The sequence below is a fragment of the Glutamicibacter arilaitensis genome (assembly GCF_044793945.1).
Lineage (GTDB): Bacteria > Actinomycetota > Actinomycetes > Actinomycetales > Micrococcaceae > Glutamicibacter > Glutamicibacter arilaitensis_B.
Window position 1 is genome coordinate 804,136 of the sequence record NZ_CP084994.1, and the last position, 57,671, is coordinate 861,806.

Annotated in this window: 50 protein-coding genes and 1 tRNA gene (2 of these 51 only partly in view); 27 read left to right on the forward strand and 24 right to left on the reverse strand. The window is 58.5% G+C overall.

What is annotated here, in order from left to right; all coding sequences use genetic code 11:
• Both LG294_RS03785 and LG294_RS03790 read left to right on the forward strand, forming a co-directional pair.
• Window positions 1–582 carry the 3' portion of a response regulator gene (locus tag LG294_RS03785; protein WP_404289648.1) on the forward strand. 102 nt of this gene lie to the left of the window's left edge, so the window shows 582 of its 684 coding nt (coding positions 103–684); the start codon falls outside the window, past its left edge; it ends in the stop codon at window positions 580–582.
• 117 nt (window positions 583–699) lie between these two features.
• Window positions 700–1,566, forward strand: coding sequence for a lysostaphin resistance A-like protein (locus LG294_RS03790; RefSeq protein WP_404289650.1), 867 nt, complete (start codon window positions 700–702; stop codon window positions 1,564–1,566).
• A gap of 215 nt (window positions 1,567–1,781) precedes the next feature.
• Here LG294_RS03790 and nhaA (LG294_RS03795) read toward each other — a convergent pair whose 3' ends face one another.
• A complete protein-coding gene (nhaA, locus tag LG294_RS03795; RefSeq protein WP_404289652.1) occupies window positions 1,782–3,113 on the reverse strand; it encodes a Na+/H+ antiporter NhaA in 1,332 nt (443 codons plus the stop codon).
• A 396-nt stretch (window positions 3,114–3,509) separates the two neighbouring features.
• On the opposite strand from nhaA (LG294_RS03795), the gene LG294_RS03800 reads away from it, so the two are divergent.
• On the forward strand, window positions 3,510–4,364 hold the full coding sequence (locus tag LG294_RS03800) for an aminoglycoside phosphotransferase family protein (protein ID WP_404289654.1): 855 nt from the start codon (window positions 3,510–3,512) through the stop codon (window positions 4,362–4,364).
• A gap of 357 nt (window positions 4,365–4,721) precedes the next feature.
• Window positions 4,722–5,090: a hypothetical protein gene (locus tag LG294_RS03805; RefSeq protein ID WP_404289656.1), complete on the forward strand. Its 369-nt coding sequence runs from the start codon at window positions 4,722–4,724 to the stop codon at window positions 5,088–5,090.
• A 120-nt stretch (window positions 5,091–5,210) separates the two neighbouring features.
• Here LG294_RS03805 and LG294_RS03810 read toward each other — a convergent pair whose 3' ends face one another.
• Window positions 5,211–5,648: a hypothetical protein gene (locus LG294_RS03810; RefSeq protein ID WP_404289658.1), complete on the reverse strand. Its 438-nt coding sequence runs from the start codon at window positions 5,646–5,648 to the stop codon at window positions 5,211–5,213.
• 216 nt (window positions 5,649–5,864) lie between these two features.
• On the opposite strand from LG294_RS03810, the gene LG294_RS03815 reads away from it, so the two are divergent.
• Entirely contained in the window at window positions 5,865–6,428 is a 564-nt protein-coding gene (locus LG294_RS03815; protein WP_404289660.1) for a GNAT family N-acetyltransferase, read from the forward strand.
• Window positions 6,429–6,739: 311 nt separating this feature from the next.
• Here LG294_RS03815 and LG294_RS03820 read toward each other — a convergent pair whose 3' ends face one another.
• Complete coding sequence (locus LG294_RS03820; protein ID WP_404289662.1) at window positions 6,740–7,774, reverse strand: hemolysin family protein; 1,035 nt, start codon at window positions 7,772–7,774, stop codon at window positions 6,740–6,742.
• Window positions 7,771–9,117 (reverse strand): hemolysin family protein, encoded by a 1,347-nt coding sequence (locus LG294_RS03825; RefSeq protein ID WP_404289664.1) that lies wholly within the window; start codon window positions 9,115–9,117, stop codon window positions 7,771–7,773. The genes LG294_RS03820 and LG294_RS03825 overlap by 4 nt, the downstream gene beginning before the upstream one ends.
• A 501-nt stretch (window positions 9,118–9,618) precedes the next feature.
• Between LG294_RS03825 and LG294_RS03830 the strand changes: the two genes are divergently transcribed.
• Together LG294_RS03830 and LG294_RS03835 are read left to right on the forward strand one after the other, a co-directional pair.
• Entirely contained in the window at window positions 9,619–9,864 is a 246-nt protein-coding gene (locus LG294_RS03830) for a hypothetical protein (protein WP_404289666.1), read from the forward strand.
• A complete protein-coding gene (locus LG294_RS03835) occupies window positions 9,861–10,850 on the forward strand; it encodes a Clp protease N-terminal domain-containing protein (RefSeq protein WP_404289668.1) in 990 nt (329 codons plus the stop codon). Before LG294_RS03830 ends, LG294_RS03835 begins: the two co-directional genes overlap by 4 nt.
• Before the next feature lie 176 nt (window positions 10,851–11,026).
• Here LG294_RS03835 and LG294_RS03840 read toward each other — a convergent pair whose 3' ends face one another.
• Window positions 11,027–12,031: a GNAT family N-acetyltransferase gene (locus tag LG294_RS03840; RefSeq protein WP_404289670.1), complete on the reverse strand. Its 1,005-nt coding sequence runs from the start codon at window positions 12,029–12,031 to the stop codon at window positions 11,027–11,029.
• A gap of 279 nt (window positions 12,032–12,310) precedes the next feature.
• Here LG294_RS03840 and LG294_RS03845 point away from each other — a divergent pair, with 279 nt between their 5' ends.
• Together LG294_RS03845 and LG294_RS03850 are read left to right on the forward strand one after the other, a co-directional pair.
• Window positions 12,311–12,628, forward strand: coding sequence for a hypothetical protein (locus LG294_RS03845; RefSeq protein WP_404289672.1), 318 nt, complete (start codon window positions 12,311–12,313; stop codon window positions 12,626–12,628).
• A 438-nt stretch (window positions 12,629–13,066) separates the two neighbouring features.
• The gene (locus tag LG294_RS03850) at window positions 13,067–14,233 is read left to right on the forward strand and encodes a low temperature requirement protein A (protein ID WP_404289674.1); all 1,167 of its coding nucleotides are present in this window, start codon (window positions 13,067–13,069) and stop codon (window positions 14,231–14,233) included.
• 387 nt (window positions 14,234–14,620) lie between these two features.
• On the opposite strand, the gene LG294_RS03855 is transcribed toward LG294_RS03850, so the two are convergent.
• Entirely contained in the window at window positions 14,621–16,408 is a 1,788-nt protein-coding gene (locus LG294_RS03855) for an ABC-F family ATP-binding cassette domain-containing protein (RefSeq protein WP_404289676.1), read from the reverse strand.
• Window positions 16,409–16,595: 187 nt separating this feature from the next.
• On the opposite strand from LG294_RS03855, the gene LG294_RS03860 reads away from it, so the two are divergent.
• From LG294_RS03860 to LG294_RS03870, 3 genes are all read left to right on the forward strand, one after another.
• A tRNA-Gln gene (locus LG294_RS03860) sits at window positions 16,596–16,670 on the forward strand.
• 137 nt (window positions 16,671–16,807) lie between these two features.
• On the forward strand, window positions 16,808–18,259 hold the full coding sequence (gene glmU, locus LG294_RS03865) for a bifunctional UDP-N-acetylglucosamine diphosphorylase/glucosamine-1-phosphate N-acetyltransferase GlmU (protein ID WP_404289678.1): 1,452 nt from the start codon (window positions 16,808–16,810) through the stop codon (window positions 18,257–18,259).
• Window positions 18,260–18,329: 70 nt separating this feature from the next.
• A complete protein-coding gene (locus LG294_RS03870; RefSeq protein WP_404289680.1) occupies window positions 18,330–19,310 on the forward strand; it encodes a ribose-phosphate diphosphokinase in 981 nt (326 codons plus the stop codon).
• 84 nt (window positions 19,311–19,394) lie between these two features.
• Here LG294_RS03870 and LG294_RS03875 read toward each other — a convergent pair whose 3' ends face one another.
• Window positions 19,395–19,838, reverse strand: a complete 444-nt coding sequence (locus LG294_RS03875; RefSeq protein ID WP_404289682.1) for a DUF1801 domain-containing protein — start codon at window positions 19,836–19,838, stop codon at window positions 19,395–19,397.
• A gap of 302 nt (window positions 19,839–20,140) precedes the next feature.
• Between LG294_RS03875 and LG294_RS03880 the strand changes: the two genes are divergently transcribed.
• The 4 genes from LG294_RS03880 (at window position 20,141) to sufU (ending at window position 23,006) form a co-directional block, all read left to right on the forward strand.
• Complete coding sequence (locus tag LG294_RS03880; RefSeq protein WP_105553843.1) at window positions 20,141–20,425, forward strand: 50S ribosomal protein L25; 285 nt, start codon at window positions 20,141–20,143, stop codon at window positions 20,423–20,425.
• 45 nt (window positions 20,426–20,470) lie between these two features.
• Window positions 20,471–21,052: an aminoacyl-tRNA hydrolase gene (gene pth / locus LG294_RS03885; protein ID WP_404289686.1), complete on the forward strand. Its 582-nt coding sequence runs from the start codon at window positions 20,471–20,473 to the stop codon at window positions 21,050–21,052.
• A 199-nt stretch (window positions 21,053–21,251) separates the two neighbouring features.
• Complete coding sequence (locus tag LG294_RS03890; RefSeq protein WP_404289688.1) at window positions 21,252–22,553, forward strand: SufS family cysteine desulfurase; 1,302 nt, start codon at window positions 21,252–21,254, stop codon at window positions 22,551–22,553.
• Entirely contained in the window at window positions 22,554–23,006 is a 453-nt protein-coding gene (gene sufU, locus LG294_RS03895) for a Fe-S cluster assembly sulfur transfer protein SufU (RefSeq protein WP_404289690.1), read from the forward strand. It abuts the gene before it with no gap.
• A gap of 97 nt (window positions 23,007–23,103) precedes the next feature.
• Here sufU and nhaA (LG294_RS03900) read toward each other — a convergent pair whose 3' ends face one another.
• Window positions 23,104–24,453: a Na+/H+ antiporter NhaA gene (nhaA, locus tag LG294_RS03900; RefSeq protein ID WP_404289692.1), complete on the reverse strand. Its 1,350-nt coding sequence runs from the start codon at window positions 24,451–24,453 to the stop codon at window positions 23,104–23,106.
• A 162-nt stretch (window positions 24,454–24,615) separates the two neighbouring features.
• Complete coding sequence (locus tag LG294_RS03905; protein WP_404289694.1) at window positions 24,616–25,110, reverse strand: DUF2505 domain-containing protein; 495 nt, start codon at window positions 25,108–25,110, stop codon at window positions 24,616–24,618.
• 227 nt (window positions 25,111–25,337) lie between these two features.
• On the opposite strand from LG294_RS03905, the gene mfd reads away from it, so the two are divergent.
• On the forward strand, window positions 25,338–28,964 hold the full coding sequence (mfd, locus tag LG294_RS03910; RefSeq protein WP_404289696.1) for a transcription-repair coupling factor: 3,627 nt from the start codon (window positions 25,338–25,340) through the stop codon (window positions 28,962–28,964).
• 59 nt (window positions 28,965–29,023) lie between these two features.
• Here the strand turns inward: mfd and LG294_RS03915 are convergent, their stop codons facing one another.
• From LG294_RS03915 to LG294_RS03935, 5 genes are all read right to left on the reverse strand, one after another.
• On the reverse strand, window positions 29,024–29,503 hold the full coding sequence (locus tag LG294_RS03915; protein ID WP_404289698.1) for a tetratricopeptide repeat protein: 480 nt from the start codon (window positions 29,501–29,503) through the stop codon (window positions 29,024–29,026).
• Window positions 29,504–29,606: 103 nt separating this feature from the next.
• Window positions 29,607–29,858, reverse strand: a complete 252-nt coding sequence (locus LG294_RS03920) for a hypothetical protein (protein ID WP_404289700.1) — start codon at window positions 29,856–29,858, stop codon at window positions 29,607–29,609.
• 35 nt (window positions 29,859–29,893) lie between these two features.
• Complete coding sequence (deoC, locus tag LG294_RS03925) at window positions 29,894–30,580, reverse strand: deoxyribose-phosphate aldolase (protein WP_404289702.1); 687 nt, start codon at window positions 30,578–30,580, stop codon at window positions 29,894–29,896.
• 54 nt (window positions 30,581–30,634) lie between these two features.
• Window positions 30,635–32,365, reverse strand: a complete 1,731-nt coding sequence (locus LG294_RS03930) for a phospho-sugar mutase (RefSeq protein ID WP_404289704.1) — start codon at window positions 32,363–32,365, stop codon at window positions 30,635–30,637.
• 37 nt (window positions 32,366–32,402) lie between these two features.
• Window positions 32,403–33,203, reverse strand: a complete 801-nt coding sequence (locus LG294_RS03935) for a purine-nucleoside phosphorylase (protein WP_404291635.1) — start codon at window positions 33,201–33,203, stop codon at window positions 32,403–32,405.
• Window positions 33,204–33,317: 114 nt separating this feature from the next.
• Between LG294_RS03935 and LG294_RS03940 the strand changes: the two genes are divergently transcribed.
• Window positions 33,318–34,730 (forward strand): NAD(P)H-quinone dehydrogenase, encoded by a 1,413-nt coding sequence (locus tag LG294_RS03940; protein WP_404289706.1) that lies wholly within the window; start codon window positions 33,318–33,320, stop codon window positions 34,728–34,730.
• Window positions 34,731–35,122: 392 nt separating this feature from the next.
• The gene (locus LG294_RS03945) at window positions 35,123–36,511 is read left to right on the forward strand and encodes an MFS transporter (RefSeq protein ID WP_404289708.1); all 1,389 of its coding nucleotides are present in this window, start codon (window positions 35,123–35,125) and stop codon (window positions 36,509–36,511) included.
• Window positions 36,512–37,038: 527 nt separating this feature from the next.
• On the opposite strand, the gene LG294_RS03950 is transcribed toward LG294_RS03945, so the two are convergent.
• Both LG294_RS03950 and LG294_RS03955 read right to left on the reverse strand, forming a co-directional pair.
• Window positions 37,039–38,580 carry a DUF222 domain-containing protein gene (locus tag LG294_RS03950; RefSeq protein WP_404289711.1) on the reverse strand — a complete coding sequence of 514 codons (1,542 nt, stop codon included), beginning with the start codon at window positions 38,578–38,580 and terminating at the stop codon, window positions 37,039–37,041.
• A gap of 268 nt (window positions 38,581–38,848) precedes the next feature.
• Complete coding sequence (locus tag LG294_RS03955) at window positions 38,849–39,097, reverse strand: hypothetical protein (protein ID WP_404289713.1); 249 nt, start codon at window positions 39,095–39,097, stop codon at window positions 38,849–38,851.
• Window positions 39,098–39,157: 60 nt separating this feature from the next.
• On the opposite strand from LG294_RS03955, the gene LG294_RS03960 reads away from it, so the two are divergent.
• A complete protein-coding gene (locus LG294_RS03960; protein ID WP_404289715.1) occupies window positions 39,158–39,376 on the forward strand; it encodes a hypothetical protein in 219 nt (72 codons plus the stop codon).
• A 59-nt stretch (window positions 39,377–39,435) separates the two neighbouring features.
• Here LG294_RS03960 and LG294_RS03965 read toward each other — a convergent pair whose 3' ends face one another.
• The 5 genes from LG294_RS03965 to LG294_RS03985 form a co-directional block, all read right to left on the reverse strand.
• Complete coding sequence (locus LG294_RS03965) at window positions 39,436–41,211, reverse strand: acetyl/propionyl/methylcrotonyl-CoA carboxylase subunit alpha (RefSeq protein ID WP_404289717.1); 1,776 nt, start codon at window positions 41,209–41,211, stop codon at window positions 39,436–39,438.
• A gap of 319 nt (window positions 41,212–41,530) precedes the next feature.
• Entirely contained in the window at window positions 41,531–42,169 is a 639-nt protein-coding gene (locus LG294_RS03970; RefSeq protein ID WP_404289719.1) for a Maf family protein, read from the reverse strand.
• On the reverse strand, window positions 42,166–45,606 hold the full coding sequence (locus LG294_RS03975) for an MMPL family transporter (protein WP_404289721.1): 3,441 nt from the start codon (window positions 45,604–45,606) through the stop codon (window positions 42,166–42,168). Before LG294_RS03975 ends, LG294_RS03970 begins: the two co-directional genes overlap by 4 nt.
• Before the next feature lie 3 nt (window positions 45,607–45,609).
• Window positions 45,610–46,281 carry a TetR family transcriptional regulator gene (locus tag LG294_RS03980; RefSeq protein WP_404289723.1) on the reverse strand — a complete coding sequence of 224 codons (672 nt, stop codon included), beginning with the start codon at window positions 46,279–46,281 and terminating at the stop codon, window positions 45,610–45,612.
• A 140-nt stretch (window positions 46,282–46,421) separates the two neighbouring features.
• Entirely contained in the window at window positions 46,422–47,804 is a 1,383-nt protein-coding gene (locus LG294_RS03985) for a dicarboxylate/amino acid:cation symporter (RefSeq protein WP_404289725.1), read from the reverse strand.
• Window positions 47,805–48,193: 389 nt separating this feature from the next.
• Here LG294_RS03985 and LG294_RS03990 point away from each other — a divergent pair, with 389 nt between their 5' ends.
• Window positions 48,194–48,583 carry a VOC family protein gene (locus LG294_RS03990; RefSeq protein ID WP_404289727.1) on the forward strand — a complete coding sequence of 130 codons (390 nt, stop codon included), beginning with the start codon at window positions 48,194–48,196 and terminating at the stop codon, window positions 48,581–48,583.
• Window positions 48,584–48,645: 62 nt separating this feature from the next.
• Here LG294_RS03990 and LG294_RS03995 read toward each other — a convergent pair whose 3' ends face one another.
• From LG294_RS03995 to LG294_RS04005, 3 genes are all read right to left on the reverse strand, one after another.
• Window positions 48,646–50,313: a DUF885 domain-containing protein gene (locus LG294_RS03995; RefSeq protein ID WP_404289729.1), complete on the reverse strand. Its 1,668-nt coding sequence runs from the start codon at window positions 50,311–50,313 to the stop codon at window positions 48,646–48,648.
• Between the two features lie 135 nt (window positions 50,314–50,448).
• A complete protein-coding gene (locus LG294_RS04000; protein WP_404289731.1) occupies window positions 50,449–50,667 on the reverse strand; it encodes an acyl-CoA carboxylase subunit epsilon in 219 nt (72 codons plus the stop codon).
• Between the two features lie 47 nt (window positions 50,668–50,714).
• On the reverse strand, window positions 50,715–52,325 hold the full coding sequence (locus tag LG294_RS04005) for an acyl-CoA carboxylase subunit beta (protein WP_404289733.1): 1,611 nt from the start codon (window positions 52,323–52,325) through the stop codon (window positions 50,715–50,717).
• A gap of 195 nt (window positions 52,326–52,520) precedes the next feature.
• On the opposite strand from LG294_RS04005, the gene LG294_RS04010 reads away from it, so the two are divergent.
• From LG294_RS04010 to ligA, 6 genes are all read left to right on the forward strand, one after another.
• Complete coding sequence (locus tag LG294_RS04010) at window positions 52,521–53,378, forward strand: SDR family oxidoreductase (protein WP_404289735.1); 858 nt, start codon at window positions 52,521–52,523, stop codon at window positions 53,376–53,378.
• A 39-nt stretch (window positions 53,379–53,417) separates the two neighbouring features.
• Window positions 53,418–54,284, forward strand: coding sequence for a biotin--[acetyl-CoA-carboxylase] ligase (locus LG294_RS04015; RefSeq protein WP_404289737.1), 867 nt, complete (start codon window positions 53,418–53,420; stop codon window positions 54,282–54,284).
• Between the two features lie 86 nt (window positions 54,285–54,370).
• Window positions 54,371–54,922 carry a hypothetical protein gene (locus LG294_RS04020; protein ID WP_404289739.1) on the forward strand — a complete coding sequence of 184 codons (552 nt, stop codon included), beginning with the start codon at window positions 54,371–54,373 and terminating at the stop codon, window positions 54,920–54,922.
• Window positions 54,919–56,130, forward strand: a complete 1,212-nt coding sequence (locus LG294_RS04025; RefSeq protein WP_404289741.1) for an adenylate/guanylate cyclase domain-containing protein — start codon at window positions 54,919–54,921, stop codon at window positions 56,128–56,130. Before LG294_RS04020 ends, LG294_RS04025 begins: the two co-directional genes overlap by 4 nt.
• 39 nt (window positions 56,131–56,169) lie before the next feature.
• Complete coding sequence (locus LG294_RS04030; protein ID WP_404289743.1) at window positions 56,170–57,060, forward strand: PP2C family protein-serine/threonine phosphatase; 891 nt, start codon at window positions 56,170–56,172, stop codon at window positions 57,058–57,060.
• An 87-nt stretch (window positions 57,061–57,147) separates the two neighbouring features.
• On the forward strand, window positions 57,148–57,671 hold the 5' end (the start) of the coding sequence (ligA, locus tag LG294_RS04035) for an NAD-dependent DNA ligase LigA (RefSeq protein WP_404291637.1). Its footprint extends 1,720 nt past the window's final position; the window shows 524 of its 2,244 coding nt (coding positions 1–524); the start codon lies at window positions 57,148–57,150; its stop codon lies beyond the right edge, outside the window.

The following is a 57,671-nucleotide window of genomic DNA, read 5'->3' on the forward strand; positions in this document are numbered from 1 at the left end:
CTCGCGGTCGTCGGCGAGGCGGCAGACGGAGAAGAGGCCGTACGGGTCACCCGCCGCGAGCGCCCGGATGTCGTAGTGATGGACATCCGGATGCCGCTGCTCGACGGGATCGAAGCGACCCGAAGAATAGCCGGACCGCAGGTTTCAGATGCCGCGCGCGTCCTGGTGGTGACCACCTTCTCATTGGACGCGCTGGTGTACGACGCGCTGCGCGCCGGCGCGAGTGGCTTCCTGCTGAAAGACGCCAGGGCCGCCGAGCTGACGGCGGCCATCCGGAGCGTTGCCGCCGGGGACTCGCTGATCGCACCGGCGGTGACTCGCTCCTTGATCGGACGCTTCGGCGAGCGGCTGCGGCCCTCGGCAGAAAATGCCGCAATCTTCGACGCGCTGACCGCGCGGGAACGTGAAGTGCTGCAGCTGATCGCCGAAGGCCTGTCCAATGCAGAGATCGCAGCGCAACTGGTGATCAGCCACGAGACGGTTAAAACCTATGTGTCACGCATCGTGTCGAAGCTCGATGTGCGCGACCGGGTGCAAGCGGTCGTGCTCGCCCACAAAACAGGATTCGCCGTCTGGTCTTGAGGCTTAGGTCCCCCGAGCGAGGGATCCCAAGTGTCTGCCCACGGGTGATTTGCCGTGCGCACCAACGCCGTAACGTCTTGTTCACACCCAATACCGGGTAGCGAACAAGGAGCAAAAATGGCAGAATCCACGCAGCATCTCACACCGTCAGCTACGCAAGGAACTCCAGCGCCCAGACAAGGTTCCTGGATCAAAACAGCCATGATGGTCACCGGATTAGCCGTGGCGATGCTGGCGACTAATGCCATCGCCGCCTGGCCGCGCAACCCCGTGGCTGCTCTGGTCATCGGCCCCATTCTGGCCACGGCCATGATCTGCCTGTACCTCTGGACGGGGCGACGGGTCGAACGCCGCAAGGTAGAAGAATTCCCATCGCACCACGGAGTCCGCCATCTGCTTCTCGGAATGGGGATCGGGGTGCTGATGTCCGGCGCGACAGTGGGCATCCTCGCACTCTTCGGTGCATACACAATCACCGGCTGGGGGTCCATCGCCGGCATGCTGGCCGTCGCCGGAATGATGTGCGCGATCGCCGTTTCGGAAGAAGTATTCTTCCGCGGTGTCGTGTTCCGCCTGCTGCGTGGCCGCTGGGGAACAGGCCTGGCGCTCGCCGTCTCAGCGATCATCTTCGGGCTCGTTCACCTCGTGAATCCGGATGCTTCGCTGTGGGGCGCTTTCGCAATCATGATCGAAGCCGGAATCATGCTGGGTGCCGCATTTCTCGCCACCGGATCGCTGTGGCTGGCGGTCGGAGTGCACTTCGGCTGGAACTTTGCGACAACGGGCCTTTTCGGATCGGTCACCTCGGGTTCCGAGGCCCGCGATTCGCTGGTCACTGCTGTGACCAGCGGACCGGACTGGCTGACCGGAGGAAGCTTTGGACCGGAAGCCAGCATCATCGCCATCTTGGTGTGCTCGATAGCCACAGTACTGTTCCTGGCCATGGCGCGTCGCCGGGGGCGGCTTGCGCTTCGACGTCGCTGATAACCCGGGGCAAATCATTATTGCGGGTCAGGGCTCAGCAATTGACGGAGAGCAGAGGCCAGCCGACTCGGTAGTGGAGCCCTGGAATGGTGCGTATTGGATCTGCAGGGACTCGCTGCCGGCGTTGATTACGTGTTTCCGCGTCGTTGAGTCGTTCGCGGATTGCCGTTACCTGATCCCGTATGTTGCAGGGTCACTGCAACGCCGGCGCGGTTTTACTGCTCCCGCTGGTAGACGTCCGGAATTCCGTCAGCGTCCGCATCGATGGATTCCTCGGCTTGCAGTTTCTTGTATTGCCGGTTCCGGCTGCCGAGCAGGATGGAGGCCAGCAACGCAGCCAGTACGGAGGCGGCGAGAATGGCGACCTTGGCGTGGTCGTTGGCGGGGTTACCGAGTCCGAAGCTGAGTTCGGCCACCAGCAGGGAGACAGTGAATCCGATGCCTGCCAGCAGGCTCACACCCAGCATGTCCACCCATTTGAGTTCCGGGTCAAGGGTGGCCTTGGTGAATTTGGCTGTCATCCACGTTGCAGCCAGGATGCCGATGGGTTTTCCGACCACAAGGGCGACGATGATGCCGATGGATACGGGGTCGGTCAGGGCCGAGCCCAGGCCCTCGAATCCACCGACGGCGACTCCGGCTGAGAAGAACGCGAACACCGGCACTGCAAAACCGGCCGAGAGCGGGCGGAAGCGGTGCTCGAAGATCTCGGCCAGCCCCGGGCCTTCGGTGTGCTTCCCGTGCTTACTGCTGTGCAGGACCGGGATCATGAAGGCCAGGACAACGCCGGCAACCGTGGCATGGATACCTGAGGCGTGCAGCAACGCCCAGGCGACGAAGCCGATGGGCAGCAGGATGAACCATGCAGCCGAGGGGTTCAGCCCGAAGAAGCGCCGGTATTTCCGGGCCAGGAACGCAAAGAGAGCCAGCGGGATGAGGGTGAGCAGCAGAGCCGGGACGTTGATCGTCTCGGTGTAGAAGAAGGCGATGATGCTGATGGCTATGAGATCATCGACCACCGCCAGGGTCAGTAGGAAGATGCGCAGTGGGGTGGGCAGATGGGAGCCGATGACGGCCAGCACCGCGACGGCAAAGGCGATATCGGTGGCAGTGGGGATGGCCCAGCCCGAGATAGTGTCGGGATTTGACCAGTTGATGGCCGCGTAGATCAGGGCCGGGACGATGACCCCGCCCACCGCCGCTGCCACCGGGACGATGGCCTTGCCGATCTGGCGCAGGTCTCCTGCGACGATTTCGCGTTTGAGTTCAAGCCCGACGAGGAAGAAGAAGACTGCCAGCAGGCCGTCGGCGGCCCACGCACCGAGGCTCAGTTCCAGGTGCCACGGTTCGTAGCCGAACTTGAAGTCGCGCAGGGCGAAGTAGCTTTCGGATGCCGGGGAGTTGGCCCAGATCAGCGCGATGACCGCGGCGATGACCAGCAAGGTGCCGCCGACGGTTTCCTTGCGCAGGATCTCACCGATCCGCAGGGCTTCGAGGTAGCTGCCGCGCCCGATCAGGGGACGCGGAGGAGAAGGGTTGGTGCTCATGGGAAAGAGGTCCTTACAGTGGGGTCGACAATTGCATTGCCGACCAGACTTCCCGGCGCACCTACATTCCACCCTACGGCATATGGTTAGCGACCTCCACCGAATCTCCCGCCTGGGAGTTCGCTTTTTTGAGTCTGGAGGCGTTTAGGCCAATGATTTCCCCGTGTTCTCCATGCGGCTTGTACTTCTCGGTAACGGGCATACCAGAGCAGGGAGGCTGGCATGTCAATGACCAGGCGTTCCGGATCAAGCTCGTACTCGAATGGGGCGTGGAGGCCGTTGCAGGGACGGGTTCCGCAAGCGGAAGGGTCTATGGGACTTGGATCGACCAAATAATAGTGCTGAATCCGCTTATGTTGACGATGCAACATCACCGCGCCTTGTAGGCTCGGGATTATGCAAATGCCAGTAGCCAGTTCAGATCTGGCCACCATTGTTGACGCAGTGGTGTCTGACCTTCCGGCCAGGGTACGTGCCGCACGGCGGACCGTTGTGGAGGAGGGTTCCGCACACGTAGTTATTCTGTTTGAAGGCTTGGCAGCGGTCAGAATCACACGTGACAAATTTACCGGTGATCAGCTGCGTAGGAGACAGGAACTTGTCGATTGCATTCCGCGCGATATCGGACTTGCATTGCCTTGGTCTCTTGGGCCGACCGTCGAGATCGATGGCTTATCCGCTGTTGCCACGGAATTTATTCCTGGGAGCCCTTGCCCTGTGGGCGATGGCAAACCCGAAGAACTCCAGCGGCTTCTGGAGTTGGTGGCCTCTGTCGATACTGCCCCGCTGCGGGGCTTGTTATCTGATCCACTGTCATTTTGCGGCGGTGCGGATTGGTACCGGATCCAAATCGAAGAAGTAATTCCAAGGCTTGACCCCCAAATGAGGGCCGTCGCCAGGGGAGCGGTGGAGGCCCTCGCAGGTCTCAGCAAGGAGGATCGAGTCTTCTCCCATGGGGACTTGGGAGGCCATAATGTCCTTTGGGATCAAGGACGCGTAGCCGGCATCCTGGACTGGGATCTGTCCTCTGAGAGTGATCGATCGACCGACCTCGCCAGTTTGGGAGTCTGGCACGGGTGGGAGAAACTCTCAAAGATTGCTTCCGCTGAGCAAGTTGAGCGGGCTTCGATACGGCGAAATACTTTCCGTCTTCAGCAGGTGGGTTTCCTCGTCGTCTCCCGACGGCCAGAACCTGAGATCTTGGCCGCTGCTGGCACAGCATCCCGGTGGCTTTACGAATATCTAGCTTAGTTCGACTGCAACAGCATTCTCGGCTCAGGGGCCGCATGATCAAGAGTTCCATTGAAGGCTTCAAGAAGTTTCTAGTTGCCTTGCGAATGTTAACTTTTCTGGCGGCTAAACCGCAGCGTCGATTGGCGTTCTTCTCAGACCCATAGACCGAAGCTTGACCGGATATTTCATTGGATGGCCATCCACACCGATAACGGGCCCCGAAGGATCTTCTTCAAAAACGGCCCTCAGGGATGGGTAGACTCTCGTTGAACTGATCCAGGATGGCTTTTTGCAGGCTGCGGTGATCGAAGTGACCAGGCAAAGGTGAAAGCGAATGAGAAGGCTTATCTATCTCACAGGAATCGGTGAGACTCCATGACTGATCCTCTGAACGACATCGAACTTGAGATCATCGAAAACGGTGAAGACGACTGGGTCCTATTCCTCCACATCATGGGGATCATCATCCAAGCCAAGGGCAGTGTTCTGACCGAGGACGAGGCCATTGCAGAGGCCACAGGTACTGTGTTGGCTCTGTGCTCCAAGGGGTATGCCCAGCTCGGCAGATATACCGGACCTACAAGTTTTGTTCCATGGTCTGACGCCGGCGAAGCGCTCCGCGCTCGGCTGGAGGACGAGCTGGAAAACCCGCCTCCTGGGGAAGACCGCGTGGGTAATCTGATGTACATCATGCTCGATATCCTGCCTGACGGGCAGAAAGCCAGAGACGAACAGTCCCAGTAAGCGAACCCTTATCGGGCAACAATTCATGTCGATCGCGGATCGGCAGGTCAACTAGATAGCATTCAAACGCATCAGTTGGTGATTAAGTCAGCGTGATGCCAGAGAGTCTGACGGATTCTTTCATTTGCTGGCGATGAGGATGTTGCCATGTATTCTGGTCCATCCTTCGGATTCAAGTGTGCGCGTGTCAGCGTCATCCCTGACCAAAGAAGCCGACTTGTTGCCGGGCGTGGTCGAGGCAGTGACAATGACGTCGGTTGCTCCCATGTCGCTGCAACCAGAAAACCATTGTGGGTCTGCGCCTGGGGGAACGATGATGATGCAACCTTCCGAGGAATCAGGGGAGGAGGCAACGAAATATTGCACCTGCTCGTGGGTGGTCAGGAGGCGTAAACTTTCCCTGTCGAAGGTGTCTGGCAGATCAATGCCTGTGGGCAGGACATCACTTGGAGTGCTTTGGCGCTCCAATGCCTGAACTCCTGTGTGCCCTGAACATGCGCTGAGCGGCAAGATCGTACCGATGCAGATGGCTACGGCGAAAATCCTGCGGATACTCATTTTCAAACTCCTGAGTTGGACGTTAACGAAAGAGTACCTCAGTACGGGCTTTGCGGCTCGTAACGATTTTTTCTTGACTAGATGTAGCAGGTTCATGAACGAATTTATCGACTCGAACCAATTCCCGCATCCTAGTTTTAAGCCCGTGGGAGGAACACTCACCTGACTTCCTCACCTAGCATGCTTCTGAGGAAACGAGACATAGACTGAGCCACTATGAAAGAGAGTGACGATGAAGTTATATACGTCCGGTTCGAGCATGTTGCCCCGGGCGAAATTTGGGCTGAGATCGCGAGTCTCTTCGTCTTGAGCTTCGCAGCCCCTCCTTACAATGAATCACCTGATGAACTACGAAGCATTGATCAATGGGGTCCAGAGAAACTTGCTAGCCCTGGTGGGCGGCTTATTGCGGCGAGACATGATGGACATCTGGTCGGCTTTGCGTTATCTCAGAGGCTTGACCAGGACAGTGCCTGGCTGCGACGGCTAGACACGATGCTGCCAGCGATAGACGCGGTGATCTCGCCTTCGAGAACCGTTATTGTTCAGGAGCTCGCTGTCGGCGAGAACTTTCGAGGCCGTGGGATAGCCAAGCAGTGCATCCGTGAACTCCTATCGAACCGAATCGAACAGGATTCTGTCTTAGGTGTTTTCGGGCAGGCATTCGACGTCCGAGCGATGTATAGACACTGGGGTTTTGCGGAGATCGGCACCTCTCCCATCTACGGCGGAACCGTGACTCTGCATACCTTGCATCACAAAATCCCATGGACGGCCTAGTCATCCAGGCGTGTGGCTTTCAAGGCTAAGTGTCGGGTTTTCCGCAGAGCTAAATGTTGTAAATCCGAATGCATTGGCTCTCAGTTCACACTGTTTCACAAGGGGAACGCTCTACGGGACTCATATGTATCCGAAGAGAATCATTGTTCTTCACTGCCGGAATCCGATTGATGGTTGGGCTCTGTTCAAGTGGTAGAAATCGCCTGTTTGCCGCTTGCTCACGTGGGTATAGACGTCGATGTGTAACCAGCAGGGCACAAAGGAGAAGGACAAGTGATCGATTTATCGATCGCTTGTCCTTCTCCTTTTGTTTAGGCCGCGTCGTGTCGGATCTGTCCGACGAGTTCTTCGAGCAGGTCTTCGAGGGTAACTAGACCGGTGATTTGTCCAGTGTTTGCATCGCGTACAAGCGCCAGGTGGGCGCCACTGCGTTGCATTGACTGCAATGCTGGACGAACACTTTGTTCGGAGGTGAACTCTGGCAGTGTGCGGATGACAGCTTTTTCTAAGGGCAGCATTCGTGCAGCAGCGTTGCGACCCAGAATATCCTTGATATGCACATACCCGACCGGTGTTCCGGCAGCATTGGTCAAGGGGAAACGCGAAAACCCCTGCGCGGCTGCGTCTTCCACCATGGCGACTGTCGCGTTAGCGGGAAGGGTCTGCACCTTGGCGAAATCGATCGCCACGGACCCAATGGTCCGGGCATCAAAGCTCAACGCTCCCAGTAAGAGACGCTCATCTTGGCGGTCAAGCAATCCACCTTCACGTGATTCGGCGACCATATTGGCTACTTCATTACGGGTGAAGGTGCTGGCAACTTCATTTTTGGGTGTCACACCCATCGCGCGGAGCACCAAGTTACCCATAGCGTTCATCGTCCAAAGCACCGGACGCAATACCTTGACGAGAATGACCATACTTGGTCCGAGAATCATCGCCATACGTTCTGGCCCGGCCAATGCCATATTCTTTGGCACCATTTCTGCAAGAACCACGTGAAGGTAAGTCACCAGCATCAATGCGATGGCGTAGGAAAGCGGATCAATCCACGATGTTGGGATGCCGATCGATTCAAACGGTCCTGCCACCGCGTATTTCACTAGGGGTTTAGTGACATAACCCAGAGCAAGAGAACATACAGTGATACCTAGTTGAGCTCCGGCCATCACCAATGAAACATTCTCAATGGCCCATAGCGTCATTTTTGCGCTCCGGCTACCTCGCTCGGCTTTCGGCTCAATAATGCTGCGCCGGGCTGAGATCAGCGCGAACTCAGCACCAACGAAGTAGAAATTCGCTGCTAAGAGCAAGATTGTGACGATAATTCCCGTGACGTCGCTCATCGGTTGCCTTCCTCATCGACCAGCTCAGTAGCAACCACATCAAGGGTCGCAATACGTGGGCCATCGGTGGTGTAGACAGTCAAAATCAATTCCTTCTGAGGTCTACCTGGAATGCCGGGAACGGTCAAAGTTATCGTGTCTCCGACCTGTCCGAGCCGACCCAAGTGGACTGTGACTAAACCTGCAAGGGTCTCATAGTCGGAGTCTTCTGGGATTTCACAGCCGATCACTTCGTTGGCTTCGTATGGGTGCAGTGAGGCGTCTAGACGCCATGAGTTGTCGGAGAGGATTTCGATTGCTTTGTCATCCGGATCATGCTCGTCGCGCACTTCACCTACGATTTCTTCAACAAGATCTTCCAACGTCAACAATCCGGCAACATCACCTGTTTCATCGATCAGTATCGCCATTTGGGAACCGGTCTGGCGTAGCTGGTCCATGAGTTCATCGAGTTCAACGGTGTCGGGAACCAAAGTGGCTTGCTCCGCATGTTCACTTACTGCGGTGCTCGCTCGTTCGGCGTGGGCGATACCTAGGAGAGCACGAATGTGTACTAGACCGTGAACTTCGTGACCACCCGTGGAGATCAGCGGGAATCGGGAATGGCCTGATTCAGCGGCAAGCGCTAGCACCTGGTCGACGGTATGAGTTGCGTTGACCGTGACCATGCGAGTTCTGGGGGTCATGACGTCGTGTGCTCGTCGATTCCCGAAAGCAACGGTGCGACGAAGCATGTCAGCTGTCGCTGAGGGTAGTACGCCTTCGCGTGCTGAATGACCGACGAGTGCTACCAGCTCTTCAGCTGAACGGGTGGAAGCGAGTTCTTCCTTCGGCTCAATTCCGAAACGCCGCACGATCCAGTTAGCGTTGCCGTTAAAAAAGGACAGCAAGGGTTTTGTGACCGTGCTGAAACCGCGCTGAAAACCTACGACTGCCTTGGCGGTTGCAAACGGCTTAGCGATAGCGAGATTTTTAGGGACTAATTCACCAAAGACCATAGTCAAGATGGTTGCTAGAACCAAAGCTAGGCCAATCGATACTGAACGAGCCAGGGCCTCGGACAGGCCAGCTGATTCAAGCGGCCCGTCAATTAGAGCTGCGATAGCTGGTTCAGCGAGGAAACCGATACCCAAGTTAGTCAGAGTGATTCCGAGTTGCGCCCCGGAGAGTTGTGTTGAGAGAGTACTCATTCCTTTGAGTACGCCTGCTGCACGTCGGTCGCCTTGATCTGCAGCGGTTTTCACTTCATTGCGGTTAACAGTAATCAGAGCAAACTCAGCAGCCACAAAAAGCCCACATGCGAGAATGAGGACCACAGCAATTAGCAGTGATATCCACTCCATTTTTTACACCCCCCGCCGAGTTGCGTTCCTGAGGTGTGCATACCTAACAGGGGGTTTGGACTGTGATAGTGACTGTCGCTTGTAGCGTTCATCGTTCCCTTCCGGTCGGAGTATCTTCCTCCGACCTAACTACTGCCATCAATTATCCAGTAGATTTTCCACCTTTCTTCGAATTTACGTTTAGTTTGCTGATTCCACTACAAACTCACAGGATTTTCAAAAGAGACAGTTCCAAGTAGTGATGAACTCGGCTGGGTTTTTGGCATCATGGTTGGCGATCTGCGCCGTTCGTAGCAGAGCGAAAAATTATGGCTGGCTAGCTCTCCGCCGAGATTGTTGAATGAATGTTGACTCACCGAAGGATTAGTTCCAAGACCTGGCCTTCCTTGTAGGCTCCGCAAGCCGAACGCTGTGCGGCACAGTGGACCTGGTGAGACGCAAATAATGAATTTGAAGCAACCTTGGTTGACAGAAACAAATGCAGCAACCTAGGTTGACAATATGAAGTCTTCACAGATCGCGTCAATGGCAGCAGACACCAGCGACCCGAAGGCCGGACTGCGGGCAGTGTCGTCGTTGCGCGTTCTCGCGGACACCTTGGAGCTTCGGCAAGTCGAGGCAGCGCTGCGTTCGGGTATGAATTGGCAGGACATTGCTGACGCGCTTGGGGTGACGCGGCAGGCTGCTCACAAGAAGCACTCCAAACGAATTGATCCCACGATCCCGACCCTCAGGAGGAACGCATGAACAAGCTCGTTCGCGCTGCTCAGACTAGTCAATCTCTCTCGCTTGCCGCCATGGAGGAAGCCTCTCGGCTAGGCCTTCGGGAAGCAGACATCGAGCACCTGTTCCTAGCCCTCGTCATTAGTGACCAATCCGCCGGACGCGCCCTTCGCAGTATGGGTATTAGCCTTGATGCCGCCCGACAAGCGGTTGAAGAACAGCGCGAAGCTCAACTTGCTTCGCTCGGTATCGACGCCTCATTCCCCGAGGCTGGACGGATCGTGTTCCACGAAACAGACGGGTACGAGTGGAGTCCTCGTGCTCGTGCCCTCATCGCCAAATCCAGTGGCAGAAACAAGTCGGGCGCCGCCGCCGCAGTGCTCCGGGGATTGGTCGCAGAGCCCAGTGGTTTAATTACTGAAATTCTGGACCGCCTGGGTACTTCATCCGATGCTCTGCTCAAGCAGCTCGACCAGTTCGACTCACCTGCTGAGACGACTACGCCTGCCGCAGAAAAGGTGAAGGGGAGGATCTCGGGTTCGTCGGAGACATTCGTTTCCGCACCGATGGAAAAAGTATGGGAGTTCCTCGCAGATCCGACACGTATTCCCGAGTGGGAACCTAGCCTCGGCTCCATCGAACACAGCGAACAGGAAGCGACGGTAGGTGCTGTATGGCAGGGGTTCGCACCCACAAGTCATCCAAACGGGAAACCGGTGAAGATAAAGCCCCAATTTCGCCGTCGCAGCATTGAGCTTGTTGCAGTGCTCCGGCCGGAAAGGATTGCGTGGAGCTTCGCGCATCCCGACGTTGGCCGAAGTCGTTCGGTTCTGACGGAGTTCACCTTGGTGAGCGCGACCGGTGGTACACAGGTCCAGATCACCAAGTCATGGCCTCGACGCCAGGGTTGGAGGAGTCTCGTCGCATTGCCGCTACGACCAATCCAGAAATTCCTCGTGTGGATCACGCTGTTCCAGACTGGCAGCGCGGTCAGCCGAGCATTCCGCTAGCCCCAGGGGCGAGAACCAACTGGCCCATTTGGCGCCGCGGCGGGTACCTGAGCCGAAAAGTCGACACCGAGAGCTGCGGCTCATAGCCACACGTCATCGATTTCGTCGGTATATCGTGCCTGCAAGAGGAACCCTCTACGGGACAGCATGTCGTGACGGTAAGTGGAGCGGGCATTTCACCTCTGTGGTGACGGCAACTGATCGTCAATTCGTAGCGCATCCTTCTGGATGATTATCTCCGTCTCCACGGGAAGGAACCCAAGTGTCCTGTTGATGGAACGCATCCACACGTTTTCGTCGTCACTGCTGGTCCTGACCTTGTGCACGTCAGTAGTTTTTGTTGCTTGGGTGAGACTAGCTAGTTTGACTGCGGCACCGAGACCTCGACCCCGGTGCTTTGCCACAACAAGAGTTCCCTCAATCTGCGCTGCGCGCTTATCATCGGCTGCAGCCAGCAAGCAGGTCCACGCAGCCACGTTTCCGTTTAAGTCCACGGCGATGGATTCAAACACTGTGTGGCCTTGGGCCACCCAGAGCTCAATCTCGCTGGCATATTCCGCGGGCGATACCATAGTTTCGGCCCAACCTAGGTCACCGTTGGGGGCTTCCGCGTCCACGAGGCCCTTGATCTGGCCAACTTGCTCCCGGAACTGCGCGGGCACTCCGTTGACATACGTGTACATCTCGTAGCCAGCCACTGCGTTTGGTTCGGGCAGTCGGGTCTTACGGAGATCCAGTTCTACAACTGTTTCGGTGGTTGCCAGGGCATACCCTAAAGGCTGCGAGAAGCGCCGCGTCAGCTCCTCTATCTCGACTGTTGAGGACCGATAGGTGCTCGATGTGAACCGCGTCGTGGAGTCCTGGCTTGTGCCTTCGACGGCTCGCACCAACGCCGTACCAATTCCTGCTTTTTGATACTTGGGTGCGACCCAAACAAACACCCAAGTGGTCTCCGGGGTATCTGTGGCATTCATTCCTGCCGCGAAGCCAACAAGTGTAGTGCCGTCCCACGCGCCAAGTAGGTGCTTGCGCCAGCCATCGTCTGCACGCCAGCCGAGAATTCGGGCGTCCTGGCTAAGGGGTACCCATCCTGGACGTACCTGCTGTACAGCGGCGCATTCGATGAGATAAGCGGCGGACATTGCCTGATCATCGTCGATATTCAGGGTGCGAATCGGCATGCGTGTCATTCTACGTGCCGTTGAAGAGAAAGCGCTGTCTTAAAATTAACCTTAAAATTAACCTGCTTCGAGATTTGAGCTAAGTGTTCGTAAGCCCAACCTTTACCGGGCTTACATTCGTTGATTAGCTTTCATGCGCAGATCGGGTAAGCGGGGCGGTAGGTTTGAAGCATGACACCGATTCGCAGATCTGTTTATGGGCTCTCAGTGGGTGCTCTCGCGACACTATTGACTGGATGCTCAATTGACACACTGATCTGGGGAAGCGATGGAGCCCAGGTGATTCAAACGACCGAGAAGCTCGTGAGCGACTTAGCCTCGGGCGAAAGGTCTGACATTGTCTGCATGGATTCCGTCGCGGATCTCGGTGCGCCCAGCGATTGGTCAGGGCTTTCCGCAGGCGAGCCGGAAGAGTTTTTCGCGGGGTATTGGGTAGACCAAGTGGCGCTCGACCCTCAGTGGAGCATCAATCTAGAAGGTCTTCCCCAGGGAGCAAAGCCCGGCACCCACTACCCGGGAGACGTCTTTTACCGTGAGATCGACGATGGGCTATGTGTGATCGACGTTTCTTGGTCAACGCTCGTCGCCGTGAACTGACGAGCTAGGCGCATCAGTGGTAGCTCGTTCCATAGGGGGAACCCCCTGCGGGACAGCTGCACTCAGCCAATCCGTTTCGGGAGCGGATATCAAACGCGTGTGACGAACTCCGGATTTCACCGGTTCCTGGCCGGTGGAATGATCACCGTTATTTCAGGCGGCGCTGTACGGAACTCACCAAGGCAACAGCGACAAAAATCAAAGCCATAAGAAAGAGCATTGGCCATGGATCGGAGGCACAAATTCAAGGATTGGCAGTATAGTAGCGGGGTGATCTGCGGATTCCATTTCACCTTCTCGGTTTTGGGGCATTGCAGATCCCTAATCATGTCTCCTTCGTAAAGGTATCCCTCAGCTCATGTCTACGAATCCCCTGCGCCATGCCCTCTCCCGCATGGGGGTCGCGATCCCCACGAAACACACCGTGCATCAACTCAGTTGGAGCTCTTCTTCGATCTAACGTTCGTTATCGCGTTCGGGGTCGCCGGCAGCCAATTCGCCCATGCGATAGCAGAGGCCCACTTCCTACCTGGACTCCTGGCTTTCTCCTTCGCCATGTTCTGCATTATCTGGGCAGGGATCAACTTCTCCTGGTTCGCCAGTGCCTACGACACCGATGACTGGGTATTCCGCCTCGTAACGATGGTTCAGATGGTGGGTGTTCTCGTCTTGGCGATGGGAATCGAACCACTATTCCACTCGATTATCGAAGGCAAACACGTGGACAACGCCACCATGGTGGCCGGATACATCATCATGCGCATTGCCCTAATCTTCCAGTGGCTGCGTGCGGCCCGACAAGACCCTGACCGTCGTCAGGTGTGCCTGCGGTATGCCGCCTACCTCGCCGTTGTCCAGGTCGGCTGGATTGCTGTGTTGTTGATTAATGCCGATATACCCACCATGCTCCTCATGGCAGCGCCATTGTTCATCCTCGAAGTGATGATCCCCTACACGGCAGAACGAAAAGGCAACGGAACTCCTTGGCATGCCCACCACATGGCCGAGCGGATTGGACTCTTGGCCATCATTGCCCTGGGCGAGTGCTTACTCGGTGCCATCGAGACCTTGCGTGCGAGCGTGGCTGTGGACGGCTGGAGCGTGGAAACGGCGCTAGTTGGCTTGAGCGGCACCGGCTTGGCCTTCGCAATGTGGTGGATCTACTTCCTGTTGCCCTCCGCCCCTGCATTGCACGCCAGGCGGGAACGTGGTCCGAGGTTCGGTTACTGGCACATGCCTGTATTTGCCGCGATTGCCGCAACGGGGGCCGGACTTCACGTTGCCGCGTACTTCATCGGCCACGAAACCCACATCAGCGCGGCGATCGCCGTGGCGTCCATCGCGATACCCATCGCGATCTTCCAGATTTCGATCACGTCCCTATATACGTCCCTACTGGGGGTCGACCGTCGTTTCGTGTGGGTTGCCGTGTTTGTCGTGGCGGGCCTTGGCGGCGGGGTGGTGATGGCAGCTCTCGGAGTGCCTATTTCGCTGTGCATGCTCGAAATGATGGTTGTTCTGGGTTTGGTCATCGCCTTCGATGAACGGAGCAGCCACAAGGGCAGGGCGGCCGCTCTGCAGCGTCTGGAATCGTCCAAGAGTTAGTACCGCCATTACTCAGAGGGCTAATTCTTCTGTAGTTCGTACGTGAAAACCGCAGCGTTGGACCGAGATGTGGTTACCAACCCAACGTGCTTTTTCGAAGCCTTGATGGCGTATTCCGTTCGGTGACAGGTGTTTCATGTCCCAATTCCACGCTGTCCCATAAGACGGTCGTTATCCGGGACAGACGCTCAGCTGACTTCTGCTGTTTTCAAAACTTCGAGTTTCCAACGATTTCGCATTCCCGTATGACCCGCCCGAGAAAATGCCCGGTGAACGGGGGCTAAGCGGGACACATATCTGGGCGTTTGCTCCATAAAAATGGTGCCGCAGAACTCGTAGTTTCTGCGCCACCATCTCGCCTATTCAGGAAGTGCCCGAAGCGGTTGACTAGTCGACTAATTCAGACAGTTCCAGCCAACGTTCTTCCAGGACGTCAACTTGTTCTCGAAGCTCACGAATCTCGGCAGTGATCTTGCCCAGCCCTTCGAAGTCACTTTGGTCATGAGCTGCCAACTTTTCGTTCAGCTTGCTGATCTTCTGGTCGAGCTGGCCGACCTTGCGCACGTTCGCGTTCAGTTCTTTCTGTGCAGCTCGACGGTCAACGCCCGAGCCGCCAGCAGTTTTGCCACCCTTTGAGGAAGCGCTCGTAGGGTTGCCCGAGCCCTTGGAGCTTTCTGAACTGCGCAACTCCAGATATTCATCTACGCCACCTGGCACGTGGCGGAAGTTTCCATCAAGGATTGCGTACTGCTGATCGGTGACGCGTTCTAGCAGGTAGCGGTCGTGGGAAACCACAATCAAGGTACCTGGCCAAGAATCCAACAGGTCTTCCAAAGCGGCCAACATGTCGGTATCGACATCGTTAGTTGGCTCATCGAGAATCAGCACATTTGGCTCATCCATCAGGATCATAAGCAACTGGAGACGGCGGCGCTGGCCGCCGGATAGTTCCCGGACCTTGGTGGACAGGTGCGCTGAGGTGAAGCCCAAGCGCTCCAAAAGCTGTGCCGGGGTTAGATCCTTGCCATCCACATTAAAGGTAGTGCGGTAGCGGGCCAGGATCTCGCGGACGCGATCTTCGCCGATTTTTTCCAATTCACGGAATTGCTGGTCTAGGACCGCGAGCTTAACCGTCTTGCCGCGCTTAATCGTTCCACCGGTTGGCAACACGGTGCCGGCAATCAGGCCCAATAGCGTGGACTTGCCTGCGCCGTTGGCACCGAGCAGGCCGGTACGCTCACCCGGCGCGATACGCCAGGTAAAAGGCTTCAGGATGCGCCTTGCTCCGAAGCTGACCTCGGTGTCCAAGAGGTCCACCACGTCCTTGCCCAGGCGCGTGGTCGCCATCTTTTTCAGTTCCAGCGGATTGCGAACCGGTGGAACGTCGGCGATCAGCTGATTTGCCGCCTCGATGCGGAACTTTGGTTTGGCAGTTCGTGCCGGGGCGCCTCGGCGTAGCCACGCGAGTTCCTTTTTCATCATGTTCTGGCGCTTGCCTTCGGTCACCGCCGAAATGCGATCGCGCTCGACGCGCTGCAGGATATACGCGGCGTAGCCACCCTCAAAGGGTTCTACTAAGCGATCGTGGACTTCCCAAGTGTCGGTGCAGACCTCGTCCAAGAACCAACGGTCGTGGGTTACGACCATGAGTCCGCCCGAGTTCTTCGCCCAGCGATTCCTCACGTGATTCGCCAGCCACGAAATTCCTTCAACGTCCAAATGGTTAGTTGGCTCGTCAAGGATGACCACATCCCAGTCTTGGACTAGCAATGCGGCCAAGGCGACGCGACGACGTTGACCACCGGAGAGGGTGGAAATTTTCGCTTCCCAATCCAAATCTGCAACCAGACCGGAAACCACATCACGAATGCGCGCCTCGCCGGCCCATTCGTGGTTTTCCATGTCGCCGACCAGCGCGTAGTGCACGGTCGCGTCGGAATCCAGGGTGTCGCTCTGATCGAGCACACCGACGCGCACTCCGCTGCGTCTAGTCACGCGGCCTGAGTGCGGCTCGATTTTGCCCGCAAGCATGCGTAGCAGCGACGATTTTCCTTCGCCATTGCGTCCCACGAGTCCGATGCGGTCACCTTCGGAAATGCCGATGGTGACCGAGTCGAAAACGACGTGGGTTGGATATTCCAGATGGAGGGCTTCGCCCCCGAGTAAATGAGCCACACCTCCAGTTTACGAAGCAGCGCAAATCGAGATGGTTCCGCATCACCTGGAACCGGAGATTTTTCCCGGAGAACAGATGGAAAGATAAAAATATCGTTTCGTGAGTGAGTTGTGCGATTTCACTCAGGACATGGATCGTGGCAGAATAATTAGCGTGCTAAACGGGCCATGCCCGCGCGGTACGTTTTCCGCCCTGGTGTAATGGCAACACGCCAGCCTTTGGAGCTGTGCATTGTAGGTTCGAATCCTACGGGCGGAACCACTTTGCTCAAGCGCCCCTTTTGGAGGCGCTTTTCTTTTTGGCTCCAGTTAAGCCGATCTTCTTCCGCGCGATAGACTGTCACCGGGGTTTTACTTCAATGCCGGAAACCTCAAACTCGACTTCGCAGGAGAAAGCACTTGAGCGATCAGGTCAACGCACCAGTAGCCGTTATCGTCCTCGCCGCAGGCGCGGGAACCCGGATGAAATCGGCGAAGCCGAAGATCATGCATGAAATCGCAGGTCGTTCCATGATTTCCCACGCGCTGCACGCAGCATCCGCGTTGGAGCCAAAGAACTTGGTCGCCGTGGTCCGCCACCAGCGTGATCTCGTGGCGGCGCATATTCTGAGCCAGTTCCCGAACATCACCATTGCCGACCAGGACGAAGTTCCTGGTACCGGGCGTGCTGTGCAGCAGGGACTTGAAGCGGTGGATCCCGCCCTCGAAGGAACCGTCGTGGTGACTTATGGTGATGTGCCATTGCTCACCAGCGAGGTGCTCTCCGGGTTGGTCATCACCCACGAGGCCAGCGGCAACGCGGTCACCGTGTTGACCACCGAACTGGATGACCCATCGGGCTACGGACGCATCCTGCGCGATGAGAACGGTGACGTCTCCGGTATCCGCGAACAGAAGGACGCCAACGAGGCTGAGCTTGCTGTCAAGGAAATCAACTCCGGCATCTATGCTTTCGACGCCGAGATGCTGCGTTCGGCACTGACCGAGGTCACCACCGATAACGCGCAGGGTGAAATGTACCTGACCGACGTGCTCGCCATTGCTCGCTCGCGTGGCGGCCGCGTCGCTTCATCGCAGATCGCTGACCGTTGGCAGATCGAGGGTGCGAACGACCGCGTCCAGGTCTCCAACTTGGCCCGCATCTACAACGAACGCAAAACCGAATTCTGGATGCGCCAAGGCGTGACTATCGTTGATCCGGCCACCACCTGGATCGACGCGACGGTCATCATTGGCCAGGATGTCACCCTGAAGCCAGGCACCCAGCTGCATGGTGAGACCCTCATCGGCACCAACGCAGTGGTTGGCCCCGACACCACCTTGACCAATGTCGTGGTCGGCCAGAACGCTACCGTGAAGCGCACCGATGCTACCGACTCGCGCATCTCCGAGGGAGCCAGCGTGGGCCCATTCGCTTATCTGCGTCCCGGGACCGAACTTGGACCGGACGGCAAGATCGGCGCGTTCTACGAAACCAAGAACGTCACCATCGGCCGTGGCTCAAAGCTCTCGCACCTTGGCTACGCCGGGGATGCCGAGATCGGTGAGTTCACCAATATTGGCTGCGGCAACATCACCGCTAACTACGATGGCGAAAAGAAGCACCGCACCAAGATCGGTTCGCATGTGCGCACCAGCTCGAACACGGTGTTCATCGCCCCGGTTGAACTCGGGGACGGCGCTTACACTGGTGCTGGCGCGATCGTACGCAAAAACGTCCCGGCCGGTGCGCTTGCGCTGTCCGTGGCCCCGCAGCGCAATACCGAAGGTTGGACGCTTGAGAAGCGTCCTGGCACCCCTTCGGCCGACGCCGCATTCAAGTCCTCATTGAATAGCTCGGATTCCGAGTAATTCATTCGAGGAAATCATTTCCTCAGACCACCTCATACGTGACAGCGAAGCGAGCGAGAAAGCAAACCCCATGAGTGAAATCAGCCATAATGTCGATAAAAAGCTGGTCCTGGCCACCGGCCGGGCACACCCGGAACTGGCAGCAGAAGTCGCCAAGGAACTGGACACCGAACTGCTCCCGTTGAACGCCTACGACTTCGCTAACGGCGAGATCTACGTTCGTTCGGATGAGTCGGTCCGTGGCAAGGAAGTATTCTTGCTGCAGTCCTACCCGGCTCCACTGAACAACTGGCTGATGGAACAGCTGATCATGATCGATTCGATGAAGCGTGCCTCGGCTCGTCGCATCACCGTGGTCGCGCCGTTCTACCCATACGCTCGCCAGGACAAGAAGGGCCGCGGCCGCGAGCCGATCTCGGCTCGCCTGGTCGCCGACCTGTTCAAGACCGCAGGCGCCGACCGCGTGATCTCTTGCGATCTGCACACCGCGCAGATCCAGGGCTTCTTCGACGGCCCGGTGGACCACCTGTTCGCTTTCCCGCTGCTGGCCGACTACATCCGCACTCGCGTGGATGTATCGCAGGTGACCGTGGTTTCCCCGGACACCGGCCGCGTGCGCGTTGCCGAGCAGTGGGCAGAGCGCCTGGGCGGTGCCCCGTTGGCGTTCGTTCACAAATCCCGCGATCTGACCGTGCCTAACCAGGCAGAGTCCAAGACCGTGGTGGGCCAGGTTGCTGGACGCACCGCGGTACTGATCGATGACATGATCGACACCGGTGGAACCATCGCAGGTGCGGTGCGCGTGCTGAAGGAAGCCGGCGCCAAGGACGTTATCATCGCCGCGACCCACGCTGTGTTCTCCGACCCAGCCGCGCAGCGTCTGGCAGAGTCCGGCGCCACCGAAGTGGTTGTCACCAACACCTTGCCGATCCCTGAAGAGAAGCGCTTCGATAACCTCACCGTGCTTTCGATCGCGCCAATGCTGGCTCGAGCCATCTCTGAGGTCTTCCACGAGGGTTCGGTGACGAACCTCTTCGACGGCCGCGCCTAGCAGTCCTCGTTTCGCAAGCATCTGGCCGGCACCTTCGGGTGCCGGCCAGATGCCGTTAAAAGCTTTTTATCAGTGCGATGAAGCTCAGTCGCTGGAACTGCTGCCCTGCTCGGCCTCGGTGCGTGCTAACTCGTAGGAAGCTTCAAGCAGCTCACGAAGCACAACCAGATCTATTTTGGATAATTTGCCCAGGTAAAGGCAGGCCTTGCTGGCCCGGTGTGGGCCGAGCGCCGCGAGCAATTCGGGCCACTTCTCGGAGAAACCGCTCTGGAGATAAAGGGTGTGCTTTGCGGACCCCGGGGCAAAGGCCATAAGCGGCGCCCGTCCGGTGCGCCCGTTGGCGTGGAAATACTCGTATTCGCCGAATCCGATGATTTTGCCGGCCCAGATGATCGGCGATTCGGCTGTGATCTCCTGATAGAGGCTCAGCAGCTCCTCAGCCTCGGCTCGTCGTGCGCCGGGGGCTCGGTCCAAGACTTCTGAAACTGGCATTTCTGACGGTGACATCGCTGGTTGTTTCGTAGCCATAAGTGCTCCTTGGATTAGGCGGATTCTCACCGTTGATCTATTGGATTGTTGCCACGCTACCGGTGGAGCGGAACTAAGCCAAAAGGTATCATCTCTTGGCGATGTGGGATGGGATACATGTTTTTTCTTAGGGGTGCGTAACTGGTAGAATTACTCATTGTGCCCAGGCGAGGGAAACATCTTTTTTGATGTAGCCGTTATCGACAAGGCCGGAAAAGCTCTTTCATCTCCAGATGATGGATGCTTCCCAGGTCCACGCAGGGCGTAAGAAGAAGCATTCATTTACTCTAAGGAGATTCATCATGGCATCTGTCAACCTTGACGCCGTAGTTCGTTCCGATTTCGGCAAGGGCGCAGCCCGTCAGGCCCGCCGCGACGGCATGATCCCAGCAGTCATCTACGGTGCAGGCTCCGAGCCACAGCACATCCTGCTGCCAATCCACGAGACCACCTTGGCTATCCGTGACCGCAGCGTTCAGCTGGTTCTGAACATCGAGGGCAAGGAAGTTACCACCTCGATCAAGGATGTTCAGGTCCACGCCATCAACCGTACCGTTGATCACATGGACCTGCTGATCGCTGCGTAATTGTAGTCTTCGGAACTGCAATACAGCTTTTAGTAGCTAAGACTCATGAGCAATGACACTTGGCTGGTAGCCGGGCTCGGGAATCCCGGGCCCGGCTACGCTGGCAATAGACACAATATCGGGCAGATGGTGCTCGACGAGTTGGCACAACGTTCCGGCTCGAAATTCAAAACCCATTCCTCGCGTGCCCAGATCATTCAGGGGCGGCTAGGCATCGGTGGGCCACGCGTCGTCTTGGCCAAACCCATGACCTATATGAACCTCTCAGGTGGACCGGTCGCGAACCTAGCCAAATTTTTTGGCATCGGGATCGAAAAATTGATCGTAGTTCACGATGAGATCGACATTCCCTTCGACACGGTCAAGCTCAAGCGCGGCGGGGGAGAAGGCGGCCACAACGGGCTACGGGACATTTCCAAGGCCATGGGCTCCAAAGACTACCTTCGCGTTCGCGCAGGCGTGGGTCGTCCGGCCGGTCGCATGGATACCGCGGACTGGGTGCTGCAGGATTTCTCGAAAACCGAAAAGCAAGCGTTACCGTTTCTGATCGATAATTCGGCAGACGCTGTCGAGCTGTTGATGTCCTCCGGTTTGGAAGCGGCGCAGGAGAAGTTTCACACTTCATAATCGATCTGCAACCAAAAGCGGTCAGAATTTTTGCCTCTGCGGCAGGGGTTCTGGTCGCTTTGTTTTTGCTGAGGCGTCGCTAACTAAGGACTTACTTAGATGAGATCTGCGTTCTAGAGTGGAATAATTAGCTAATGTACCCTTTGCCTAATCAGCGGAATCGATCTGGCAAACCACATCCATTACCTCGGAGGACCACGTGCAGACGGTTACCGGTCACCCAGAAGCCACCGAAGCGCTCTCTCAAGCAGAGGTCGCACGGATCAAAGCAGACTTTGAAATCCTGGATCATCAGGTCAACGGCACCGAGCTCATCTATTTGGACTCCGGAGCGACCAGCCAGAAGCCCCGCTGCGTCTACGAAGCCGAGCAACACTACTACGAGAACGCCAATTCGGCAGTTCATCGCGGTGCGCATACCCTCGCGGTTGAAGCCACCGATATTTTTGAGCAGGCAAGAGAGACCGTAGCCAAGTTCATTGGCGCACGCAGCAACGAACTGGTGTGGACCTCGAACGCCACTGAAGCGTTGAACCTCATCGCCTACTCAATCTCCAATGCCTCGCTCGGCCGGGGCGGTGAGGCATCCGCACGATTCCGGATCGGTGCCGGCGACGAGATCCTAGTGACCGAAATCGAGCACCACGCAAACCTGATCCCTTGGCAGGAATTGGCCTTCCGCACCGGCGCAACCTTGCGCTATGTACCAGTCGACGAGCACGGCGCACTACGCTATGAGTTGCTCGACGAACTGATCAACGAGAAGACCAAATTAGTGGCCTTCACCCATGTCTCGAACGTCTTGGGCACCATCACCGACGTCGCTCGCTTTGTCACCGCAGCGCGGAAAGTCGGAGCTCTGACGGTATTGGACGGATGCCAGTCGGTCCCACATATGCCCATCGACGTCAAAGCCCTAGATGTTGACTTCATGGCCTTCTCCGGACATAAGATGCTTGGCCCAACCGGCATTGGCGGCCTCTACGGGCGCGCCGAACTGCTGGACTCCATGCCGCCGTTCCTCACCGGAGGATCAATGATCACCGTGGTCGACATGGAACATGCCGAATTCCTTCCGTCGCCTCAGCGCTTCGAAGCCGGAACTCAGCGAATCGCGCAGGTCCACGGGTTGGCCACCGCCGCCAGCTATTTGGACGAGATCGGCATGGATCGCATTGCCGCCTGGGAAGAGCACCTCGGGGCCATGCTCTACGAGGGGCTGTCCGAGCTGGAAGGCGTGCGCGTTTTTGGTCCCTCGGACATCAAACGCATCGGCACCGTGCCTTTCGAAGTCATCGGAGTCCACCCGCACGATGTTGGCCAGTACCTGGACTCGCGAGGCATCGCAGTGCGTGTCGGACACCATTGCGCCCAGCCATTGCACCGGGCACTTGGAGTATCGGCCACGACGCGCGCAAGCACTTACCTATACAACACTGAGCAGGATGTCACCGCGCTGATCGAAGCTGTTGCCTCCGTGCGTGAATACTTTGGAGTCTAAATGAACGAACTAGATCAGCTGTATCAACAGGTCATCCTCGACCACGCCAAACGGCGTATCGGCTCACCACTGGTGGATCCGGCAAGCGGTGAACTGCATGGTGAATCACACCAGCACAACCCCATCTGCGGCGATCAGATTCGCGTCCGCGTAGCCTTGGATGCTGACGCACATTTCACCACGATGAGCTGGGAGGGAGACGGTTGCTCCATCTCCATGGCCTCCGCCTCGGTGCTCAGCGAAATGCTCCCGGAAATGACCCGGGATGAATTCTTGGACAAACTGGAAGTCTTCCGTGAAATGATGCGTTCAAGGGGCACCATGGTTCCGGACGAGGAAGTTTTGGAAGATGCTGCGGCTTTCGTAGGTGTCTCCAAATTCCCGGCACGCGTCAAATGCGCCATGCTTGCATGGGTGGCTGCAGAGGCGGCCATGCTGGGCGCCAGCGCCTAGCCGAATGCTCGGATAAAACCTGCCGCTCTATGCAAAAAGGAACCCTTCCGCTTCACATGGAAAATGTGAAGCGCAAGGGTTCCTTTGCTAATCAGAACTAGTCCTTGTCACCGGGCTGGTAAACATCCGGGATGCCATCTTGGTTGTCGTCTCGTGTTTCGCGGGCGGCAATGATCTTGTAGCCACGGTTGCGCGGAATCAACCACAATGCGCCGAGGATCGCGGCGATAAATGATCCGGCCAGGATAGCGACCTTTGCATGCTCGTAGTGCGCCGATTCCAAGCCGAAGGATAGCTCGGAGACCAACAGGGAGACGGTGAAACCGATGCCTGCCAGCAGCGTCACGCCGAACAAGTCACCCCATTTGGCGTCCTTATCCAGGGAAGCCTTTGTGAATTTGGTGAGCAACCAGGTGAATCCCATGATGCCAATCGGCTTACCTAGCACCAGGCCAACCACAATGCCCCAGAACACCGGGTCAGTGAGCAGCCCGCCGCCTCCGGAATCGGGCGAGATTACCGTGACTCCGGCGGCGAAGAAAGCGAAGATAGGAATGCAGAACCCGGAAGACAGCGGGCGGAACCGGTGTTCAAAGAGTTCGGATAGACCCAATCCTTCGCGGCCATCAGTGCGTTTGACCGGCACGCAGAAGCCCAGCACCACGCCCGCGATAGTTGCGTGAATGCCCGACCCGAAGACGAAGATCCAAGTAATGATGCCCAATGGCAACAGGATCATCCAAGCGGCCCAAGCTCGCTTGGCAAAGAACTTGCCCAGGTAGCGCGCTAGTACGGTGAAGAGGATGATCGGAATCAGCGCCAACCCGAGGTAGGCAAGTTTGAGGTCGTCGGTGAATACAAAGGCGATGATGACGATGGCGATCAGGTCATCAACCACCGCGAGGGTCAGCAAGAATATACGTAGCGAAGCCGGTAATGCCGAGCCAATGACGGCAAGCACCGCAACGGCGAAAGCGATATCGGTCGCCGTGGGGATGGCCCAACCGCGCAGCAGTTCTGTGCCTCCGCCGGAACCGGCGGCGATGGCCACGAAGATCAACGCAGGAACCAGCACGCCACCGAAGGCGGCAGCGACAGGGACCGCCGCGGTTTTAGCGTTGCGCAGATCGCCAATGACGAATTCTTTCTTCAATTCCAAACCGGTTAGGAAGAAGAACACCGCAAGTAGGGCATCAGCTGCCCAATGGCCGATTGAAAGGTTCAGATCGACACCTAAGAGGGTGGGGCCGAAGTGAAAATCGCGCAGCGCGAAATAAGATTCGCGCATTGGCGTGTTTGCCCAAATAAGGGCGAGGATTGCACCGGCAATGAGAACCATGCCGCCGACGGTTTCTTTGCGCAGGATATCTCCGATGCGCACCGATTCTTTGTAACTTGGGCGCGAAAACAGGTTCTTTGGCGAACCCGAAGATGGCGTTTGAGTCATTGTTGAACTCACTTACTTCGATAAATGAAAATTTGTTCGCCGACCAGACTTCCCGGCACACCTAGGTAATAATCCTAGCGTGTAACGTGGCTGGAACCACAAAATCCCGGGTAAGTGTATTTTCATACTTACCTGGGACTTTGAGTTCGAAACTATATATGGTTACTTCGAAAGCCACTCATTGACCTGTGCAGCCTGCATATTCAGCGCCTTGCCCAGGTAAGGTTCAGCAGCGGAAGCAAGCTTGCCGCCGATGAACGGAATAGAAGAGGAAACCTTCGCGTCGATAGCGAAGTTGCTGTGCTCACCAGCAGCGCTCAACGACTCGGTGCCGGAGACTGATACCGGGACGCCAGCAACATTGATCTTCACCGAAGCCGAACGATTGCCTGCCGCATCCGGTGCGCTCCACTGCTCTACCTGCGTGACATCAATGGAGGCACCAACGAACTTACGCGCAAAATCTGGCACGCGGTCGGTGGGCAGGGCGCGGACGGTGGTCAGCGTGAAGGAGCTGCTGGTGTCACCTTCAACGGTGAAGCTGCTCAACGTGCCCTTGGCCAGCGAGGTCAGATGCTCGGCGAATCCACGATCAGCTAAGGTCGCGATGACCTTGTCTGCAGGGTGTGCGATCTGCGTGCTTGCGTTCAATGCCATGAATACAAATCCCAATCTTGAAAGGTTCGGCGGTCGTGCAGAACAATCTTGTGTTCCATGCCGGTTCTGGTCGTTATTAACCCTATCGGTTCCCCTGCGTTAGGTAGGCTAGGAAGGCAGCATAAAACAACATATTGGCATTGCGCCGACCGCGGAAAGATTTTGCGGTCGTTGTTTGTGGTGCGCTACCGGATATTTTGCCTTCATTGAGAGGAACTTTAAGCAACATGAGCCTGAGCGGACTTCATGATTTCCTGCGCGAGGAACCGTCATTTAGGCGAATCCAGCACGGCGCTTCGCAAGCATTCAACACCCGCAGCGAAGAACTAGAGATTGCCGCCCCGCAGGGGATGCGCGCGATTCTCGGCGCCCACATCACCGAAGGGCTCATTGCCGGGCAAGAGCATGCAATCATGCTGATTGTGACCGCCACCGGTCGTGAAGCCGAGGATGTCTCAGCATCCTTGGCCGCGTACATGCCCGAAGATCAGATCGCCGAATTCCCCTCTTGGGAAACTCTGCCTCATGAACGCCTTTCTCCGCGCAGCGATACCGTTGGCCGTCGCTTGGAGGTCTTACGCCGGTTGCACGACCAAGACCCGAAATTGAAGGTCATCATTGCACCGATTCGCGCAGTCCTGCAGCCGCTTGTCGCCGGGCTGGGCCAGCTACGCCCAGTGGAACTCGAACTGGACGCGGAGCCAGGCTTCGAAAAGGTCATCAAGGATTTAGCTGCGGCGGCTTATGCCCGGGTGGATATGGTCACTCACCGCGGCGAGTTTGCCGTGCGTGGCGGCATCATTGACGTTTTCCCGCCAACACTTGAGCATCCAGTACGTATCGACTTCTTTGGCGAGCAAATCGATTCGATGCGCTACTTCGCGATAGCAGATCAGCGTTCATTGGACGGGGAGAGCCCAACCAAGATCATTGCCACTCCTTGCCGCGAAATGCTCATCACCCCACAAGTAATGAGCCGGGCCGCTAACCTCAAGGCGAACTTCCCCGCAGCAACGGAAATGCTGACCAAAATTGCTGGCGGTATCGCGGTAGAAGGCATGGAGTCGTTGGCGCCACTTTTGGTGGATGGGATGGTGCCGTTGCTCTCACTACTTCCAGCATCATCCATCGCACTGGTGATGGAGCCCGAGCGCGTCCGCTCGCGCGCCCACGACCTGAACGCCACCAACGCTGAATTCCTCGCCGCAGCGTGGGCCTCGGCTTCCGACGGCGCCGCGGCACCGCTTGATTTAAGCACCGCAGAATCCGGACGCAAACTCGCCTCCGGTGACTTCGCCTCACTGGCTGAAACCGTAGTGCATGCGAAGGAAGCCAAGGTGTCCTGGTGGTCGTTGACCTCGCTGGGTGCGGATGAAGATCTTGACATCGGCGCGGCCACCATCCGAGTCGAGGCCCGCGAGCCACGCGGTTACCAAGGCGACATTGAGGCGATGATGGAGTTCATCTCCGGTCGGGTCAAGGATGGGTGGCGTTTGGTGGTGGCCACCGAAGGCCCAGGCCCGGCGGCGCGACTGTCCGAACTTTTCCAGGAATACCAAATACCGGCCCACCGCGTCCCAGAGATCAGTCAGCTGCCCACGGCTGGACTCATCGAAATCACGCAGGCCACCGCTGGGCGAGGGTTCGTCTTTGACGGGCTGAAATTTGGATTGCTGACCGAAGCCGACCTGCTGGGGCGTTCGAGCGCCTACGCCAATCGCAAGACGCGCAAGCTGAGCGCTAAACGTAAACGCAATGCGGTAGATCCGCTGTCGTTGCAAACCGGCGACTACATCGTGCACGAACAGCACGGCATCGGGAAGTTCGTGGAGCTGGTGGCCCGTAAGGTCTCTGGATCTTCAAAGGATGCCAAGCGTGAATACCTCGTAGTGGAATACTCCGCTTCGAAGCGCGGGGCACCGGGGGACCGGCTCTTCGTGCCCATGGAGCAGCTGGATCTGGTTACTCGCTACGTGGGAGGCGAAGCTCCAAGCCTCTCTAAGATGGGCGGCTCGGATTGGGCCAGCACCAAATCGAAGGCCCGCAAAGCGGTCAAGGAGATCGCCGGAGATTTGATCAAGCTCTACTCGGCGCGCATGGCGAGCCGGGGCCACTCCTTCGGGGCAGATACTCCCTGGCAAAACGAGCTTGAAGAAGCTTTCGCCTATATCGAGACCCCGGATCAGCTGACCGCGATTAACGAGGTCAAACGAGACATGGAGCGCGAGATTCCCATGGACCGGCTGATCTCCGGTGACGTGGGCTTCGGCAAAACCGAGATCGCGGTCCGGGCCGCGTTCAAGGCGGTCCAAGATTCCAAACAAGTAGCCATCCTGGTGCCTACTACACTGCTTGCTTCCCAGCACCATCAGACTTTCACCGAACGCTACTCGGGCTTCCCACTCCGAGTGAAGTCGCTATCCCGTTTCCAAACCGCCAAGGAATCCAAGGAAATCATTGCCGGGCTCAAAGACGGCTCGATCGACATCGTGATCGGTACGCACCGGCTGCTTTCTAAGACTGTCGAGTTCAAGAACCTTGGGTTGGTGATCATCGATGAGGAACAGCGCTTCGGTGTGGAGCACAAGGAAGAGCTGAAGAAGATGCGTACCAACGTGGATGTGTTGGCGATGAGTGCCACCCCTATTCCACGTACCTTGGAAATGAGCCTGACAGGCATCCGGGAAACTTCTACGCTGGCTACGCCGCCGGAAGAACGCCACCCGGTGCTGACCTTCGTCGGACCGCGCAGTGATAAGCAGATCTCCGCGGCGATCCGCCGAGAGCTGATGCGTGACGGTCAGGTGTTCTTCGTGCACAACCGGGTGTCCTCTATTGACCGGGTAGCCGCCGAATTGCGCGAGCTGGTTCCCGAGGCCCGCGTCGAGGTGGCCCACGGCAAGATGAGTGAATCGCGACTAGAACGAATCATCCAGGACTTCTGGGAGAAGAAGTTTGATGTCTTGGTCTCCACCACCATCATCGAAACCGGTCTCGATATCTCAAATGCCAACACGTTGATTGTGGACCGTGCGAATAACTATGGGCTCTCCCAGCTTCACCAGCTTCGTGGGCGTGTGGGACGTGCTCGCGAACGCGCCTACGCCTACTTCCTCTGGGATGTGGAGAAGCCTCTGGGCGAGGTGGCACTGGAACGGTTGAAGGCGGTGGCAGCGCATAACGAGCTCGGCTCGGGCTACCAATTGGCCATGAAGGACCTTGAACTGCGCGGGGCAGGCAACCTGCTCGGTGGAGAACAGTCCGGACATATCGCCGGGGTCGGCTTCGACCTCTACCTGCGCCTGGTTGGCGAGGCGGTCGCGGATTTCAAGGGCGAAGGTGAAGAAGAAGCCACCGAGATGAAAATCGACCTTCCAGTCAACGCGCACCTGCCCCACGAGTATGTGCCAGGTGAACGACTGCGTTTGGAGGCGTACCGCAATATTGCCGGGGCCGAGACCGCCGAGGCGCTCGCCGAGGTCCGCGAGGAGCTTGAAGATCGTTATGGCAAGCTCCCGCAACCGGTGGAGAACCTTATGCGCGTGGCAGCGCTACGGGTCCGTGCGCGCGCCGTGGGGCTGCGCGATATCCAGCAGATCGGCAACCACATCAAGGTCTCGCCTGCGAAGATTGAAGACCTTCCAGCTTCACGCCAGGTCCGTTTGGAACGCCTTTACCCGGGGGCGGCGAATAAGCCGGCCTTGAACGCAATCTTCATTCCGAAGCCACGGACCTCGCCGGTAGGTGGCAAGGACCTTGCGGATGAGGCGATCCTTGAGTGGGCCGAACGCCTGCTTTATGGAATCTTCGAGCCGACGCCGGCCGCGCCGGCCGCGAACGAGACGAAAAAGTAGGAATTGACCACACCGGTGGCCGGGATCCCAAAGCTAAATTTTGGCATCTCGGCCATCAGTCATTTGGCGGTCAATTCGCCCGCGTAGTCGTGCACCGGGCGCGCATAGAGTTCCAGGCTTGGCGCCAAAGCTTGCAGAGCGACCTGCAGGGCCTGAGCGAATTCGCCGGCATCGTGTAAAGCCAAGGCGAGAAACGCTTGGGCATCACGGTAAGTGGCAGAGTCCTGGCCCACCATGCGGAGCAATTCGATGGCTTCCTGGAACTCACCCAAATTACGCAAGGTGCTGGCCAGCTGGATTCGCGCTTCGCACAATTTCTCCCCGCTCAGCGTCCCGGCAATTGCCTCGCGGTAGGGGCCGACGGCCAGGGCTTCTTCGCCCAGATAATCGTGCAGCGAAGCGCGTTCAAAAAGGACTTCAGAATCATCAGCTGGCCTTTGCGCAAGCAGTTGTTCCAACTCGTTGCGCAAACTCTCGGGGCTCTTCGTCCCTGCCGTATTCCAGAATATTTCGATATGTTCTTGCCAGCTGGTGCCCATGGCCTGAGGCTAGCGCGGCTGCAAGGCCTGATCAAGTAACCTTGGTGGGTTAAAAACGAAAAAGGGGAGGTCCGAAGACCTCCCCTTTTAACTCAAACTTGAATTACTTGACGGTGTTAGCTGCGGCTGCCACGGCGATGGAATCCGAGCGGCCCATCAGGTGCATTGGAATCGCGAAGGCGCCGAACGACAGCACGAAGCATGCAATGGTCGGCCACCATGCGGTCTCCAAAGTCCAGTAGGACAGGGCGTAGATGCCAGCCGAGAACAGCACCAGGAAGATCACGGTATTAACGATGTTGCCAACGAGGCGACCTTCACCAGAGTGGGCGGTGTTCTTGCCGTTCGAGTACACTTTTTCTCCTTGAGGAAACGAATGGGTGCGGTGCCTTAGTAGCTGGACCCGCTTTGCTCTCCCTCTAGGATAGCAACTCCGGAGCTGGAACCGAGACGTGTTGCGCCGGCGGCAATCATGGCTCGCGCGGTTTCCACGCTCCGCACACCGCCCGAAGCCTTGACCCCTAGATCAGGCCCGACGGTCTTGCGCATCAAAGCGACATCTTCCACGGTCGCGCCACCGGTGGAGAAACCGGTTGAAGTCTTCACAAAGTCGGCCCCCGCGGCCTTGGCTGCCTCGCAGGCCAGAACCTTTGCTTCCTCGGTAAGCAAGCAGGTTTCGATGATGACCTTCAAGATGGCGCCACCTTCATGGGCCGCTTGGGCAATGGCAAAGATCTCGTTGACTAGCGCGTCACCATCTCCGCGTAGGGCGGCGGCCACGTCGATCACCATATCGATCTCGTTGGCGCCGTCGGATACCGCGGTGCGGGTTTCAAAGACCTTGGTATCGGTGGTGGAGGTACCCAGCGGGAAGCCAATCACCGAACAGGTCAAAACCTCGGAGCCGGACAGTTCGCGCGAGACGGTGGAAACCCACAGTGGGTTCACGCAGACGGATTTGAACTCGTACTTCTTAGCTTCCTCGCAGATCGTCACGATCTGCTCGCGCGAAGCGTTCGGTGCCAGCAGGGTGTGGTCGATGTAGCCTGCAATTTCGCGGGCGCTCAGTTCACTCATCTTGATCCTCTGTTCGTTCTCTTTATAGTTTTTGCGCAGGTTCTGTACGAAAAATTATTCGTTCAGGAACGCTTCAAGTTCGCGTTTTATGGCTAGACACTGCGCGGTGGCACGCTCGCGTGCGGCAGGCACGTCCGCTAAGTCTTCGGCATGCTCCACGGTTTCGAGGTAGCACTTGAGCTTGGGTTCGGTGCCCGAAGGACGGACAATGACACGTGCCCCGGTGAAGGTGTGCAGCACCATTGCATTGGTTGCCGGCAACTTTTCGGTGCCCTGGGACAGGTCGGTGATCTCGGTGACGGCGGCTCCGGCTAGTTCCGCCGGGGCGTTGGTGCGGATTTTGTCCATCAGCACCGGAATCTGCGAAAGGTCGGTAAAACGCATGGAGAGCTGGTCGGTGACGTGCACACCGTGTTTTGCCGCAAGCTCGTCCAGGCGGCCCTGGATGCTGTTGCCGCTGGCCTTAAGCTCGGCCGCCAAGTCAGCGAGAACCAGCGCCGCGGACATTCCATCCTTGTCGCGGACAAGCCCGGGAGCCACACAGTAGCCCAGTGCTTCTTCGTAGCCGAAGCCAAGGTTTTCTACCCGCGAGATCCACTTGAAACCGGTGAGGGTTTCCTCGTGTTCACGCCCGCTGTCCTTCGCAATTGCCGCGAGCATGCGCGAGGAGACTATTGAATTTGCCAGCTTCTGTTCCGCCGGGAGAGTGCGTGAAAGCTGATCTCCGAGCAGCCAACCCACTTCGTCCCCGCGCAGCATGCGCCATGCTGTGCCGTCATGGATGGCACCTGCACAGCGGTCTGCGTCGGGGTCATTGGCAATGACCAGATCCGCGCCGACCTTGCGCGCCAAGTCCAGGGACAAATCGATGGCGCCTGGCTCTTCGGGGTTGGGGAACTTCACCGTAGGGAAATCCGGATCCGGGTGTTCCTGCTCGGGGACCATATGCACATCGGTGAAACCTGCGTTGAGCAGGGCCTGGCGCATGGTGTGCCCGCCGACGCCGTGCAAGGCGGTGACAACTACCTTCAGCTGTTTGCGATGAGTAGCTAGCGCTGCATCCGGCGCCAGAATCACCTTGCCGATGGAATCCAGGTAGGCCGCCTCGATATTTCCGTCTTCACCGGCGCCTGGAAGCACCGTCCATCCGGAGTCGAGGCGTTTTATCTGCGCCACCGGCTGGTTCGGGTCGATGAGGTTCGCGATCTGCTCATCGATTGGGGAGACGATCTGCGCGCCGCGGCCCACCTCGTCGGCGACCTTGCCGCCGACATAAACCTTGTAGCCGTTATCGCGTGGCGGGTTGTGGCTCGCGGTGACCATGACTCCGGCTTCGGCGGAGTAGGTGCGCACCGCCCAGGCAAGTACCGGGGTTGGCAGTGCCGAAGGCATGAGCAGCACTTCGAAGCCGGCGGCGGTGAAAACCGCCGCCGAATCTGTGGCGAACACATCCGAGTTGTAGCGTGCGTCAAAGCCGATCACTACCTTGGGCGTATAGGCTCCGGCTGCCCTTTCGCTGAGGAACCGGGCGATTCCGGCGGCGGTGCGCATGACCACGACCCGGTTCATCCGCATGGGGCCGGCGCCAAGCTCGGCGCGCAATCCGGCGGTTCCAAATTCGAGCACGCCAGCGAAGCGCTCGGCAAGGTCGTCCATCGCGATCGCATCCCCGGATTCGACCCGGGAGATCAGCAGCTGGAGTTCCTCGGCGGTAGCCGGGTCCGGATCCTGCGCTGCCCAGTGTGCAGCCTGCGCAAGAAGCTGTATTTTCTCGGTGTGGTTCATCGTTTTCCTAGCCTCGAAGAGTGAAGTTGATTCTCGCCTAGAGGCGGGCGATGATCTGCGCCAGAAGTTTCGAGATCCGTGGGCCAGCGGCCTGTCCGGCCTCGATAACCTCTTCGTGGCTCAGCGGAACGGGGCTGATGCCGGCCGCCAGGTTGGTCACCAATGAGATGCCGAAGATTTCCATTCCCGCATGGCGTGCGGCAATAGCTTCCAGCGCGGTTGACATGCCTACCAGATCTGCGCCAATGGTTCTGGCGTACTTCACCTCGGCCGGAGTCTCGTAGTGCGGTCCGGTGAACTGAGCGTAGACGCCTTCGTCAAGCGTCGGGTCCACTTCTCGGGCTACTTCGCGCAGGCGCGAGGAGTAGAGGTCTGTCAGGTCCACGAAGGTGGCGCCTTCAAGAGGAGAAGCGGCAGTGAGGTTCAGGTGGTCCGAGATCAGCACCGGGGTGCCCGGGGTCCAGGCAGGGTTCAGGCCACCGCAACCGTTGGTCAGCACCAGTTGGGTGCAACCGGCTGCTGCCGCGGTGCGGATGGGGTGCACTACCGAGCGGACGCCGCGGCCCTCGTAATAGTGGGTGCGCGCGCCGAGGACCAGCACACGCTTGCCGGTTTCGGTCAGAATCGAGGAAATGCTGCCGCGGTGGCCGGGTACGGCCGGGGCGTGGAAACCCGGGAGGCTGGTGGCATCCAGGGTATGGGTGGTCTCACCGATTAGTTCGGCGGCCTGGCCCCAACCGGAGCCTAGGACAAGAGCAATGTCGTGCTTTGCGACGTTAGTCTGTTCGGCAATTACCTGGGCGGCCTGTGCCGCCAACGCCTGTGGGTCATTTTGCATATCATTCACGTGAAATACGCTACCGGTAGGTAGCCCCTTTGTCAGGTGGAAACCGTGGCAACGGGGCGAAATTCACTCGATCGTGATGTGCGCAAATCCGGTGCATGGTGAACAATGGAAAATGTGAGCGCAGATCGTAGGAACAAAGCAACCCGTTTAGTAATCCTTGGTGGCGGACCAGGTGGCTATGAAGCTGCCATGGGAGCCGCCCAACTAGGTGCCAATGTCACCGTTGTAGAACGTGCCGGGATGGGTGGTTCGGCGGTCCTCACGGACGTCGTGCCATCGAAGACCCTCATCGCTACCGCTGACGCGGTGCGTCGAGTACAGCATGCAGAAACTTTCGGTGTCCACATCGAGGGCATCAACGATGCACAGACCGACTTCTCTGTGGTCAACCATCGTTTGTTGGCTCTGGCCAAGGAGCAATCAGGCGACATTCGCACCGGACTGGAACGCGCCGGTGTGCGTATCGTGATCGGTGAAGGTCGTCTGGTGGACCGCAAGACGGTGGCGGTGAGCCACCCGGACGGTTCGGAACAATCGATCGAAGCCGACGCCATATTGCTTGCAGTCGGCGCCCATCCGCGCGAACTTCCTACCGCCAAGCCAGATGGCGAGCGCATTTTCAACTGGACTCAGATTTATAACATGAACGAGGTGCCCGAGCACCTGATCGTCGTTGGCTCCGGTGTCACCGGTGCCGAGTTCGCTTCCGCCTACAACCTGCTTGGCGCCAAGGTGACCTTGGTCTCCTCGCGTGACCGCGTGCTTCCAAGTGAAGACGCGGATGCGGCGGCAGTGCTTGAGGATGTCTTCAAGGAAAACGGGGTCAACGTTGTATCCCAGGCTCGCGCCGAAGGCGTGGAGCGCAAGGGCGACAAGGTTTTCGTCACCTTGGCAGATGGCCGAGTGCTCGAAGGCAGCCACTGCTTAGTCGCGGTCGGCGGCATTCCGAATACCGACGGTCTGGGCCTGGAAGAGGCCGGAGTCCAGCTCAGCGAGTCAGGCCACATCAAGGTGGATGGTGTTTCGCGCACTACCGTCACCAACGTCTACGCAGCCGGCGACTGCACCGGTGTTTTCGCACTGGCTTCCGTTGCCGCGATGCAGGGTCGTATCGCGGTTGCCCACCTGCTCGGCGACTCGGTGAAGCCCATCGATCTAAATCTGGTTTCCTCGAACGTCTTCACCTCCCCGGAAATCGCTACCGTCGGTGTCTCGCAGCGTGCGGTGGCCGAAGGCAAGTACCAAGCGAATATCATCAAAATTGATCTGAACACCAATGCTCGCGCAAAAATGATGAATGTCGAACAGGGCTTCGTGAAGATCGTTGCGCGTAAGGGCTCGGGCACTGTAATTGGCGGCGTCGTCGTGGCTCCGCGCGCCAGTGAACTGATCTTCTCCTTAGCGCTTGCGGTGCAGAACAACTTGCACGTAGATGATGTTGCCGAAACCTTCTCGGTTTACCCATCGCTATCCGGTTCGTTGGCCGAAGCCGCGCGCCGCTTGCACCGACACATCTAGTTTTCTAGCTTGCGCTAGAGCTGAATGAGCCGGGCATTCCTGAGTAATCCTCAAGAATGCCCGGCTTTTTCGTCCGCTCTCACCCAGCGTGAAACGTCGTGACGGCCTCTAGGAGCAGTAGCTGGGGGCAAGCCGAGCCGAAAATATAATCCCGTGGGGCACTTCACATGAGGGATTCGCTTTGATATAAGGCATTTATCGCACCTAATTCCCGCGTCTCATTATTCGGAAACGCATTTCGCGCATGTCAGAGCCTGAAAGAGGGTGGGAAGATCATCGAATTAAAAATGTGTCCAAATACTGGACGCAAATATCCACATACTGGTCGTATCGGCTTACCATTATGAAGTCACAAACGAGCCTTTACTCGCACTTCAGAAGGAGCCGCCGCCATGTCGCAGGCTAACCAGACAGTAGCGCCAAAGGAAAACACCCGTGGGCGCGTGCTGTTCGCCAGCATGATTGGTACCACCGTCGAGTTCTTCGACTTCTATGCTTACGCCACCGCGTCGGTATTGGTTTTCCCAACGCTGTTCTTCCCTAACGCAACGCCAATCAATGCCATCCTGTCTTCGTTCGCCATCTTTGGTGTCGCATTCGTAGCCCGTCCGCTTGGCTCAATCATCTTTGGCCACTACGGCGATAGGTTGGGACGCAAGGGAACTCTGGTTGCGTCGCTTCTGCTGATGGGTATTGCGACCTTCCTGATGGGCTTCCTGCCTGCCGCGCAGGGACACTGGACGGTCCTAGCTCCGCTGGCTCTAGTGATCTTGCGCTTTGCTCAGGGGCTCGCCCTTGGTGGCGAATGGTCCGGAGCTGCGTTGCTTGCGACCGAGAACGCACCAAAAAACAAGCGAGCCATTTACGGCACCTTCCCACAGCTGGGCGCACCGGTCGGCTTTATCTTGGCCAACCTGATGTTCGTAGTTCTGCAGACTACATTAACCGCAGAGCAGTTCTTGGCTTGGGGCTGGCGCGTACCGTTCTACTTCTCCGCAGTCATGGTCATTATTGGACTGTGGGTCCGCCTGAAGCTTGTTGAATCCTTGTCGTTCCAGAAGGTGCTCAACGAAAAGAAGGTTGTAAAATCGCCGTTCTCGGTCACCATGAAGAATCACTGGCGCCCAACCTTGGCCGGTACGTTCATCATGTTGGCTACCTACGTGCTGTTCTACCTGATGACTTCCTTCACCTTGACCTACGGCACCACGGCAGCAACCGTTGAACAAGGACAGGCAGCTGCGGAAGCCGCAGGCAAAACCTTCAACGCTGAAGGCTTCGTTCCTGGTCTGGGCATCGAACGCCCAACCTTCCTGACCATGCTCATAATCGGCGTAGTATTCTTCGGTATTTTCACCATGGTTTCCGGACCATTGGCAGAGAAGTTTGGACGTCGCAAGTTCCTGATTTGGGTCACCATCGGAATTCTCATATTCGGTTTGGCTTGGACCCTGTTCTTCGGTCCGGGACAGGCCGCAGCTATGGCCGGATTGATCATCGGCTTCACGCTGATGGGTCTGACCTTTGGTCCGATGGCCTCATTCTTGCCAGAGCTTTTCCCTTCCAACGTGCGTTACACGGGATCAGCAGTTGCGTACAACCTGTCTTCGGTCATTGGCGCGGCACCGGCCTCGTTCGTGGCTATCGCCCTATGGAGTGCAGGAAAGGGCAACACAATGGGAGTGGGCATCTATCTGGCAATCGCCGCGGTACTCACTTTGGGTGCACTGTTCATAACGAGTGATACCAAGGATGTCGACATGGAAGAATTCGTCGAATAATATCGACTGTCGAATCTTCAAGATGGCGTGTAGTGCAATCCGCAAGGATGCTCACTGCACGCCATCTTTCGTTTCTCCTGATAGAGCTGGTGCAAGGCGGACCTGCGGTGCAACCGTGGGGAGTGCTAAGCGAATTGGTTTGGGGAGAGCCTCAAGTGACTGAGTTTTTCATTCACTTCCGGCCTTAGAAACAGGATCGCATGACACAGCAAACGAGCCGATGGGAACCACTCGTGATGGCAGCCTGGGGCAGCGACAAGGCAGGCGTTGCCGGAGCCTGTGTCTGAACGAAATTCTCGTTCACTTCACAGGCCGGTCCAGCGAACAGGAAGCCGAAACTGACTGAGATTCTCGTTCACTTCCTAATCCGTCCGGGGAGAACAAGCAAGCAGAGCCGCAGTTAGTCGTCGGACACTCCCAGTGGACGGCATTCGCTGGGAAAATCCGGTTCTTGTAATGGGGATGCGGTGCAGCGGGAGTGAATGAAAATTTCAGTCACTCGACAGGTGATCAAGGGCAGCCAGCGTTCAGCCAGCTAGCTGATCAGGCGGATCAGTCCATCCCAGCACCCGCCGCACCCGATCGGTCAAATCCACTTCCAACGCCGGGGTGCGGTCGTGGATGTGTTCAAAGCTCCCCACATTCTCCACACTGCCGGGCACCGACACATAATTCAGCCCGTGCGGTGTCCGCCAGCTCACCGACCCGTCAGGGCGGCTGACCGACTGCCAGCCCAGCGCGTGCTTGAACATCTGATGCCGCTTGCACAATAACTGCGAATTGCTCCGGCTGGCATGCCCGCCCTTGGCAAAATCATCAATATGGTCCACTTCGCAGCTCTCCGCGGTACGCCGGCACCCGGGGAACCGGCAGCACTGATCACGGACCATCAGCAAATCCTTCAACGCCTTCGACGGACGGTACTTCGCCCGGCCCACGTCAATGACCGCCCCGGTCCACGGATCGGTCAGCACCCGCAGCATCGACGGCGCATTCTTCGCCAACTTCAACGCCACCCCGAGCGGAATCGGACCATACCCTTCAAGTTCAGCTAACCCGCGTTTCGGATTAGCGAGCGCTTGCACCGCGGGAATCGTCAGCACCACCCGCGGCTTCAACGGGGTTCCGCCTGCAGCAGGCCACCCGTCCAACAGGGCGTCACGCAGGATATCTGCGCTGCGCTGAGCCTTCGTCCGGGTATCGCCGGGGTCCAGATCCTGTTCGGCGAAGGCTTTCACCGTGTTGATGATCGCGTAAATATCCGGTGCCGGAGCGTAGAGCTTCAACGCGGCCATGCCATCGGCTTCATTCCAGTGCGTCAGGCAGCGTCCCTCTGCGGCGGTTTCGTGACGTTCAGCGGCTGACTGAGGATTCAGCTTGTCATGCAGGCGGCGCGCGCGCTGGCTGAAGCTCGCGTCGCTGGCTGTTTTCGCCACCGGCAGCAAAGTGTTTTCCATCCGGGCAATAGCCTCCGGTGCCAGGTCCTGGGTTTGCTTGACCATCTCCTGGGCGGCTTTAGTGGTGATCTCCCCGCGCGATAGCGCGGCCAGTGTCTGCGGGCACAGGTAGCGCAGCCCCTTGGCGGTGAAGAGCTTGGTGCGGGTTTTCTCTTCGGTTTCCCGCATGGCTACCGCGGCTTCGGCGACCAGATTGGAGGTGATGATCTGCGCGCTGGCAGGGTCCACGCCGTAATAGTGGGCGCTGATGCGCTGTTGGCGTTGCCGTTCGGTTTCAACTGCTGGGGCGGTGCTGGCCGCCTCGGCAGTGTATTCTGCGAAGGCTTGCGCGACGGTTTCTTCGCAGTTAGTCAGTTCGACGGCCTCCGCTGCGTCCAGAGCGCGGCGTGCTTGGGCGATGAGCTGCAGCTGGGCCAGTCCTTGGCTGGGGCTGGATGTTGGCCGCGCCTGATGCAGCGTGGTCACTATTTTCAAGGCCTGCGCGTAGTTGTTGTCGTGTTCAATCGCCGCGGAGAACGGCCCGTCGAGGTGGGAGAGGTCCCTGGTTCCTGGCGGGTTCAGCGGTAGACGATGTTCATCGTCGTCGTTGGTGAATAGGCGCTGGATACTCATACACTATTTTCCCGCTTGCTACCGACAGATAGGTCCGGTTTTCAGCGGCCTGTGGACCAGATTCGGGGATCATTTGGGATGTGTAAACTGACAGTAAGATGCACGATTTTCCGCACTAAATAGCAGTGTTTCATTGCGGAACAAACCGTGCCCGTCGTTCAGTCAGAAGAGAATAGGACTGCCACAGTTTCGCGGTCGCGTGCCATGACCCAAGATAGGTTTAGCCCATGAAGATGGCTATCGCAGGTGGGACCGGGACCGTCGGACGTCAAGTGGTTTCCGCAGTTGAAGCGGCTGGGCACAGCGCCTTGATATTGTCTCGAAGAACCGGCATCGAGCTGGTGACCGGACAGGGGCTGGCCGATGCGCTGAGCGGGGTGGGTGCGGTCATCGACGTATCGAGCACCGCAAGTATGCGCGCCAGTGCTGCGGTGGGGTTCTTCACCCGGGCCACCAAGAATTTGCTGGAGGCCGGACGACTGGTGGAAACACGTTGCTGCGCACTACCCAGTTCCACGAATTTGCCAGCCAATTGCAGGGCCGTCTGGGCTTCGGGCCTGTGCAATATGTCCCGAGGATGCGTTCACAACCGATATCTACAACCGAGGTCGCCGCGGAACTGGTTAAACTGGCGGTGGCCCAGCCGCAAGGGGTGGTGTCCGATCTGGCCGGACCGCGCGAAGAGCGCATGGCGCAGCTGGCGCACGACGCACGGCCTGCCAAACGCGTGATCGAAATACCGCTTCCCGGGCCCCGAGGCGCGGCTGGGCACCCTCACCTTCGCCGACTGGCTTAACGCGCAAGGCCGCCGAGGCGCTTAGTGCGCTTCGACGGCCTTGATCTGGTGGTGCGGTGTTAGTCGGCTTCGATGATCGAGGCGATCACGGCACCAGAGGACAATGATTCCCCTGGGCTGACTTCCAAGCCCTCAACTTTTCCAGCGCGGTGCGCGGTGATTGGCTGTTCCATCTTCATCGCTTCGAGCACCACGATCAACTCGCCTTCGGCTACGGTGTCACCGTTTTCAACGGCTACCTTCACGATGGTGCCCTGCATTGGCGAGCGCAGCTCGGCGCTGTTTCCAGCGGCGGCGGCCCCGGCTTTGCGGCCTGGCTTGCGCTTCTTCTTGGCCGCCTTGTCATTTGCGGCGGCCGATACCGAGCCTAGCGAGGAGGGCAAGGTGACTTCCAAACGCTTGCCGGCAACCTCGACGGTGACCGAGGTGCGCTCGGCGGCCTCTTCAGCCTCAACCTGAGGCATCGGGTGAGGCTCGATGACGGTGGCGAATTCAGTTTCGATCCAACGGGTGTGAACCGTGAACGGTCCTGCTTCCGGGACGAATGCCGCGTCGCTCATGACCGCGCGGTGGAACGGCAGCACGGTCGCCATGCCTTCGATCTGGAATTCTTCCAATGCGCGACGGGCGCGGGCCGCGGCGATCTCACGAGTGGAACCGGTGACGATCAGCTTCGAGATCATTGAGTCAAAGTTGCCCGAGACGCTCTCACCGGCTTCGATGCCGGAATCAACGCGAACACCGGGGCCGGTTGGGAGATTCATCTTGGTGATGGTGCCCGGGGTCGGGACGAATCCTCGGCCTGCGTCTTCACCGTTGATGCGGAATTCGAAGGAGTGGCCGCGGACCTCAGGGTCCTCGTAGCCCAGTTCTTCGCCGCGGGCGATGCGGAACTGTTCGCGCACTAGATCCAGCCCGGTGACCTCTTCGGAGACCGTGTGCTCCACCTGCAGGCGGGTGTTGACCTCGAGGAAGGAAATGACGCCATCTTGTCCGACGAGGAATTCGCAGGTGCCGGCACCGGTGTAGTTCGCCTCGCGCAGGATCGCTTTGGAGGATTCGTAGAGCCGGGTGACCTGCTCTTCGCTCAAGAACGGCGCTGGGGCCTCTTCGACGAGCTTCTGGTTGCGGCGCTGCAAGGAGCAGTCGCGAGTGGAAACCACTACAACGTTGCCCTGAGCGTCGGCCAAGCACTGGGTTTCCACGTGGCGAGGCGCGTCCAGGAAGCGCTCGACAAAGCATTCGCCGCGGCCGAAGGCCGCGATTGCTTCACGGACGGCGGACTCGTAAAGCTCGCCGATGTCTTCGCGGTTTCGCACCACCTTAATACCGCGTCCGCCGCCGCCGTAGGCTGCCTTGATGGCTAGCGGCAAGCCGAACTCGTCGGCGAATGCGTAGACTTCCTCGGCCGAAGCGACCGGGTCCTTGGTTCCAGGAACCAGGGGAGCGCCCACCTTCTCAGCGATATGGCGCGCCTTGACCTTGTCGCCCAGCTGGTCGATGGATTCCGGGCTGGGGCCAATCCAGGTCAGGCCTGCGTCGATCACGGCCTGGGCGAAATCGGCGTTCTCGGCGAGGAAGCCGTAGCCGGGGTGAATCGCGTCGGCGCCTGAGCGCTGCGCGATGTCCAGAATCTTCTCGATACGAAGGTAGGATTCGGCGGCGGTGGTGCCGCCCAGTGCGTAGGCTTCATCGGCCAGGCGCACGTGCAGCGCATCGCGATCTGAATCGGCATAGATCGCCACCGACTCGATTCCTTCATCGCGCGCCGCACGGATAATTCGCACTGCAATCTCGCCGCGGTTGGCGATGAGCACCTTCGTCAATGGATTCATGGGTGAACCTTGTCTATAAAAAATTAGAGTTTCTCACCTAGGAGCCTATCGGCTTTGTGGGAAGTATATGTACTTATCCGGAAAATCTGGGGTGTTAGGCCGATATTTTTGGAGGGTTCCTACAAAAACCGCGGCCATTTGGGCCAAGCGCATAACTCCTGATGTACGCCGGCCTAAACGACGCCGAATTCTGAGTTTCGGTTTGCCCTGTTTTGCGGGCTATGCCGGTGAACCAGGAGCCAACGGATTCACAAGCGAGCGTTAAACAGCGCGTCCCTGCCCAAGCGTAAATCTCGGACAGGGACGCGGCGAAGCCTGGTTATTTCCAGAGATTCACAATCGGGATTCCGGCTTCCGCCAAAAGCTCGCGCAGCACGAAGATATCCAGGCCCACCACGCTTTGGAAGTTTCCCTCGATGGACTCGATGAAGGCCGAAGCCAACCCGTCGATGGTGAACGCGCCTGCGCAGGGCAGCGGTTCCCCGCTCGCCACGTAGGCTTCGATTTCTTCATCGCTCACCTTGGCGAAATGCACCGTGGTTGAGGAGACCCGACCCGATGCAGAATGCGGGTCAGCGGTGTCGATCAGCCAGTGGCCCGAATGCAGGATCCCGGTGGAACCACTCATCTGCGCCCAGCGTTCGCGGGCCACCTCGGTGGTGTAGGGCTTGCCGTAAGCCACGCCGTCCAGTTCGAAGACCGAATCGCAGCCGAGGACTACGGTGCCAGCGGCGTGCGGGCCCGCGGCGACGTTCTCGGCTTTGGCCTTGGCGAGCAGCAGAGCCGTCGCGGACGGGGATTGCGGTCCATCGGCGGCCTCGACTGCGGCTAGCACGGCATCCTCGTCCACCTTCGACACCTGGGTGCTGAAAGCCAACCCGGCATCGGTCAGCAGCTTCTGCCGCCCCGAGGAGGCAGAGGCCAGCAGCAGCCGGGCGGTCTCTTTAGCAGCGGTCATACGGTTACCTCTTCCTTGGCTGAAGCTTCGTCGTGCGGATGCTCGGCCTTGCGGTCAAGCATCTCATTGAGCTTTGCGCCCTCAACGTCCACGTCTGGAAGGATCTTATCCAGCCATTTCGGCAGGTACCAAGCCTTGTCGCCCAGCAGGTGCATAATCGCTGGAATCAGCGTCATGCGCACCACGAAGGCGTCGAAGAGCACACCGGTAGCCAGTGCGAAGCCCAGCGGGCGGATCATCGACAGGTGGGAGAAGATGAAGCCGGCGAAGACCGCGATCATGATCAGCGCCGCCGCGGTCACCACCGGAGCGGCCATGGAGAAGCCCGAACGCACCGCATCCCTAGCCGAAAGTCCGTGGGCGTAGTGCTCGCGCATCGCGGAGACCAGGAACACCTGATAGTCCATGGCCAGACCGAAGAGGATGCCGGTGAGCAGGATCGGCAGGAAGCTGAGCAGCGGGCCGGGCACATTGACATCGAAGGCAGCGGACATCCAGCCGAACTGGTAGACCATCACGCTGGCGCCGAACGCGGCGGCCAGCGAGAGCAGGAAGCCACCGGTGGCCAGCAGCGGCACAACCACCGAGCGGAAGACCAGCAACAGCAGGATCAGCGAGAGTCCCACCACGATTGCCAGATACGGTGGCAACGCGGAGGTCACCTTCTCGGACACGTCGATCTGCGCGGCGACCTGACCGGTCACCGCGATTTTCGCGCCGGTGGCGTCGTTGATCTTCTGTGCGTCGTCGCGCAGTTCGTGCACCAGCGCTTCGGTGGCCGCGGAGGCCGGGCCATCTGCCGGGATCACCTGGATGGCGGACAGCGACCTGTCTTCGGTCATGGTCACCGGGATGGCAGCGACCACTCCGTCGTATTCACGCAGCATATCCGCGATATCCAATGACTTGGATTCGGCTTGCCGTTCCGATAAGTCTGCCGGAAGATCGGCGAGGACCAGCAGCGGGCCGTTGTAGCCGGCGCCGAACTTGTCGCTGGTCTGCTGATAGGCCTGGAAGGCCTGCGAGTCGGCGGCTTCGGCACTGCCGTCCGGCAATGCGGTACGCATCTGCGATACCGGGATCGCAATGGCGCCGAGCACCACGACTACCAGCAGCGACACTGGAATCGCGATCTTGGTTACCAGGCGCACCCAGCGTTCCGAGATCGGTTCCTTGACCACAGGCTTGTCCGCGTTCTTCCGGGCACGCTTGGATACCAGCTTGGATCCGGCCATGGACAGCAGCGCGGGAAGCAGCGTGATGTTCAGCAACACCGAGCAGAGCACGGTAAAGGCTGCGGAGAGGCCGAGCACCGTGAGGAACGGCAGACCTGGGACCGCGAGGGCGGCCAGCGCGATGATGACCGTCAGTCCTGCGAAGACCACGGCATTGCCGCTGGTGCCTACCGCGCGGGCTATCGATTCACCGACCTCCATGCCGGAGAGCAGCTGCGTGCGGTGGCGGTGAATGATGAACAGCGCGTAGTCGATACCCACCGCGAGTCCCAGCATCAACGCCAGCGCAGGGGTAATCGAGGCCATGGTGAACATCGAGGAGAAGGCAAGCGTGGTGCCCACCCCGGCGCCAACACCCAGCAGGGCCAGGAGTAGCGGCAAGCCGGCGGCGATCAGGGTGCCGAGCATAACCAGCAGGACTACTGCGGCAATCACCACGCCAATAATTTCCGCGGTGCCGAAGACCTCGGAGATGTCCTGCAGGATCTCCTTGGAAAAGAGCACCTCGACTCCGGTGGACTGCGGTCCGGTGGCGACCGCGGTGATGGCTTCACGATCCGAGGCGGTCAATGCGTCGGTCGCGATGCGGAAACTGACCTGGGAGACGGCGGTGGAGCTGTCTTCGGAGACGAAGCGCATGTCCCCGCTGGCGCCGACCTGGCGGGAGGCGAACTCAAGTTCGGCTCGTCCGCGTTCGAGTTCTTTTTCTCCCTTGACGATTTCCTGCTCGCCGTCTTCGAGCTCTTTGGTCTTTTCCTTGATGGTTGCTTCGGACTCTCGCAGCTGTTTCTCAGCCTCTGCCAGCTGGGCTTTGCCCGCGGCAAAGGCAGCTTTTTGCTTGTCGAATTCTGCCTGTCCGGCGTTGAGCTCGGCGCGGCCGGATTCAAGCTCGGCGCGTGCCTGTGCCAGCTTCGCCTTGTTTGCATCGATTTCTTGCTTGCCCGAGGCAAGCTGCGCCTTGGCCTGATCAAGCTGCTTTTTGGCGGAGGACAGTTCGCCGCGGTTAGCTTCGAGCTCCTGGCGCCCTTCGGTGGCCTGTATGGCCCCGGTGTCCAATTCCTTGCGCGCGGTGTCCAGCTGCTTCAGACCTGCCTCGGCCTGGCCGATCTGCTTCAGAGCTGCGCTGGCCTGGGCCTTGCCCTCGGTGGCTTGCGCCTTGGCGGCATTCAGCTCGGCGAGGCCGGCCTTCAGTGCCGTCAGCTGTTCGGTGTACTCGCGAATCAGGGTTTCGTCGCCATCGGCTTCGGCCTGCTTGAGCGCCTGCTCCACCCCTGGGATCTGGGCATTCAGCTCCGAGATTTGAGGCTCAATGGCCTTCAAGCCCTCTTCGGCCTTCGCGAGGCCCTCGGTGGCCTGCTTTTTGCCAGCAACTAGTTCCTTCTCAAACTGGCTACGGGACTTGCCGTCCAGAATCTTCTTCAGACCCGCCTGGTATTCCTTCTCGCCTGCGTTCAGCTTCGCGTCGGCCTGATCGAGTTTCTTCTCTCCGGCTTCGAACTGAGCACGCCCGGACTGGTATTTTTTGAGTCCCGCATTGTATTCGGAGAGACCCGCTTGGTATTTCTTTTCGCCTGCGTTCAGCTGGGACTGCCCGCTGCTCAACTGGGCTTCGCCGGCGCGTAGCTCGTTCCATCCGGTGGCTAGCTTCTTTTCGGCCGCGGCGATCTGCGGCTCGGCATCCTCGATTTCCTTGGTGCCGTCGAAAAGTTCGGACCAGCCTTCGGTGATCTTCTTTTGTCCGTCTTCGAGCTGTACCTTGCCGTCAGCTATCTGTTTTTTGGCATCGTCGAGTTCTTTTTGCCCGTCCACCAGCTTTTGCTGGGCCTTGTCCAGCTCTGGCTTGGCATCATCAAGCTGTTTCTGCAGTTCGAAGGGGCTCATGGCCTCGACGACCTGAGGATGCAAGGCCAGCTGATCCAAGGAATCCTGAATCGCCGATTTCTGGTCCGCGTTCAACTCGCGGTTGGAACCTTCGCGGAAGACGATGGTGCCCTGCCCGCCGGCGAGATCGGGGAGCTCTTCCTTCATCCGGTCCATGGTGCGCTGGGTTTCGGTGCCCGGCAGGGTGAAGGTGTTCGAAAGCTGCCCCATAAAGAGGCTGGCGCAGACGCCGATGGCGATAAAAGCCGCAATCCACATGGAGAGCATGCGGAAACGGTGCCTGTGGGCCCATGAGGCGAGGCGGTAAAGGAACGTAGCCATGGCTTAGTCTTCCTTGAGCGAGTTTGGTGCGGTCAGTGGCAGCGAGTTGAAACCCGCATCGAGTGTTTCCATAGCCCTGGTGATGAGTCGATGGAAGGAAGAGATGAGTTCATCTGAAACGTGGAGTCCAGATGCATCCGGCTCCGGCAGCTGGTCGATCCATGTATCGAAGGCTGCTTGCCCCGCGCCGAGGATGGCGTGAGTGAACACGCGGATGGAGTAGGCATCGGTCTGCGGGTACCGGGAGGCAATTTTGGCGATGACCTCACCAGTGGCGCTTTGCCAGGCAATGAAATTCGGCGGGTAGCAAGTGCCGTTTTCCTGCCGGCGCAGATAGGCGCCGAATTGTGCGACCTGTCCCAAAAGCACAGTGACCCGCTCGGATTCCAATGCGCGGACCAGCGCTTGCATTAGTGGCAGGTGTTCGGTCAGGGGAGTTAATGCCTCGACCATGTGTTCGAGCACCGCATGCAGGGGATAGGACAGGATGGCGTCAACGGAGGGGAAATAGTTGAACAGGGTGCGCCGGGAAATACCGGCAATTTCGGCGATTTGGGTGGCGGTGATCGCTGTGCCGTGCCCCTCGCGCAGCAGTTGAAGGGCGGCGTCGACGATCGCCTGGTGCGTCGCCTGCCTATTGAGTTCACGGCGCGTGCCGGGGCCATTGGAAGTCACGTAATTACACTACGTGCAAACTTGCACGCTGTGCAAAGTGGAGTGTTGTGTTCTGCCCCACCAAAAAGCGGTCGGCACCCTCCTTGCGAGGAGAATGCCGACCGCTGGGTATTGCTAAGGCCGCTCGGACCTACGGGAAACTAGGCGCTGGCCGAAGTTGTCGCTTTCGGATCCTGGCTGGCCGCAATGCTGTCGTCAGCGAAGGGATTGCCGTTGCGCGGTGCGTTGTACAGCTCCATATCCAGGATGCCTTCGCGCTTGGCGACAATTGCCGGCACCAGTGCCTGACCGGCAACATTGACCGCGGTGCGGCCCATGTCAACGATCGGATCAACCGCGAGCAGCAGGCCAACGCCAGCCAAAGGCAGTCCAAGGGTAGACAGGGTCAAGGTCAGCATCACCACTGCGCCGGTGGTTCCAGCGGTAGCCGCCGAGCCTAAGACGGAAACCAGTGCGATCAACAGGTAATCGGTCAAGCCGAGGTCGATTCCGAAGAACTGGGCCACGAAGGTGGCGGCAATTGCAGGATAAATCGCTGCGCAGCCGTCCATCTTGGTGGTCGCGCCCAAAGGCACAGCGAAGGATGCGTAGCCCGAAGGCACGCCCAGATTGCGTTCGGTCACGCGCTGGGTCAGCGGCAGGGTGCCAATGGATGAGCGGGAAACGAAACCGAGCTGCACCGCTGGCCATACCCCGGAGAAGTACTGCTTGATGGATAGCCCGTGGGTGCGAACCAAGACAGGGTAAAGAGCGAAGAGCACCAAGGCCAGGCCAATGTAGATGGCGAGGGTGAACTTGCCCAATGCTCCAATGGTGTCCCAGCCGTAGTTTGCGACAGCGTTGCCGATCAGGCCAACGGTGCCGATCGGTGCGATGCGGATAATCCACCACAGCACCTTCTGGATGATCGCGAGGATCGAGGCGGAGAATGCCAAGAATGGTTCAGCCGCCTTGCCGACCTTCAGCGCGGCGATACCCACGGCGATGGCGATCACCAGGATCTGCAACACGTTGAAGCTGATCGAGGTGGTGGCCGCGTCCTCGGCAAGTTTGGTACTCGCGCCTAGGCCGAGGAAGTTCGCGGGGATCAGGCCGGTGAGGAAGCCGAGCCAGTCGCCAGTCTTGCCGTCATATTCGGCAGGTGCGGTTTGCCCGGTATTGGCGCCAGGCTGCATCAGCACGCCCAGTGCCATGCCGATGGTGACGGAGATCAGCGCCGTGATGGCGAACCACAGCAAGGTCTGCCACGCCAAGCGTGCAGCATTGGTCACCTGTGCAAGGTTTGCAATGGAAGCAACCACTGCAAAGAAAATGAGCGGGATGACGGCGGTACGCAGCAGGGCCACGTAGCTGGACCCGATAATCTGCAGGGCTTCACCGAGCGCATTTGGTTCCTCGGCGGTGCTGCCGGTGTACTTGGCGACCAGGCCGAGGATTAGACCGACGATCAACGCAGCGATAATCTGCGGACCGAAACTGGTCATCCAACGAGGCAGTCGGGATGAAGGTGCGGTATTAGACATAACTAAAACGGTATGCCGGAAAACGGCAACCGTTGCAGTTAAAGTTACGCAACATTACGAAACTGGATTATTCCTCTCTTGCGGTGCCATTTCTGTGCGGTCGATCACTTATATTTGCGGAAATGTGCAGAGTATTGCGGAAAATTATGGAATAACGAGCTAAGAGAATAATGGCGTGAAATGACTGGGAGGTGCACGCTCCTTGCGGGCAGATGGATTTTTGAGTGCGGATATGCATCAAGAGTGGTGCGGGAGTTTCATTCGCGGAAGGTGCCGGGATGCTCATGTCGCGACGGAGGGTTCGGGATAGCTCCGGAGCGGCGCAATCTATGCTTTGATTGCCGCAGGGGACCTGACAGGGAGATCCACCACGATTATTCGGAGGCAGCATGAAGGTTTACATCACTAGCGTCATGGTTGACGACCAGAGCAAGGCCGAGAAGTTCTACACCGAGGTTCTCGGATTCGTGAAGAAGCACGATGTACCTGTGGGCGAATTCAAATGGCTGACGGTGGTCTCCCCAGAAGATGAGGGAGGAGTCGAGGTTTTGCTGGAACCTGCCGAGCATCCGGCGGCTCGGCCATTCCAGGCGGCGCTGTTCGCCGATGGCGTTCCGCTGACCTCGTTTGCGGTTGACGACATCCAGGCAGAATATGAGCGTCTACTGGCGCTTGGGGTTAGATTCACCCAGGAGCCCACCGAGATGGGTCCGGTGACCACTGCAATTTTTGATGACACCTGCGGCAACCTGATTCAGCTTTCCACTTACGCGGATTAGTTCTCGGCTAAATAGTCGGCTGGCTGCCGGTGACTCCGGCAGCCAGCCAGCTATTGGAGCAGCTATCCCAGCAACGCGCGGTTGAGCGTATCAAGCCCGACCGATCCGAGCTTCAGCGCCCGGGTGTGGAAATCCTTGAGCTCAAAAGCTTCGCCTTCGCGCTCGGCCACCTCATCGCGAGCCTGCTCCCACAAGCGTTGGCCAATTTTGTAGCTCGGTGCCTGTCCCGGCCAGCCCAGGTAGCGGTTGTACTCGAAGTCCAGCTGCCCTTCGGAAATGTCCAAGTTTTTCTTCAAGAACTCGTAGCCGTTCTCCGCATTCCAGGTGCCGGAGCCCCACTGGGAGGGAACCTCCAAGCCCAGGTGCACGCCGATGTCGAAGACGACGCGGGCCGCGCGAAGCCGTTGGGCATCAAGCATTCCCATGTAGTCGCCCGGGTCATCGAGGTAGCCCAGCTTGTGCATGAGGCGTTCGGAATACAGCGCCCAACCCTCGCCATGCCCGGAAACCCAGCAGAGCAGACGACGCCAGCTATTGAGCGTAGCTCCCTGCAGCTGCGCGGTGGCGATCTGCAGGTGGTGGCCTGGAACGCCCTCGTGGTAAACGGTGGTCAGCTCGGCCCAGGTGGTGAACTGATCTTCGCCTGGCGGTACCGACCACCACATGCGCCCGGGGCGCTCGAAGTCCTCGGAGGGGCCGGTGTAGTAGATTCCGCCGTCTTCGGTGGGGGCAATCTTGCACTCGATGCGGTCCATAGGCGCAGGAATCTCGAAGTGGACATCGCGCAGCTGTGCGATGGCGTCATCAGCCTTGCCCTGCATCCAGCTTTTGAGCGCCTCGGTGCCATCAAGCTTGCGCGTTGCATCGGCGTTGAGGATTTCCTTTGCCTGCTCGATGCTGGAACCGGCCTTGATCTGGTCGGCGACGCGCTGCTGCTCGGCGATGATCGCGTCCAGCTCGGCGACGCCCCAAAGGTAGGTCTCCTCAAGGTCCACCGAAGCGCCGAGGAAGCGGCGGGACATCAGAGCGTAGTATTCGCGGCCTACCGCATCGGCCTGGGGCGCTTGAGCCAGCAGTTCTTCTTGCAGTACTTGCGCCAGCTTCAGGTAGGCGTTCTTGGCTAGGGCTGCCCCAGCGCTCAGTGACGTAGATAGGGTGGTGTCTTTCTCGGCGCCAGCGGTGGCCAACTGATCGAAGAACCCGTCATCTTTGGCATAATCCTGGCATTGGACAGCTACGATGTTCACCTGTCGCTGAGCCGATACCAATCCCTTGGATGCTGAATCGCGCAATGAGGCGATGTAGCCGTCGATGGCCTGGGGAACATTTGCCAGACGCGTGGCTATGAATGCGAAGTCTTGCGCGCTCTCCTGCGGCATCAGGTCAAAGATCGACCTGATTTCCTGGGCCGCGCAGGCGATGTTGTTCAGCTCCGTGCGTCCGGAGAGCTGAATCTCCAGATCGAGGCCGAGCCGCTCTTGCATGGCGTCGAGGGTGACCGCGTCAATGTCATCGCGTGGGGTCGCTGCCTCAAGGGCCAAGAGAGTTTCGCTCAGCAACTCGATCTGCTGCGCAGTTCCCTTGGGGGAGTAGTCGGAGTAGGCCGATTCGTAGCCGGGCAGCCCGAAGGACACCCCGTATTCCGGGACTAGCTTGAGGGTTTCGGCAAAGAAGTTTTCCGCAATGGCGTCAATGCCGCTGGGCACGCGCTGAGCTACAGGTGATGTCATGTAGCTAACAGTAATTGATGTGAAAGATTTGTTGAAGACTTTTGGGGTTTTTGCCGGTGCTCTTGTTTGTTATGCGCCAAACCATCGGTGTTCTGCCGAAAGGCAGAGCGCCGATGGTTTGGCTCCAAATGCTGTCTAGTGCCGGCCCAGGCTCCAGCCAAGACGAGGAGTCAGAGCGCGGCGTTTGCGAATGCGTGCCACGCGCTGTGGTTCGGCGGGCGTATCGTTTGCTGCCGGCGCGGCTGTGCCCATTGCCGTGAGCAGTGCGGTGACCGCCGCGAGTTCCTCGGCGGTGGGCTGGCCTTTGGTCACGGTGATGGTGGCGGCCGCAATGGCGCTGCTTTGCTCGTGCACAGGCTACTCCTTGAGAATGGTTAGTTGCTGGTCGGTGATTCCGCTGCTTACAGCGGGATATTGCCATGCTTCTTCGGAGGTAGGGTCACATGCTTGTCGCGCAGCGCGCGCAATCCGCGCACTAGCTGCAGGCGGGTCTCGCTCGGGGCGATAACCGCGTCGATGTAGCCTAGCTCGGCAGCCTGGTATGGATTGAGCAGCTCCGCCTCGTAGTCTTCGATAATCTGCTTGCGGCGCGCCTCGACGTCTCCGCCTTCGGCTTCTACCGCTGCCAGATCGCGGCGGTAGAGAATGTTGACCGCGCCTTGCGCGCCCATCACGCCAATCTGCGCCGTCGGCCACGCAAGGTTGAGATCCGCTCCAAGCTTCTTGGAGCCCATCACGATGTACGCTCCGCCGTAGGCCTTGCGGGTGATCACCGTCAGCTTTGGCACGGTGGCTTCGGCGTAGGCGTAGAGCAGTTTCGCGCCGCGGCGGATGATTCCCTGGAATTCTTGGTCCTTGCCCGGCAGGAAGCCAGGGACATCGACGAAGGTCAGGATCGGGATATTGAAGGCATCGCAATTGCGCACGAAGCGGGCTGCCTTCTCCGACGCGGCGATATCCAAGGTGCCGGCAAACTGCATCGGCTGGTTTGCCACCACACCTACGGTGCGCCCCTCAACGCGGGCGTAGCCGATCATGACGTTTGGCGCATAGAGCGCCTGCATCTCGAAGAAGTGAGCGTCATCAACTATCGACTCGATCACCTTGCGCATGTCATATGGCTGGTTCGCGGAGTCTGGAATCAGCGTGTCCAAGGACAGGTCGTCATCGTTGAGTTCCAAGTCCTCGTCGAACTCGGCGATAACCCCGTCGGCGAGGTTCGAGGACGGGAGGAAGTCCAGCAGTTCCTTGCAGAACTCCACTGCGTCTTCCTCATCCGTGGCCAGATAGGTGGCAGTGCCGGTGTTTGCGTTGTGCTGGCGTGCGCCGCCCAGCGACTCCATGTCGATCTCCTCGCCGGTGACGGTCTTGATCACGTCGGGGCCGGTGATGAACATGTGGCTGGTCTTATCGACCATGATCACGTAATCGGTCAGTGCAGGGGAGTATGCAGCTCCGCCGGCGCTTGGACCCATGATCAGGGAAATCTGCGGCACGACGCCCGAAGCGTGGACGTTATTGCGGAAGATGTCCGCGAACATTGCCAGCGAGGCTACGCCTTCCTGGATGCGCGCTCCGCCACCGTCGAGGATGCCGACGACCGGGCAGCCGTTGCGCAGCGCGAATTCCTGGACCTTGACGATTTTCTCGCCGTTGACCTTGGAAAGGGAGCCGCCGTAGACGGTGAAATCCTGGGAATACACGGCGACAAGGCGACCATCAACTGTGCCGTAGCCAGAAACGAGCCCGTCGCCCAGAGGCTTCTTCTTCTCCATGCCGAAGGCGGTGGAGCGGTGAACTGCAAGGGCATCAAATTCGACGAAGGAGTCTTCGTCCATCAGCATCTCGATGCGTTCGCGTGCGGTGTGCTTGCCGCGCGCGTGCTGCTTTTCGATGGCTGCTTCACCCGAAGGCGCCTTTGCCAGGTTCTGGCGGCGGCGGAATTCGGCAAGCTTGCCGGCGGTGGTGGACAGATCGATTGATTCTTCCGTCTCGGTACGGCCCTGCGTCATGCCTTCGACTCCCTCGGGTTTCGTCTTATGTGTAGGAATGGCACAAGAAAAATGCCAACTAAGTCAGTCTAACCGGGAAAATTTCGGTTTTTGTTGTAGGAAACTTACAAATTGCGCCTATGGAGGGCGTGAAGCACGCCAGAATAAGTTACTGGTGAGTAGCTTAGTGTGGCCACATCGCGTAATCTAGGTCACATGACTAATGATTCGCGAGCTGACATCGCCCCTGACATTTCACAACTTAGCGGCCGAACCATCTTGATGAGCGGTGGAAGCCGCGGCATCGGATTGGCCATCGCCGAAGCGGCGGCAAAAGCCGGAGCAAACGTCGTCTTGCTATCAAAGACAGACACGCCACACCCCACTCTGGAAGGCACCATTCATTCGGCGGTGGAAAAGATCAACGCCGCCGGAGGTCAAGGACTGGCGGTAGTCGGAGACGTGCGTGAAGATGCCGACGTTCAACGGGCAGTAGATGCGGCGGTCGAAAAATTCGGCGGCATCGACATCGTCATCAACAACGCCTCGGCCATCAATCTGGCCAAAACGGATGACTTGGATATGAAGCGCTACGACCTGATGCAGGACATCAACGTGCGCGGCACCTTCCTGCTGTCCAAAACCGCGCTTCCCTACCTGCGCCAATCAAAGCATCCGCACATTCTCACCTTGTCGCCGCCGCTGAACCTCGACCCGCATTGGGCTGGTCTGCACTTGGGCTACACGATGGCCAAATATGGAATGTCATTGACTACCCTCGGGCTAGCCGAAGAGCTCAAGGGCGACGGCGTCGGGGTCAACTCCCTGTGGCCAGCAACCCTCATCGATACCGCCGCCATCCGAAGCTTGCCAGGCGGAATGAAAATGATTCAGGCCGCACGCACCACTGACATCGTGGCCGATGCAGCAATGTGCATTCTGGCCAGCAATCCAGCCAAAGTAAGCGGGAACTTCTTCACCGACACCCAGGTGCTGGAGCTTTCGGGAGTCACCGACTTGGAAAAGTATTCCGTGAATCCTCAGGCCCAACTCATCGAGGACATCTTCCTTTAGAGCCGAAGCCAAGCGCCGCGCGTGTCATAGAGTTAAAGGATGAATCCTGAATCATCTTCGGCGCGCGCGGCTCTAGACCCGTTGCCCCTTCATGAATTAGCTGCGCAATTAAGACTTGGATTTATCAAGGTGCTCGCCACTTCGGGTTCCACCAATACCGAGCTGGCCCAGCTGGCAAGCTCCGGTGCGGCCGGACACCTCAGCGTCCTATTCAGTGAGCATCAGCAGCAGGGCAAAGGACGGCTGGGCCGCGAATGGGTGACCCCGGCGGGGTCGGCCATCACCGTCAGCGTGCTTGCCTCACCGGGCACCGCTATGGAGCCGCAATCCCTGACCTGGTACACCATGCTGGCAGCTTTAGCTTGGTCGCAAGCAGTAGAAGAACTTGCGCCAGTGAAAGCGCGCATCAAATGGCCTAATGATCTACTCGCCGGAGACCGGAAAATCTGCGGAATTCTGGCCCAGCTAGTGCAGACACCGCAAGGGTTCGCGGTAGTCGTAGGAACCGGGTTCAACGTAGATCAAGAGGCCTCGGAACTTCCTGTTGCCACGGCAACCTCGCTGCGTCTAGCCAGCGGCGCCCGAGTGGATCGCGGAGAGCTCTTGGCTGAGTATCTGCGACGCTTCACCGCATTGGATGCCGCTTTTCGCGCAGTGGGCGGGCGCAGCACCGCACCGCTCGCAGAATATGCCGATCTCTCCTTGCGCGACCTCGTTGCTGCACGTCTGGCCACACTCGACCAGGAAGTCCGAGTCGAATTCCCTGATGGATCTCAGCTCCTCGGGCGTGCGGTGCAGCTGGCCGAAGACGGAGCGCTGGTAGTTGAAAAAGCGCCGGGGCAAAGCCAGCGAATCTTGGCTGGCGATGTGCACCACGTGCGGCGCGCCGACGGTAAGTACGCGTAACAGGCGAAGCATAGAATGCGCGGACTAGTATTAGGGGAGATGACTGTACAGAAGAACCTGCGGTAGGAGGGGCGAGGAACTCGAAGATGAAGGTGCCGTTGCATGAGAGGGAGCGCGTGGTCATCAAGACCCGCGAACATTCCCGGGTGTTACGCCAACCTTTTGTCGTCTTTTTATTCCTCACCGCCGGTTGCGCGTTCTTGCTGGGCTATCTTTCACGCACCGACCTTTCCGACTGGCTCGCGAGCGAATCGGAACTGTGGATGGTCCTCACTCTGGTGCTCTGGTTTATTCTGGTGCTGATCTGGTGCGTGACACCGTGGGTGCGGTGGCTTCGCACCTGCATAATCTTGACCACCGAACGAATCTTGTTCCGGACCTCTTTTGGCCGTGCGGACCTTGAATCTATTGGGCTTTATTCTGTGCGTGACTTGATTGCGCACACCAAACAACAAGCTGCGATCACGAAACCTGGTGCCTTGGACGTTGTATTAAGCCATGGGCATGTGCGTATCATGCATGTGCCCGCAGTATCATATTTCCGCACGTTGGCCATCGAAATGATGAACAACTTGCACCATCATCAGACATCGAACACCCAGGTAGATGCATCGAACAGTGAGGGCATTGGACAATGAGCACCGACAACTCCAATCCATCACGCCCGGATACCCCACAGGCAGCCTCTAAAGCTGCACGCGAGGCTCGGCAGCACGCACCAAACCATGAGATCCCAGCGGCGCTAGACCCCATCGCGGAACTAGCGCTGGCAATGGAGAGCCCACTGCAGGTACCTGACCATGCTTCGGACGCGGTCAAGAACCACATGGCCGAACTAGAAAAGCGACTCATCGGTGGACAGCGCGAATTCAAGCGAAGAGAAGTAGCCGCCGACGCAGGTGTCTCGCTACTTTCAGCACGGAAACTTTGGCGCGCCATGGGCTTCCCGGAGCTTAGCGACGACGAGGTCTTCTTCAGCGGACGAGACACCGAAGCGCTGAAAACCATGGTTGACCTTGTTCGCGAAGGCAAACTCACCGACGAGACTGCCATTTCTTTGATGCGATCGGTCGGCCAGATGACCGACCGGATGGTCGTATGGCAGGTTGAGGCGATCGTCGAGGATATGGTTGCCAACCAGAATATGAGCGACCGGCAAGCACGCCGGCAACTGCTTGAGAGCCTGCCCGAACTCATTGGACCGCTTGAAGAGCTGCTTGTTTATTCTTGGCGCCGCCAGCTCAATGCCGGCATTCACCGGCTGGCGCTACGCGCCGAAGCCGGAGTGGCCGCCTACAACCAGGACTCCAGCGATAGCGACGGCACACCTTTGCCGCTTGCCCGCGCGGTAGGGTTCGCCGATTTGGTTTCCTACACTTCACTCTCACGCCGAATGAATGAGCGCACCTTGGCGCAAATGGTGCAGCGCTTTGAGTCCAAGAGCGCCGAAATCATTTCGGTCGGTGGCGGACGCTTGGTGAAAACCATTGGCGACGAAGTGCTGTACGTTGCCGAAACTCCGCAGGCTGGTGCCCAGATTTCCTTGGCTCTTTCGCGTGAGTTCGAAGCAGATGAGCTCTTGCCAAGAACTCGTGTGGCAGTAGTGTGGGGACGACTGCTTTCCCGTCTGGGAGATATCTACGGTCCGACTGTGAACCTCGCCGCTCGGCTCACTTCCCTTGCCGAGCCGGGGATGGTGCTGACAGATGCGGTAACTGCCAATACGCTGAAACAAGACGCCCGATTCATCCTGACCGCACAAGAAGTTACTTCGGTACGTGGTTTTGGTGATATTCAACCCTATGAACTCTCCGCTGGCGAGGGTGGCAGGCTGGTGCTGGACTAAATGGAAAACGAACGGCACTCAGAAAGCTTCCGCCTTGCAGTGAGCGGACAGACCCACGTGGGCTTGAAGCGTCAGGATAATCAGGACCGGATCCTGATCACCGACGTGATCCAGGCGGTAGCCGACGGTATGGGCGGCCACGAGGCAGGCGAGGTCGCAAGCCAGCTGGCGGTGGAGACTCTGGAAGAGCTCAATACCTTTAGCTTCAAGACCGTGGTGCCGCGTCTGCCCACAGTGGAACAGATCCAACGCCAAATCCAACTTATCGATGACCGTATTCGCGATGCTTTGGAATCCCGTGGCGGCACGACTCTCTGCGCCTTGGCCCTAGTGCGCAGCGCCGGCCCGGGGCAGGACCAGATTAGCCAGCCCATGGTGGTTCCTCCGTGGACGGGCAGTTTTAAGATGAGCCAAAACACCGACGTGCTCAGCAAAATTACCCCTGAAATGCTGGCCGAGCACCGTGCCCGCACCGAAAAGGTCAGCGCGGAAACACGTGGTGCAAGTGAATACACGAGCCTGCTTTTGATCAATGTCGGTGACTCGCGAGGATACCGACTGCGCGGTCAAGAACTGCGCCAGCTCACCCGCGACCATTCGGCCGTGCAGGAAATGGTAGATGCCGGGCAGATCACCGAAGCAGAGGCGCGCAGCCATCCGCACCGGAACCTCATCACCAGGGCGCTGGGTGCCGGAGCCGACAGCCAGCCTGATCTTACGGTTCTGCAGCCCCGCATCGGCGACCGCTACCTGTTGTGCAGCGATGGGCTGAGCGGAGAGCTGACGGAAGAAATTATTCAAGAACTCCTGATCAACCATCCGGATCGTGAAGAAGCCTCGCAGGTTCTGACCCAAGCGGCACTGGAAGCCGGAGGCCGCGACAACATCGCGGTAGTGGTCATAGATGTGTTGCCTGACATCGGTTCCTAGCCACCGGGCGCGCTAGTAGGCAAAGCGTCCCATTGGTGGGGCACAATTGGATACGTGAGTGAAAATCAAGTAACGCCAGCAGACTCAATGATGACCCCACCGGATAGCGTTCGTGAACGCTACGAGATCCTGGTGGAACAGATTCGCGCACATCGCGACGCCTACTACCAAAAGGACGCTCCGCTGGTCCCTGACGCGGACTACGATGCGCTATTCCACGAACTTCAGCTGCTGGAGAGCCAATACCCAATACTGATGGGGCAGGATTCACCCACACTTGAGGTAGGCGGCGAAGTTAGCAGCGCTTTTGCGCCAGTCAAGCATGCGAGTCGCATGTACTCACTGGAAGATGTCTTCACACTCGGAGAACTGGAAGTATGGCTCGAACGAGCCCAAGCAAACTCCACGAAGCTTCGGCCCGAGTCCCCGGTCAGCTGGTTATGCGAAGTCAAAATCGATGGTTTGGCTCTGAACCTGACCTATCGCGACGGCAAGCTGGTACGCGCGGTAACCCGTGGCGATGGCACCACCGGTGAAGACGTCACGCACAATGCACTGACCATCTCCGATATCCCGCAAGAACTCACCGGGTCCGGTTTTCCGCAAGAATT

Bases quoted from the DNA above. Each gene is read 5' to 3' on its own strand.
- LG294_RS03790 (WP_404289650.1), top strand. From the start codon at position 700: ATGGCAGAATCCACGCAGCATCTCACACCGTCAGCTACGCAAGGAACT.
- nhaA (WP_404289652.1), bottom strand. From the start codon at position 3,113: ATGAGCACCAACCCTTCTCCTCCGCGTCCCCTGATCGGGCGCGGCAGC.
- LG294_RS03800 (WP_404289654.1), top strand. From the start codon at position 3,510: ATGCAAATGCCAGTAGCCAGTTCAGATCTGGCCACCATTGTTGACGCA.
- LG294_RS03805 (WP_404289656.1), top strand. From the start codon at position 4,722: ATGACTGATCCTCTGAACGACATCGAACTTGAGATCATCGAAAACGGT.
- LG294_RS03810 (WP_404289658.1), bottom strand. From the start codon at position 5,648: ATGAGTATCCGCAGGATTTTCGCCGTAGCCATCTGCATCGGTACGATC.
- LG294_RS03815 (WP_404289660.1), top strand. From the start codon at position 5,865: ATGAAAGAGAGTGACGATGAAGTTATATACGTCCGGTTCGAGCATGTT.
- LG294_RS03820 (WP_404289662.1), bottom strand. From the start codon at position 7,774: ATGAGCGACGTCACGGGAATTATCGTCACAATCTTGCTCTTAGCAGCG.
- LG294_RS03825 (WP_404289664.1), bottom strand. From the start codon at position 9,117: ATGGAGTGGATATCACTGCTAATTGCTGTGGTCCTCATTCTCGCATGT.
- LG294_RS03830 (WP_404289666.1), top strand. From the start codon at position 9,619: ATGAAGTCTTCACAGATCGCGTCAATGGCAGCAGACACCAGCGACCCG.
- LG294_RS03835 (WP_404289668.1), top strand. From the start codon at position 9,861: ATGAACAAGCTCGTTCGCGCTGCTCAGACTAGTCAATCTCTCTCGCTT.
- LG294_RS03840 (WP_404289670.1), bottom strand. From the start codon at position 12,031: ATGCCGATTCGCACCCTGAATATCGACGATGATCAGGCAATGTCCGCC.
- LG294_RS03870 (WP_404289680.1), top strand. From the start codon at position 18,330: ATGAGTGAAATCAGCCATAATGTCGATAAAAAGCTGGTCCTGGCCACC.
- LG294_RS03875 (WP_404289682.1), bottom strand. From the start codon at position 19,838: ATGGCTACGAAACAACCAGCGATGTCACCGTCAGAAATGCCAGTTTCA.
- LG294_RS03880 (WP_105553843.1), top strand. From the start codon at position 20,141: ATGGCATCTGTCAACCTTGACGCCGTAGTTCGTTCCGATTTCGGCAAG.
- pth (WP_404289686.1), top strand. From the start codon at position 20,471: ATGAGCAATGACACTTGGCTGGTAGCCGGGCTCGGGAATCCCGGGCCC.
- sufU (WP_404289690.1), top strand. From the start codon at position 22,554: ATGAACGAACTAGATCAGCTGTATCAACAGGTCATCCTCGACCACGCC.
- nhaA (WP_404289692.1), bottom strand. From the start codon at position 24,453: ATGACTCAAACGCCATCTTCGGGTTCGCCAAAGAACCTGTTTTCGCGC.
- LG294_RS03905 (WP_404289694.1), bottom strand. From the start codon at position 25,110: ATGGCATTGAACGCAAGCACGCAGATCGCACACCCTGCAGACAAGGTC.
- mfd (WP_404289696.1), top strand. From the start codon at position 25,338: ATGAGCCTGAGCGGACTTCATGATTTCCTGCGCGAGGAACCGTCATTT.
- LG294_RS03915 (WP_404289698.1), bottom strand. From the start codon at position 29,503: ATGGGCACCAGCTGGCAAGAACATATCGAAATATTCTGGAATACGGCA.
- deoC (WP_404289702.1), bottom strand. From the start codon at position 30,580: ATGAGTGAACTGAGCGCCCGCGAAATTGCAGGCTACATCGACCACACC.
- LG294_RS03930 (WP_404289704.1), bottom strand. From the start codon at position 32,365: ATGAACCACACCGAGAAAATACAGCTTCTTGCGCAGGCTGCACACTGG.
- LG294_RS03935 (WP_404291635.1), bottom strand. From the start codon at position 33,203: ATGCAAAATGACCCACAGGCGTTGGCGGCACAGGCCGCCCAGGTAATT.
- LG294_RS03940 (WP_404289706.1), top strand. From the start codon at position 33,318: ATGGAAAATGTGAGCGCAGATCGTAGGAACAAAGCAACCCGTTTAGTA.
- LG294_RS03945 (WP_404289708.1), top strand. From the start codon at position 35,123: ATGTCGCAGGCTAACCAGACAGTAGCGCCAAAGGAAAACACCCGTGGG.
- LG294_RS03950 (WP_404289711.1), bottom strand. From the start codon at position 38,580: ATGAGTATCCAGCGCCTATTCACCAACGACGACGATGAACATCGTCTA.
- LG294_RS03960 (WP_404289715.1), top strand. From the start codon at position 39,158: ATGCGTTCACAACCGATATCTACAACCGAGGTCGCCGCGGAACTGGTT.
- LG294_RS03965 (WP_404289717.1), bottom strand. From the start codon at position 41,211: ATGAATCCATTGACGAAGGTGCTCATCGCCAACCGCGGCGAGATTGCA.
- LG294_RS03970 (WP_404289719.1), bottom strand. From the start codon at position 42,169: ATGACCGCTGCTAAAGAGACCGCCCGGCTGCTGCTGGCCTCTGCCTCC.
- LG294_RS03975 (WP_404289721.1), bottom strand. From the start codon at position 45,606: ATGGCTACGTTCCTTTACCGCCTCGCCTCATGGGCCCACAGGCACCGT.
- LG294_RS03985 (WP_404289725.1), bottom strand. From the start codon at position 47,804: ATGTCTAATACCGCACCTTCATCCCGACTGCCTCGTTGGATGACCAGT.
- LG294_RS03990 (WP_404289727.1), top strand. From the start codon at position 48,194: ATGAAGGTTTACATCACTAGCGTCATGGTTGACGACCAGAGCAAGGCC.
- LG294_RS03995 (WP_404289729.1), bottom strand. From the start codon at position 50,313: ATGACATCACCTGTAGCTCAGCGCGTGCCCAGCGGCATTGACGCCATT.
- LG294_RS04005 (WP_404289733.1), bottom strand. From the start codon at position 52,325: ATGACGCAGGGCCGTACCGAGACGGAAGAATCAATCGATCTGTCCACC.
- LG294_RS04010 (WP_404289735.1), top strand. From the start codon at position 52,521: ATGACTAATGATTCGCGAGCTGACATCGCCCCTGACATTTCACAACTT.
- LG294_RS04015 (WP_404289737.1), top strand. From the start codon at position 53,418: ATGAATCCTGAATCATCTTCGGCGCGCGCGGCTCTAGACCCGTTGCCC.
- LG294_RS04020 (WP_404289739.1), top strand. From the start codon at position 54,371: ATGAAGGTGCCGTTGCATGAGAGGGAGCGCGTGGTCATCAAGACCCGC.
- LG294_RS04025 (WP_404289741.1), top strand. From the start codon at position 54,919: ATGAGCACCGACAACTCCAATCCATCACGCCCGGATACCCCACAGGCA.